The 57,671-nt window shown below is 69.6% G+C and carries 47 protein-coding genes and 2 tRNA genes (2 of these 49 running past the window's edge); 43 read left to right on the forward strand and 6 right to left on the reverse strand.

Going from position 1 to position 57,671, the window contains the following annotated elements; translation table 11 throughout:
- Together ABZ622_RS14915 and ABZ622_RS14920 are read left to right on the forward strand one after the other, a co-directional pair.
- On the forward strand, nt 1-311 hold the final stretch of the coding sequence (locus tag ABZ622_RS14915) for an FtsX-like permease family protein (protein ID WP_360543075.1). 2,170 nt of this gene lie to the left of the window's left edge; only the last 311 of its 2,481 coding nucleotides appear in the window; its start codon lies beyond the left edge, outside the window; it ends in the stop codon at nt 309-311.
- A 9-nt stretch (nt 312-320) separates the two neighbouring features.
- Nucleotides 321-827 carry an HD domain-containing protein gene (locus ABZ622_RS14920; protein ID WP_360543077.1) on the forward strand — a complete coding sequence of 169 codons (507 nt, stop codon included), beginning with the start codon at nt 321-323 and terminating at the stop codon, nt 825-827.
- Nucleotides 828-845: 18 nt separating this feature from the next.
- Here ABZ622_RS14920 and ABZ622_RS14925 read toward each other — a convergent pair whose 3' ends face one another.
- Nucleotides 846-2,000 carry an acyltransferase family protein gene (locus ABZ622_RS14925; RefSeq protein ID WP_360543079.1) on the reverse strand — a complete coding sequence of 385 codons (1,155 nt, stop codon included), beginning with the start codon at nt 1,998-2,000 and terminating at the stop codon, nt 846-848.
- Nucleotides 2,001-2,502: 502 nt separating this feature from the next.
- Between ABZ622_RS14925 and ABZ622_RS14930 the strand changes: the two genes are divergently transcribed.
- On the forward strand, nt 2,503-2,697 hold the full coding sequence (locus tag ABZ622_RS14930; RefSeq protein ID WP_124717718.1) for a hypothetical protein: 195 nt from the start codon (nt 2,503-2,505) through the stop codon (nt 2,695-2,697).
- A gap of 117 nt (nt 2,698-2,814) precedes the next feature.
- Here the strand turns inward: ABZ622_RS14930 and ABZ622_RS14935 are convergent.
- Nucleotides 2,815-2,888 (reverse strand) — tRNA-Gly (locus tag ABZ622_RS14935).
- Between the two features lie 165 nt (nt 2,889-3,053).
- Here ABZ622_RS14935 and ABZ622_RS14940 point away from each other — a divergent pair.
- The 6 genes from ABZ622_RS14940 (at nt 3,054) to ABZ622_RS14965 (ending at nt 8,969) form a co-directional block, all read left to right on the forward strand.
- Nucleotides 3,054-3,130: transfer RNA gene (locus ABZ622_RS14940), tRNA-Pro, on the forward strand.
- Between the two features lie 211 nt (nt 3,131-3,341).
- Entirely contained in the window at nt 3,342-4,748 is a 1,407-nt protein-coding gene (gene tig, locus ABZ622_RS14945) for a trigger factor (RefSeq protein ID WP_360543081.1), read from the forward strand.
- A gap of 265 nt (nt 4,749-5,013) precedes the next feature.
- Entirely contained in the window at nt 5,014-5,619 is a 606-nt protein-coding gene (locus ABZ622_RS14950) for an ATP-dependent Clp protease proteolytic subunit (protein WP_164495234.1), read from the forward strand.
- Between the two features lie 77 nt (nt 5,620-5,696).
- Nucleotides 5,697-6,380 (forward strand): ATP-dependent Clp protease proteolytic subunit, encoded by a 684-nt coding sequence (locus ABZ622_RS14955; RefSeq protein WP_277326183.1) that lies wholly within the window; start codon nt 5,697-5,699, stop codon nt 6,378-6,380.
- 157 nt (nt 6,381-6,537) lie between these two features.
- Nucleotides 6,538-7,836, forward strand: coding sequence for an ATP-dependent Clp protease ATP-binding subunit ClpX (gene clpX, locus ABZ622_RS14960; RefSeq protein ID WP_189541480.1), 1,299 nt, complete (start codon nt 6,538-6,540; stop codon nt 7,834-7,836).
- Nucleotides 7,837-8,777: 941 nt separating this feature from the next.
- On the forward strand, nt 8,778-8,969 hold the full coding sequence (locus ABZ622_RS14965) for a transposase (protein WP_360543084.1): 192 nt from the start codon (nt 8,778-8,780) through the stop codon (nt 8,967-8,969).
- Between the two features lie 758 nt (nt 8,970-9,727).
- Here ABZ622_RS14965 and ABZ622_RS14970 read toward each other — a convergent pair.
- On the reverse strand, nt 9,728-10,711 hold the full coding sequence (locus tag ABZ622_RS14970; protein ID WP_360543086.1) for a hypothetical protein: 984 nt from the start codon (nt 10,709-10,711) through the stop codon (nt 9,728-9,730).
- Nucleotides 10,712-10,851: 140 nt separating this feature from the next.
- Here ABZ622_RS14970 and ABZ622_RS14975 point away from each other — a divergent pair, with 140 nt between their 5' ends.
- The 24 genes from ABZ622_RS14975 to ABZ622_RS15090 all read left to right on the forward strand — a co-directional run bounded on the left by ABZ622_RS14975 (nt 10,852) and on the right by ABZ622_RS15090 (nt 44,934).
- Nucleotides 10,852-13,473, forward strand: coding sequence for a valine--tRNA ligase (locus ABZ622_RS14975; protein WP_360543088.1), 2,622 nt, complete (start codon nt 10,852-10,854; stop codon nt 13,471-13,473).
- A gap of 428 nt (nt 13,474-13,901) precedes the next feature.
- Nucleotides 13,902-15,425, forward strand: coding sequence for a folylpolyglutamate synthase/dihydrofolate synthase family protein (locus ABZ622_RS14980; RefSeq protein WP_360543090.1), 1,524 nt, complete (start codon nt 13,902-13,904; stop codon nt 15,423-15,425).
- Between the two features lie 4 nt (nt 15,426-15,429).
- A complete protein-coding gene (locus ABZ622_RS14985) occupies nt 15,430-15,789 on the forward strand; it encodes a DUF4233 domain-containing protein (protein ID WP_360543092.1) in 360 nt (119 codons plus the stop codon).
- Between the two features lie 150 nt (nt 15,790-15,939).
- Nucleotides 15,940-16,353 (forward strand): nucleoside-diphosphate kinase, encoded by a 414-nt coding sequence (ndk, locus tag ABZ622_RS14990; protein WP_124717727.1) that lies wholly within the window; start codon nt 15,940-15,942, stop codon nt 16,351-16,353.
- 290 nt (nt 16,354-16,643) lie between these two features.
- Nucleotides 16,644-17,663 carry a rod shape-determining protein gene (locus ABZ622_RS14995; protein ID WP_317860288.1) on the forward strand — a complete coding sequence of 340 codons (1,020 nt, stop codon included), beginning with the start codon at nt 16,644-16,646 and terminating at the stop codon, nt 17,661-17,663.
- A 117-nt stretch (nt 17,664-17,780) separates the two neighbouring features.
- Nucleotides 17,781-18,833: a rod shape-determining protein MreC gene (gene mreC, locus ABZ622_RS15000; RefSeq protein ID WP_360543095.1), complete on the forward strand. Its 1,053-nt coding sequence runs from the start codon at nt 17,781-17,783 to the stop codon at nt 18,831-18,833.
- Between the two features lie 11 nt (nt 18,834-18,844).
- Nucleotides 18,845-19,507 carry a rod shape-determining protein MreD gene (gene mreD / locus ABZ622_RS15005; protein ID WP_360543097.1) on the forward strand — a complete coding sequence of 221 codons (663 nt, stop codon included), beginning with the start codon at nt 18,845-18,847 and terminating at the stop codon, nt 19,505-19,507.
- Nucleotides 19,508-19,568: 61 nt separating this feature from the next.
- Complete coding sequence (mrdA, locus tag ABZ622_RS15010) at nt 19,569-21,734, forward strand: penicillin-binding protein 2 (RefSeq protein ID WP_360543099.1); 2,166 nt, start codon at nt 19,569-19,571, stop codon at nt 21,732-21,734.
- A complete protein-coding gene (gene rodA / locus ABZ622_RS15015; protein WP_360543101.1) occupies nt 21,734-22,924 on the forward strand; it encodes a rod shape-determining protein RodA in 1,191 nt (396 codons plus the stop codon). The genes mrdA and rodA overlap by 1 nt, the downstream gene beginning before the upstream one ends.
- A gap of 51 nt (nt 22,925-22,975) precedes the next feature.
- A complete protein-coding gene (locus tag ABZ622_RS15020) occupies nt 22,976-24,499 on the forward strand; it encodes a CYTH and CHAD domain-containing protein (RefSeq protein WP_360543103.1) in 1,524 nt (507 codons plus the stop codon).
- Between the two features lie 50 nt (nt 24,500-24,549).
- Complete coding sequence (locus ABZ622_RS15025) at nt 24,550-26,475, forward strand: TIGR03960 family B12-binding radical SAM protein (RefSeq protein WP_360543105.1); 1,926 nt, start codon at nt 24,550-24,552, stop codon at nt 26,473-26,475.
- Between the two features lie 90 nt (nt 26,476-26,565).
- A complete protein-coding gene (locus ABZ622_RS15030) occupies nt 26,566-27,765 on the forward strand; it encodes a hypothetical protein (protein ID WP_360543107.1) in 1,200 nt (399 codons plus the stop codon).
- Nucleotides 27,766-27,886: 121 nt separating this feature from the next.
- Entirely contained in the window at nt 27,887-28,669 is a 783-nt protein-coding gene (locus tag ABZ622_RS15035) for a TIGR03936 family radical SAM-associated protein (protein WP_360543109.1), read from the forward strand.
- Between the two features lie 231 nt (nt 28,670-28,900).
- Complete coding sequence (locus ABZ622_RS15040; RefSeq protein WP_360543111.1) at nt 28,901-32,923, forward strand: Rne/Rng family ribonuclease; 4,023 nt, start codon at nt 28,901-28,903, stop codon at nt 32,921-32,923.
- 460 nt (nt 32,924-33,383) lie between these two features.
- Entirely contained in the window at nt 33,384-33,704 is a 321-nt protein-coding gene (rplU, locus tag ABZ622_RS15045; RefSeq protein ID WP_072483615.1) for a 50S ribosomal protein L21, read from the forward strand.
- A gap of 14 nt (nt 33,705-33,718) precedes the next feature.
- Complete coding sequence (rpmA, locus tag ABZ622_RS15050) at nt 33,719-33,976, forward strand: 50S ribosomal protein L27 (RefSeq protein ID WP_018103204.1); 258 nt, start codon at nt 33,719-33,721, stop codon at nt 33,974-33,976.
- A 162-nt stretch (nt 33,977-34,138) separates the two neighbouring features.
- Entirely contained in the window at nt 34,139-35,575 is a 1,437-nt protein-coding gene (gene obgE, locus ABZ622_RS15055; protein WP_360543113.1) for a GTPase ObgE, read from the forward strand.
- A 289-nt stretch (nt 35,576-35,864) separates the two neighbouring features.
- Nucleotides 35,865-37,364 carry a bifunctional cytidylyltransferase/SDR family oxidoreductase gene (locus tag ABZ622_RS15060; protein WP_360543115.1) on the forward strand — a complete coding sequence of 500 codons (1,500 nt, stop codon included), beginning with the start codon at nt 35,865-35,867 and terminating at the stop codon, nt 37,362-37,364.
- Between the two features lie 148 nt (nt 37,365-37,512).
- On the forward strand, nt 37,513-39,543 hold the full coding sequence (locus tag ABZ622_RS15065) for a hypothetical protein (protein WP_360543117.1): 2,031 nt from the start codon (nt 37,513-37,515) through the stop codon (nt 39,541-39,543).
- A gap of 157 nt (nt 39,544-39,700) precedes the next feature.
- A complete protein-coding gene (locus ABZ622_RS15070) occupies nt 39,701-40,912 on the forward strand; it encodes a glycosyltransferase family 2 protein (RefSeq protein ID WP_360543279.1) in 1,212 nt (403 codons plus the stop codon).
- 136 nt (nt 40,913-41,048) lie between these two features.
- Entirely contained in the window at nt 41,049-42,119 is a 1,071-nt protein-coding gene (locus ABZ622_RS15075; RefSeq protein WP_360543119.1) for a glucose-1-phosphate thymidylyltransferase, read from the forward strand.
- On the forward strand, nt 42,116-43,102 hold the full coding sequence (gene rfbB / locus ABZ622_RS15080; RefSeq protein WP_360543121.1) for a dTDP-glucose 4,6-dehydratase: 987 nt from the start codon (nt 42,116-42,118) through the stop codon (nt 43,100-43,102). Before ABZ622_RS15075 ends, rfbB begins: the two co-directional genes overlap by 4 nt.
- Nucleotides 43,099-43,983, forward strand: coding sequence for a dTDP-4-dehydrorhamnose reductase (rfbD, locus tag ABZ622_RS15085; RefSeq protein ID WP_360543123.1), 885 nt, complete (start codon nt 43,099-43,101; stop codon nt 43,981-43,983). Before rfbB ends, rfbD begins: the two co-directional genes overlap by 4 nt.
- 156 nt (nt 43,984-44,139) lie before the next feature.
- Nucleotides 44,140-44,934, forward strand: a complete 795-nt coding sequence (locus tag ABZ622_RS15090) for a class I SAM-dependent methyltransferase (RefSeq protein ID WP_360543125.1) — start codon at nt 44,140-44,142, stop codon at nt 44,932-44,934.
- A gap of 73 nt (nt 44,935-45,007) precedes the next feature.
- Here the strand turns inward: ABZ622_RS15090 and rfbC are convergent, their stop codons facing one another.
- Both rfbC and ABZ622_RS15100 read right to left on the reverse strand, forming a co-directional pair.
- Nucleotides 45,008-45,607, reverse strand: coding sequence for a dTDP-4-dehydrorhamnose 3,5-epimerase (gene rfbC / locus ABZ622_RS15095; protein WP_266915885.1), 600 nt, complete (start codon nt 45,605-45,607; stop codon nt 45,008-45,010).
- 84 nt (nt 45,608-45,691) lie between these two features.
- Nucleotides 45,692-47,728 (reverse strand): glycosyltransferase family A protein, encoded by a 2,037-nt coding sequence (locus ABZ622_RS15100; RefSeq protein WP_360543127.1) that lies wholly within the window; start codon nt 47,726-47,728, stop codon nt 45,692-45,694.
- 308 nt (nt 47,729-48,036) lie between these two features.
- Here ABZ622_RS15100 and proB point away from each other — a divergent pair, with 308 nt between their 5' ends.
- The 5 genes from proB to ABZ622_RS15125 all read left to right on the forward strand — a co-directional run bounded on the left by proB (nt 48,037) and on the right by ABZ622_RS15125 (nt 53,436).
- On the forward strand, nt 48,037-49,122 hold the full coding sequence (gene proB / locus ABZ622_RS15105; RefSeq protein WP_360543281.1) for a glutamate 5-kinase: 1,086 nt from the start codon (nt 48,037-48,039) through the stop codon (nt 49,120-49,122).
- A gap of 143 nt (nt 49,123-49,265) precedes the next feature.
- Nucleotides 49,266-49,766 (forward strand): hypothetical protein, encoded by a 501-nt coding sequence (locus tag ABZ622_RS15110; protein ID WP_360543129.1) that lies wholly within the window; start codon nt 49,266-49,268, stop codon nt 49,764-49,766.
- Nucleotides 49,767-49,961: 195 nt separating this feature from the next.
- A complete protein-coding gene (locus ABZ622_RS15115) occupies nt 49,962-51,245 on the forward strand; it encodes a glutamate-5-semialdehyde dehydrogenase (protein ID WP_360543131.1) in 1,284 nt (427 codons plus the stop codon).
- 67 nt (nt 51,246-51,312) lie between these two features.
- The gene (locus tag ABZ622_RS15120; protein ID WP_360543133.1) at nt 51,313-51,915 is read left to right on the forward strand and encodes a hypothetical protein; all 603 of its coding nucleotides are present in this window, start codon (nt 51,313-51,315) and stop codon (nt 51,913-51,915) included.
- A 378-nt stretch (nt 51,916-52,293) separates the two neighbouring features.
- The gene (locus tag ABZ622_RS15125; protein ID WP_360543135.1) at nt 52,294-53,436 is read left to right on the forward strand and encodes a hypothetical protein; all 1,143 of its coding nucleotides are present in this window, start codon (nt 52,294-52,296) and stop codon (nt 53,434-53,436) included.
- Here ABZ622_RS15125 and ABZ622_RS15130 read toward each other — a convergent pair.
- The gene (locus ABZ622_RS15130; RefSeq protein WP_360543137.1) at nt 53,348-54,520 is read right to left on the reverse strand and encodes a M48 family metallopeptidase; all 1,173 of its coding nucleotides are present in this window, start codon (nt 54,518-54,520) and stop codon (nt 53,348-53,350) included. The genes ABZ622_RS15125 and ABZ622_RS15130 overlap by 89 nt on opposite strands.
- A gap of 110 nt (nt 54,521-54,630) precedes the next feature.
- Here ABZ622_RS15130 and ABZ622_RS15135 point away from each other — a divergent pair, with 110 nt between their 5' ends.
- The 5 genes from ABZ622_RS15135 to rsfS form a co-directional block, all read left to right on the forward strand.
- Nucleotides 54,631-54,783: a hypothetical protein gene (locus ABZ622_RS15135; RefSeq protein WP_259927464.1), complete on the forward strand. Its 153-nt coding sequence runs from the start codon at nt 54,631-54,633 to the stop codon at nt 54,781-54,783.
- Between the two features lie 84 nt (nt 54,784-54,867).
- Nucleotides 54,868-55,032 carry a hypothetical protein gene (locus ABZ622_RS15140; protein ID WP_164495212.1) on the forward strand — a complete coding sequence of 55 codons (165 nt, stop codon included), beginning with the start codon at nt 54,868-54,870 and terminating at the stop codon, nt 55,030-55,032.
- Between the two features lie 38 nt (nt 55,033-55,070).
- A complete protein-coding gene (gene nadD, locus ABZ622_RS15145; protein ID WP_124717753.1) occupies nt 55,071-55,688 on the forward strand; it encodes a nicotinate-nucleotide adenylyltransferase in 618 nt (205 codons plus the stop codon).
- 19 nt (nt 55,689-55,707) lie between these two features.
- Nucleotides 55,708-57,552, forward strand: a complete 1,845-nt coding sequence (locus ABZ622_RS15150) for an LCP family protein (protein WP_360543140.1) — start codon at nt 55,708-55,710, stop codon at nt 57,550-57,552.
- 114 nt (nt 57,553-57,666) lie between these two features.
- Nucleotides 57,667-57,671, forward strand: partial view of a ribosome silencing factor gene (gene rsfS / locus ABZ622_RS15155; protein WP_124717755.1) — the 5' portion only. It continues 427 nt past the right edge of the window; the window shows 5 of its 432 coding nt (coding positions 1-5); its start codon is at nt 57,667-57,669; its stop codon lies beyond the right edge, outside the window.

Consider the following 57,671-nt stretch of genomic DNA (forward strand, 5'->3'; position numbering starts at 1 on the left):
ACACCCTGGTGATGACCGTCCTGGACCGCCGCCGCGAACTGACCATGCTGCGCCTGGTCGGCTCCACCCGCCGCCAGGTCATGGGCATGATCCACTGGGAGACACTGCTGGTCACGGTGGCCGGCGCCGCGCTCGGCACCGCGATCGCCCTGGCCACGCTCTTCCCGATGATGAAGGGCCTGACGGGCGAATCGCCCTACATCCCGCCGGTCCTGTACGGGAGCTTCGTCGCCGCGACCGTCGGCCTCGGCCTCGCCGCCACCCTGATCCCGGCCCGGGCCGCCCTGCGCACATCGGCCGCCCGTCCGTAGAGTCGGCCCATGACCGAGCCGCACGCACACCTGACCCTCGCCGAAGTCGAGGCGATCGCCCGCGAGGCCCACGCCGAGCAGCGGGACAAGGCGGGACGCCCGTACACCGAACACCTCGCCGCGGTCGCCGAGGGGGTACGGATCCGGGGCGGCAGCGACGAACAGATCGCCGCGGCCTGGCTGCACGACGCGGTCGAGGACGACGCGCTGCCGGCCCGGTGGCTGGCGGAGGCGGCGCTGCCGCAGCAGGTGAAGGACATGGTCCTCGCCGTCACCAGACGTGACGGCGAGGACCTCCGTGCGTACACCCGGCGCATCCTGGACACCCCGGGCGCCCTGCTGGTCAAGGAGTCCGACCTGGCGCACAACGCCGACCCGGCCCGCCTCGCCGTGCTGGAACCGGCGACCCGTACCCGGCTGACCGCGAAGTATGCGCAGGTACGGGCGATGCTCGGGCTCACCCCGGGCGAATCGACCGCCGAGCAATCGGTTCAAGCCAACACGGCGAAGGACTGATCCACTTCTCCGCCCGGCTCAGAGCCGGGCGGAGGCCCGCCGGAACGCCCAGTCCATGTCCGGCTCCGTCACCGGGCGCAGCACCCGCCGCACCGGCGGCGTGCACATCAGCGTCACGGCGACCGCCGCGACCACCGAGACGAGGACCAGGCCGACGGGGTCCGCGAGCCAGTCGTAGACGTCGAACACTCCGGCGTACCCGGCTCCCTTGATCAGGAAGCCGTGCAGCAGATAGCCGCAGATCGTGCCGGCGCCGAGCACCGTGAACCACATGTGGCGGCGCGGCACCCAGGCCAGGAAGCCGATGGTGAGCAGCAGCGCGCAGCCGAACATCGCCAGGGTCATCACGGCACCGGACCACCACGGCGCGCCCATCTCCTGCGCGCTGTTGCTGCGGTAGAACCAGCCCAGCTGCATCCGCGGCGCCACCCAGTACGCGAACAGCAGGGCCCCGGCGAACAGCGGCAGCGCGGCCATCCGCACCTCACGCCGGCGCACCAGCTCGAAGTGTTCGGGCCTCAGCCGCAGCCCCAGCACGAAGAACGGCAGGAACTGCAGGACACGCTGGAGATCGAGGTCGTCGCCGATCGTCGGGCAGAGGGAGGCGAGCACGGCGATGACCAGCGCCACCGGCAGCGGATGGCGCAGCGCCTGCCAGATCGGCGTGGTGATCCGCCAGACGAACAGCGCGATCAGGAACCACGTGAGGTACCAGGGGTCGAGCAGGCTGACCGACGGATCGGCCGTGTCGTCCGCGTACCGCTTGAACAGGGAATACGCCGTCTCGAACACCACATAGGGCACGGCGACGCCGGTGACCAGCCGCTTCACCTTCGCGGCGGACATGTCGAAGGAGCGGGAGAAGTAGCCGGAGACGATGATGAACGCCGGCATGTGGAAGGTGTACGCCACCATGTACAGCGCCCGGGCGGTCCGGCTGCCGTCCATCACCGGTTCCCACGAGTGCGCCACCGCGACGAGCACGATGGCCAGATATTTGGCGTTGTCGAAGTAGGCATCACGCCGCTTCGCCGGCGCGGAGCCCGGAGGCTTGTTCGCCACCGGCGCCGGGGGTGGCGCGGTGGCTGTCGTCGTCCCTCGGTGTCTGGGCTCCGACTCCCGGGTCGCCGATGGGAGCGGGGCCCTCTGAAATACGTTCGGAGCGTGGAACATCTCATGCACCTTAGACGCCTCGATTGCAATTCGTAAAACCGCTCGGAGATATCGAGTGTTCCTGCCCCATTCGAAAGTGAAACCACCTGCAACCGCCCGCTATGCACCGATTCATCCACCTTAAATGGTGCATAACGGCAGGCGGTTGGGGTGCGTGAATTTAATCGCACTCGAAGCTTGGAATTGCATGTGAATGAAGTGTGTGGGTATGGAAACCGTCACATTCGCAAGCCATTGCGAATGATCGATCCACAGTTCACTCACAGGAATGCGGAAACACCGCGCGCGGGCCCGTGGGGCGGGGGCGGGGCGCCGTGCGACCCCTCGTGCGGCTGTGCGCCCCGAGTGCGCGCGGGGCGCAAGGATGGCGCAATCCCGTCACTTCGATCCGTCACCCGGCAGCGACCACAGGGGAGTTGGTGGCACGATGGACGGGACGGAGGAGTGCCAGGCCGCACACCTCCGGGCCGGCAAGGCGGACCGACCAAGGGTGTGAGCAGTCGTGGCCATTTCACTGTCTGTGGTGCTGATGTTGGCGATCATCCTGGTGGTCCTGATCCGGGGCGGCTCGATCAAGCCCGGGCCGGCGATCGTCGCGGCGCTCTTCGGCTTCTTCCTGGCATCGACCGGCATGGCGCCGTCGATCAACAGGTTCATGAACTCGATAGCGGAGACCATCAATCAGATCTCCTTCTGAACCCGGCCGGTCCGCCGCCCGCGCTCCGGCACGGGCGGCGGACCGCGCAACGGCGAAGCGCATACGGAACGCAAAAGGCCCGGTCCGGCGAGGAATTCGCCGGACCGGGCCCAAGCATGGAGCGGGCGACGGGAATCGAACCCGCGTAGCTAGTTTGGAAGACTAGGGCTCTACCATTGAGCTACGCCCGCAAAGCCGCACCGCAGGTCCGGGGACCGGCGGCACGTGAAGCATCGTAGCGGGTCGCGGGCGCTGCCCGCACACCCGATTGCGGCCACCCGGTGTCGCGTTCGGTGACGCCCGCGCAAAGCGGCCGATGCACTGCCCGACTGCATGTACCCTACGTGTCGCACCGACGGGGTGTGGCGCAGCTTGGTAGCGCGTCCGCTTTGGGAGCGGAAGGTCGTCGGTTCGAATCCGGCCACCCCGACCACCGGCAAGATCAGGGATCATCGCGAGCAGGATCCCGGGACCACCCGCAAGATCGCAGACCACGGGCAAGATCGCATTGTGGGAGTCCGACTCCTTGCCGTTACTATGCAAAATGCGTGCCCGTGTGTCTGATGTACCGGGCTCGGTCCGCGAAGCCGCCTCCAGTGCGGTGGAGCAGAACCCCAAGAAGTCAGCCACAAGGAGACCGAACCGTGAAGAGCGCCGTGGAGACCCTGAACCCGACCCGGGTTCGGCTCACTGTCGAGGTGCCCTTCGAGGAGCTCAAGGACAGCCTCGACGCGGCGTACAAGAAGATCAACCAGCAGGTCACGGTGAAGGGCTTCCGCAAGGGCAAGATCCCTGCCCGGGTCATCGACCAGCGCTTCGGCCGCGGTGCGGTGCTGGAGGAGGCCGTCAACGACGCCCTCCCGAAGTTCTACACCGAGGCCGTCAACGAGGGTGAGCTGAACGTCCTCGGTCAGCCCGAGGTCGACATCACCGAGCTGAAGGACGGCGAACTGCTGGCCTTCACCGCCGAGGTTGACGTACGCCCCGAGATCGAGATTCCGGACTACTCCGGCATCGAGGTCACCGTCGACGCCCTTGAGGTCAGCGACGAGGACGTCGAGAAGGCCGTGGAGCAGCTCCGCGAGCGCTTCGCCTCCACCGACCCGGTCGAGCGCGCCGCCGCCGAGGGCGACGTCGTGACGATCGACCTTGAGGCCAAGGTCGACGGCGAGGTCCTGGAGGACGGCGTGGCCGAGGGTGTCTCGTACACCATCGGTTCCGGAGAGCTCCTCGACGGCATCGACGCCGCCGTCACCGGCCTGGAGGCGGGTGGCGAGGCCACCTTCACCTCCGAGCTGAAGGGCGGCTCCGCCGAGGGCAAGGAGGCCGAGGTCACCGTCAAGGTCGCCACCGTCGCCGCCCGTGAGCTCCCCGAGCTGGACGACGAGTTCGCCCAGATGGCGAGCGAGTTCGACACCCTCGACGAGCTGAAGGCGGACAGCCGCAAGCGCCTGGAGAGCACCAAGCAGTACGACCAGGCCACCCAGGCCCAGGAGCGCGTCCTGGAGGAGCTGCTCAAGCTCGCCGAGGTCCCGATCCCGGAGAAGCTGCTCGCGGACGAGGTCCAGACCCGCAAGCACAACCTGGAGCACCACCAGCTCGGCCAGATGGGTCTGACCCTCGACAAGTACCTGGAGATCCAGGGCAAGACGGCCGAGGAGTTCGACGCCGAGACCTCCGAGCAGGCGGTCAAGGGCATCAAGACCCAGTTCGTCCTGGACGAGATCGTCAACAAGGAGAAGCTGAACGTCAACCAGGAGGAGCTCACCGAGCACCTCATGCGGCGCGCTGCTTCCTCCGGCATGAGCCCCGACCAGTTCGCCCAGGCCGTCGTCGAGGGCGGCCAGGTGCCGATGCTCGTCGGCGAGGTCGCCCGCGGCAAGGCGCTGGCCGTGGTCGTCGAGGCCGCCAAGGTCGTCGACACCAACGGTGAGCTCGTCGAGCTGGAGGACGACGAAGAGGCAGCGGAGGAGGCCGTCGAGGCCGCCGAGGGCACCACCGAGGCCGCTGCTGAGGTCGCCGAGGCCGCCGAGGAGAAGAACGAGGCCTGAGCCTCGCGCTGAACCCGAACGACGGGCTCCGGACGCATGTGCGTCCGGAGCCCGTCGCCGTATGGCATACGGTGCCCCACAACCCTTGTGCGGACTGCGGACCTTGCGCTCCCAGCGAACAGTTGCGGAAGCGGGATGGCGTTGTCCCACCTGCGCGTTAGGGTCCATGAATAGGAAGGGCAGGGGAGTCCCCGCCCACCCGGTACGAAGACGCTGAGACGGCCGGAGCCGTCAGAGACGAGCAGGTGGATACGTGACGAATCTGATGCCCTACGCCGCCGGAGAGCCGTCCCTCGGTGGAGGCCTCGGTGACCAGGTCTACAGCCGGCTGCTCGGCGAGCGCATCATCTTCCTCGGCCAGCAGGTCGACGATGACATCGCCAACAAGATCACCGCGCAGCTGCTTCTTCTCGCCGCGGAGCCCGAGAAGGACATCTACCTCTACATCAACAGCCCCGGCGGTTCGGTGACGGCCGGCATGGCGGTCTACGACACCATGCAGTACATCCCGAACGACGTGGTCACCATCGGAATGGGCATGGCGGCCTCGATGGGCCAGTTCCTGCTCACCGGCGGCACCGCGGGCAAGCGCTTCGCGCTCCCGAACACCGACATCCTCATGCACCAGGGTTCGGCCGGCATCGGCGGAACGGCCTCGGACATCAAGATCCAGGCCCAGTACCTGCTGCGCACCAAGCAGCGGATGGCGGAGATCACCGCCCGTCACTCCGGCCAGACCGTCGAGACGATCATCCGCGACGGCGACCGCGACCGCTGGTACACCGCGGAGGAGGCCAAGGAGTACGGCCTCATCGACGAGATCATCACGATCGCATCGGGCGTTCCGGGCGGCGGCGGCACCGGCGCCTGATCCGGTCACCGGATCCGGCGCCACCGCCCCGCGCACCTCTCGTACGCCGAGACACCCAGCCACAGAACGCCACCAGGATGGTGAACACCCACATGAACAACTTCCCCGGCGCCTCCGCGAGCGGCCTCTACACCGGCCCGCAGGTGGACAACCGCTACATCGTGCCGCGCTTCGTGGAGCGCACCTCGCAGGGCGTGCGTGAGTACGACCCGTACGCGAAGCTCTTCGAGGAGCGCGTGATCTTCCTCGGCGTGCAGATCGACGACGCCTCCGCCAACGACGTCATGGCGCAGCTGCTGTGCCTGGAGTCGATGGACCCGGACCGGGACATCTCGATCTACATCAACAGCCCCGGCGGCTCGTTCACCGCGCTCACCGCGATCTACGACACGATGCAGTTCGTGAAGCCGGACATCCAGACGGTCTGCATGGGCCAGGCGGCCTCCGCCGCGGCCGTGCTGCTCGCCGCGGGTACGCCCGGCAAGCGGATGGCGCTGCCCAACGCCCGTGTGCTGATCCACCAGCCGTCCTCGCAGACCGGCCGTGAGCAGCTCTCCGACCTGGAGATCGCGGCCAACGAGATCCTGCGGATGCGCACCCAGCTGGAGGAGATGCTGGCCAAGCACTCCACCACCCCGCTGGAGAAGATCCGCGACGACATCGAGCGCGACAAGATCCTGACCGCCGAGGACGCCCTCGCCTACGGTCTCGTCGACCAGATCGTGTCGACCCGCAAGAGCGCGGCCGGAGCGGCCGCCTGACGTCCGCCTTCGCCCCTTGGCACACCTTGTTCGCCCGGTCTCTGCCGTGTGAACCGTGCCAAGGGGGGCCCGAACGGGGGGCAAGGCAAGGTACCGTCGGATAGAGGCACCAGGAGCCGCTGAACCAAGCTGCTCCCAGGCGAAGGGGAAGCACCTCGTGGCACGCATCGGTGATGGCGGCGATCTGCTCAAGTGCTCGTTCTGCGGAAAGAGCCAGAAGCAGGTGAAGAAGCTCATCGCGGGACCCGGTGTGTACATCTGCGACGAGTGCATCGATCTCTGTAACGAGATCATCGAGGAGGAGCTCGCGGAGACCTCCGAGGTGCGGTGGGAGGAACTTCCCAAGCCGCGCGAGATCTACGAGTTCCTTGAGGGGTACGTCGTAGGGCAGGAGCCCGCGAAGAAGGCCCTCTCGGTCGCTGTGTACAACCACTACAAGCGGGTCCAGGCGGGCGAGAACGGCGGCGCGCAGGGCCGTGACGACGCCATCGAACTGGCCAAGTCCAACATCCTGCTGCTGGGCCCCACGGGCTCCGGCAAGACGCTGCTCGCGCAGACGCTGGCCCGCATGCTCAACGTTCCGTTCGCCATCGCCGACGCGACGGCGCTGACGGAGGCCGGCTATGTCGGCGAGGACGTCGAGAACATCCTGCTGAAGCTGATCCAGGCCGCGGACTACGACGTCAAGAAGGCCGAGACCGGGATCATCTACATCGACGAGATCGACAAGGTCGCCCGCAAGAGCGAGAACCCGTCGATCACCCGCGATGTCTCCGGCGAGGGCGTCCAGCAGGCCCTGCTGAAGATCCTGGAGGGCACCACCGCCTCCGTTCCGCCGCAGGGCGGCCGGAAGCACCCGCACCAGGAGTTCATCCAGATCGACACGACGAACGTGCTGTTCATCGTGGGCGGCGCCTTCTCCGGTCTGGAGCGGATCATCGAGTCCCGGGCGGGTGCCAAGGGCATCGGCTTCGGCGCGACGATCCGTTCGAAGCGGGAGATCGAGGCGAGCGACCAGTTCCAGGAGGTCATGCCGGAGGACCTGGTGAAGTTCGGGATGATCCCGGAGTTCATCGGCCGGCTGCCCGTCCTGACCTCGGTCCACAACCTGGACCGCGAGGCGCTGCTGCAGATCCTCGTCGAGCCGCGCAACGCGCTGGTGAAGCAGTACCAGCGGCTGTTCGAACTCGACGGCGTCGAGCTGGACTTCGACCGCCCGGCCCTGGAGGCCATCGCCGACCAGGCGATCCTGCGCGGCACCGGCGCGCGTGGCCTGCGGGCCATCATGGAGGAGGTCCTCCAGTCCGTGATGTACGAGGTGCCGTCCCGCAAGGACGTCGCCCGGGTCGTCATCACGGCCGATGTCGTCCGCGACAACGTGAACCCGACGCTGGTCCCGCGCGAGCCGCGGACGATCGGCAAGGGCGACGGCGGGCGGCACGAGAAGTCCGCGTAGCGATACGCATACGGAAAAGGGGCGCCCGGCAGGGCGCCCCTTTTCCGTGCTCTGGTGGTCAATCGGGTGGCTTTTCTCGTATTCGCTCTTGGTGGATGGGAAGCGTGCAGGGGAAGGGGATTGGGGGCATATTCCCGCCATATTCGGCGGATGAGAGAGGAATCAAGACAATTCCTGCATGGCCGCTGGATTTGCGAATCCTTTCCTGATTGGCTTTTGTGTGTAATTTCTCGCGCTTGCGACCTGAGGTGTTTAAAGTGAAGTCTTTCCGTGTTCGACGTGTAATTTCTGCCGCCAGTTTGATTGCAGGGGTGTTCGCGCTCCCGATGGTGACTGCGGGGCAGGCGGATGCGAGTCCGCAGCGATGCGAGATATCCATGCACAACAACGGCTACGTTGTTGGCCCCAAGGTGAAGGCGGCTTGTGCCCTGGCGAATGCCAGCCGGACCAACCCAGTAGCGGTGGTCGACCGGGCTCGGTGTCAGGTACTTTTGATGGACCTTGGAGTTAAGAGTGGCGATGCTCACGATGCCTGCTACTCGTACTAGCGTTACCAGGATCTCGATCCGTGAATCGCCATGACTATCGGTTTTCACGTGTCGTAGCACTTTCGCTGAATAAAGGGGCGCTCGCGCTATAGGGGCGCTGGCTCTGTCGGGGATTTCAGAGTTTCCCGTGCGGCAGCGTGATCAGCGAGTATGGTCGGTCTGTTCCGCAGGCCGATGTGGTTGCCGAGATATCCGTTGTCCCTCTGTCCCCGTTCTGGTGAGCAAGTCCCGTCTTTGACCATGCAGATCACACGGGCAAACAACCCAAACGGCACGACAGTGATGTAGGTGAGAGACCGGCTGGACGAGCTGCGGGACGACCAGGACTTTGCCGACTGGTGCCCGCATGACGGTCGGCCGGGTCTCTCGCCCGTCTAGGTGGCCACCGTCTGCGTGCTCCAGTTCCTCCTGGGTCTCTCGGACCGGCAGGCGGCCGAGGCAGTGCGCTGCCGCATCGATTTCAAGTACGCGATGGCCCTGGACCTTGGCGATTCAAGTTCCACCAGGGATTCGTCGCGCATCTCACCAACACCTGTACACCCGACGGCGTCAACGCGATCAAGGATGTGGCCACCGCTAACGTAACCGGCTGCGACGCGAAGGATTTGCCCGGCATCCACACCCGGCTCAAGCGCCGGGGGCTGGTGCCCGCCGAACACTTGGCCGATGGCTGCTACACCGCACCGGTCCACCCGGAGCAGGCAGCAAGGGAACATCAAGTCACGGTCACCAGGCCACTGCCGGTCAATACCGTCCGCCAGCACCGCAAGAACAATGGCTGGGGCCGCGACGACTTCCACATTGACTTCGACCGTCGGCAAATCACCTGCCTGCAGGGCGAGATCGGCCAAGGACGGTCACCCACCGCGGCGCCTCCAGTCGTGGCAGTCTCCACCAAGAGCCAATGCCGTCCCTGCCCGGTCCGTACCCGCTGCACGACCACCGCCGACAGCGTCCGTACGGTGGGCTTTCCCCTCAGGAACTACGGGACCTGCAACTCCGTGTCCGGGCCGAGCAGCAGACTCCGGAGTCGAGGGCACCACCAATGAACTCGCCCACGGATACGGCACACGCCGCTCTTGCTACTACGAGCAGCCCAAGGCCCACCTGCAACATGTCTTCACGGCCATCGCCGTCAACATCGAACGCCTCAATGGCCGGGACCCCGCCGACGAAGTCAGCTCGGCCTGGCCACCGACTGCGTTCCAGACATATCTGGACCAGAACGGCTTCCCCTGGTCCAAACTTGGCGGACCCACGGCGCCTGATCTCAACCACTCCAAGCTCCCCGACAGAGTCAATGCCCCGGACGAGCTGGCAGACGCCGTTCCGCGTCGCAAGGGCTACTTCTTGACGCGGATCTCCTTGCGGAGGTCCGTCGTGATCTTGGCAGCGGTGTCCTTGTCCATGCTCCCCGCGACGTTGCCGGGGGAGACCATCGCCATGGTGCTGTAGTCCGACCAGGCGCAGAACCAGTCGGTCTTCGGCTTCTTGGTCATGGCGTTCGTGCCCGTGGCGGCCTGGCACTTCATGATGCCGTCCTCGAACCCGGACGGGGACATCTCCTCCGGGCTGCCGATGAGCTGGGTCTTGTCGTCCTTGTTCTCGGACGCGTTCTTCTGTAGAGAGGCGAAGAACGTGTCCAGCGCCTTGGCCGGATCGCTGATCTTGCCGTACGCGCCGATGTAGGTGATGCCCTTCGCGCTCAGGAGGCTCGGGTCGTTGGGGTTGCTGGGGTCGAACTTGGTGAGATCCGCCGTCGAATAGATCCCGGTGACGGCCTTGCCGTTCTCGATGCCGCTGTCCGTCAGCTCCTTCGTGGTCTTGTCGTCCTGCTGCTGGCTCGCACCGTCCTTGCCGACGCGCTTGTACTCGCTCAGCACCGTCGCCGGAGTCGTCAGCGTGTGCGGACCGTCGTCGCTGAGACCGCCACCCCCTGACGTCAGGAAGTACACCCCGCCCCCGATGACCGCCAGCGCCACGATCACGCCGCCGATGATCAGGCCGGTCTTCTTCTTCGGTGCCTCGGGAGGCATGCCGTACGCCTGCTGGCCGCCGTACGGGGGAGTGGGGGGCTGCTGGCCGTAGGGGCCGGGCTGCTGGGCCTGGGGGTAGCCGTAGCCCGGCTGGGGCTGCTGCTGGGGCGGGACACCCTGGGGGGCCTGCTGGGGGTAGCCGTAACCGGGCTGGCCCTGCGGGGGCTGCTGGCCGTACGGGCCCGGCTGCTGGCCGTAGGGTCCGGGCTGGCCCTGCGGCTGCTGGCCGTACGGACCGGGCTGGCCCTGGGGCGGCTGGCCGCCGTACGGGCCCGGCTGGTTGTAGCTCATCTGCGGTGTCCCCTGTTCGGAATGCTTATGCGTTCCGAACATCCTGGCGGAAGGCTCGCCCGGATGGAGCACCGGGAGCCACACCGTTACTCAACAAACCGGTTTCAACGCATGACTGTGACGGCCCTAAACTGTCCCCCGTGACCGAGAACACTCAGCAGACGCCAGCCAGCAACCCCGAACTGCCGACCCAGTACGCACCGGCCGAGGTAGAGGGGAAGCTGTATGAGCGCTGGGTAGAGCGGGGTTACTTCGAAGCCGACGAGCACAGCGAGAAGCCGCCGTACTCCATCGTCATCCCGCCGCCGAACGTCACGGGCAGCCTGCACCTCGGGCACGCCTTCGAGCACACGCTGATCGACGCCCTCGTCCGCCGCAAGCGCATGCAGGGCTTCGAGGCGCTCTACCAGCCCGGCATGGACCACGCCGGCATCGCCACCCAGAACGTCGTCGAGCGCGAGCTCGGCAAGGAGGGCAAGTCCCGCCACGACCTGGGCCGCGAGGCCTTCGTCGAGCGCGTCTGGCAGTGGAAGAACGAGTCCGGCGGCCAGATCTCCGGCCAGATGCGCCGCCTCGGCGAGGGCGTCGCCTGGTCCCGTGAGCGCTTCACCATGGACGAGGGCCTGTCCACCGCCGTCCAGACCATCTTCAAGCGGATGTACGACGAGGAGCTCATCTACCGCAAAGAGCGCATCGTCAACTGGTGCCCGCGCTGTCTGACCGCCATCTCGGACATCGAGGTCGAGTACCAGGACGACGACGGCGAGCTGGTCTCGATGACGTACGGGGACGGGGACGACACCATCGTCGTCGCCACGACCCGCGCCGAGACGATGCTCGGTGACACCGCCGTCGCCGTCCACCCCGACGACGAGCGCTACAAGCACCTGGTCGGCAAGCGGATCAGGCTGCCGCTGACCGACCGCACGATCCCCGTCGTCGCCGACCACCACGTCGACCCGGAGTTCGGCACCGGCGCCGTGAAGGTCACTCCCGCGCACGACCCGAACGACTTCGAGATCGGCACGCGCCACGACCTGCCGTTCCTCACGGTCATGAACGAGCGCGCGGTCATCACCGTCCCCGGTCCGTTCGAGGGCCTGGACCGGCTGGAGGCACGCTCCGCGATCGTCGCCGCGCTGCGGGCCGAGGGCCGGATCGTCGCCGAGAAGCGGCCGTACGTCCACTCCGTCGGCCACTGCTCGCGCTGCAAGACCACCGTCGAGCCCCGGCTGTCCATGCAGTGGTGGGTCAAGGTCGCCCCGCTCGCCAAGGCGGCCGGTGACGCCGTCCGCGACGGCAAGGTCAAGATCCACCCGCAGGAGATGGAGAAGCGGTACTTCGACTGGGTCGACAACCTCCACGACTGGTGCATCTCGCGCCAGCTGTGGTGGGGGCACCGCATCCCCGTCTGGCACGGACCCGACGGCGAGATGGTCTGCGTCGGCCCCGACGAAGAGCCCCCGACCGGCGAGGGCTGGACCCAGGACGCCGACGTCCTGGACACCTGGTTCTCCTCCGGCCTGTGGCCGTTCTCCACGCTCGGCTGGCCGGAGCGGACGGACAGCCTCGCGAAGTTCTACCCGAACTCCGTCCTGGTCACCGGCTACGACATCCTCTTCTTCTGGGTCGCCCGGATGATGATGTTCGGCCTGTACGTCAACGACGGCGTCCCGCCGTTCGAGACCATCGTCCTGCACGGCATGGTCCGTGACGAGCACGGCAAGAAGATGTCGAAGTCATTCGGCAACGTCGTCAACCCGCTGGACTGGATGGACAAGTACGGCTCCGACGCGCTGCGCTTCACGCTGGCGCGCGGCGCCAACCCCGGCGTCGACGTCCCGATCGGCGAGGAGTGGGTCCAGGGCTCCGCCAAGTTCGCCAACAAGATCTGGAACGCCACGCGCTTCGCGCTGATGAACGGCGCCACGATCGAGGGCGAGCTGCCGGCCGCCGACGAGATGTCGGTGACCGACCGCTGGATCCTGTCCCGCCTCAACAGGACCGTCGCCGAGGTCGACGCGCACTACGACGACTTCCAGTTCTCCAAGCTCAGCGAGGCGCTGCGGCACTTCGCCTGGGACGAGGTCTTCGACTGGTACGTCGAGCTGTCCAAGACCACGTTCTTCGCGGGCGGCCGCCCGGCCGAGGTCTCGGGCCGGGTCCTCGGCGAGGTCCTCGACGTGATGCTGCGCCTGCTGCACCCGGTCGTCCCGTTCGTCACGGAGACCCTCTGGACGGCGCTCACCGGCCGGGAGTCCGTCGTCATCGCCGACTGGCCGAAGGACTCCGGCTTCCGCGACGACGCGGCCGAGCAGGAGATCGCGGTCGTCCAGCAGGTCGTCACCGAGGTCCGCCGGTTCCGCTCCGACCAGGGCCTGCAGCCCGGCCAGAAGGTCCCGGCCGAGCTCACCCTGACCGGCACGCCGCTCGCCCCGCACGAGGCGGCCATCCGCCAGCTGCTGCGGCTCCAGCCCGCCGAGGAGGGCTTCCACGCCACCGCGACGCTGCCCGTCGCCGGGGCCACGGTCGCCCTCGACCTCTCCGGGACCATCGACGTCGAGGCCGAGCGCAAGCGCCTGACGAAGGACCTGGGCGCCGCCGAGAAGGAGAAGGCCCAGGCCCTCGGCAAGCTCTCCAACGAGGCGTTCCTCGGCAAGGCCCCGGACAACGTGGTCGACAAGATCCGCGGCCGGCTCGCCAAGGCCGAGGCCGACATCGAGCGGATCTCCGGTCAGCTGGCGAACCTGCCGCAGAGCTGATGACCTGAGCACGGAGCCCCCGTCCCCCTGACCGACCAGGGGGACGGGGGCTTCGCCCTTTCCGCGTACGGCAGACTGCCCGTACGGCAGCCGCCCGCGTGCGTCAGGACTCCAGCGCCACCGGGCCCTCGGTCACCGGCTCCGTGTTGCGCCGTGTCTTCGCCCAGCCGTTGCGGCCGCGCAGCCATGCGTACGAAGGCCCGCGCCGAGACGACCACGACCGGCGTCCCGTACTGCGGATCGGCGGTCACCCGGGCGAGCGCCGGATGCAGGCCGTCGGGTGCGGCGATCAGGATCAGCGGTCGGGGCACACATCTCCCCCATGCGCCCGCCCGGCGCGACATGCCGAGGGCGCTCCCCGCGCGGGCGAAAGGGGCCTGCCGCCGGGCGCTGCGTGCGATGTCCGTGCCCATCCGTAGACTGGCCCCGTGAGTGAGCCCCGCCCTTCCGACCGGCACGACGACTCCGATCCCGACGAGACCTTCGCGGAGATCGTCGACGAAGAGACCCAGCGCGACCCCGACCTGGCGGTGATCGAGGCCGGGAGCCGCACGCTGCGCACCCGCTCCGGACCCCCGCAGGGCGACGAGGTCCCGGCCCGCCCCGCCGACCCCGAGGTGGACAAGGCGCTGCGCGCCGTGGAGCAGGAGCTCGCCGGACGCTGGGGCGAGACCAAGCTGGAGCCCTCCGTCGCGCGCATCGCCGCGCTGATGGACGTGCTCGGCGAGCCCCAGCGCGCGTACCCCTCGATCCACATCACCGGGACCAACGGCAAGACGAGCACGGCCCGCATGATCGAGTCGCTGCTCGGCGCCTTCGACCTGCGCACCGGCCGCTACACCTCGCCGCACGTCCAGTCGATCACCGAGCGGATCAGCCTGGACGGCTCCCCGATCGACCCCGAGCGGTTCATCGAGGCGTACCAGGACATCAAGCCGTACGTCGAGATGGTCGACGCCCAGCAGCCCTACCGGCTCTCCTTCTTCGAGGTGCTGACGGGCATGGCCTACGCTGCCTTCGCCGACGCACCGGTCGACGTCGCGGTCGTCGAGGTCGGCATGGGCGGCAGCTGGGACGCGACCAACGTCATCGACTCCTCGGTCGCCGTCGTCACCCCCATCTCGCTGGACCACACCGACCGGCTCGGCTCCACGCCCGCCGAGATCGCCGGTGAGAAGTCCGGGATCATCAAGCAGGGCGCCACGGTCATCCTGGCCCAGCAGCCGGTGGACGCCGCGCAGGTCATGCTGAAGAAGGCCGTCGAGGTCGACGCCACGGTCGCCCGCGAGGGCATGGAGTTCGGCGTCGTCTCGCGCGAGATCGCGGTCGGCGGCCAGCTGCTGACGCTGCGCGGCCTCGGTGGCGAGTACCCCGAGATCTTCCTCCCGCTGTACGGCGCCCACCAGGCGCACAACGCGGCGGTGGCGCTCTCCGCGGTGGAGGCGTTCTTCGGTATCGGTGCCGAGCAGCCCGGATCGCTGGACGTCGACACGGTCCGCCGGGCGTTCGCCTCGGTGATCTCCCCGGGCCGCCTCGAAGTCGTCCGCTCCAGCCCCACCGTCGTCCTCGACGCGGCGCACAACCCGGCGGGCGCCCGCGCCACCGCCGACGGCCTCTCCGAGGCGTTCGGCTTCTCCCGGCTGATCGGTGTGGTCGGCGCCAGCGGCGACAAGGACGTCAAGGGGCTCCTCGAAGCCTTCGAACCGATCTTCGCCGAGGTCGTCGTCACGCAGAATTCCAGCGGCCGCGCGATGGACGCCGACGAACTGGCCGCCGTCGCGGTCGAGGTCTTCGGCGAGGACCGCGTCCAGGTGGAGCCGCGCCTGGACGACGCCCTGGAGGCGGCGATCACCCTCGCCGAGGAAGAGGACGAGTACGCGGGCGCCGGGGTGCTGGTGACCGGCTCCGTGATCACGGTCGGCGAGGCCCGGCTGCTTCTGGGAAGGCGCTGACCGCATGCGTACGCTCTGTGCATCCACGCTGATCGGCGAGTTCTTCGTGATCGGCTTCGCCGGACTCGTCGCGATGAAGTCCGACGACCTGACCGGTGCCACGGTCTGGACGGTCTGCGGCATCGGCATGCTGCTGTCCGTGCTGCTCTGCGGGATGGTCACCCGTCCCGGCGGGGTGCAGCTCGGCTGGGCGCTGCAGATCGCCCTGGTGCTGAGCGGCTTCGTCGTCCCGATGATGTTCATCCTCGGCGTGGTCTTCGCCGGTCTGTGGTGGGCCTCGGTGCACTACGGCCGCAAGATCGACGAGGCGAAGGCCCGCTGGGCGGCGGCGCAGGAAGCCGCCGAGGCGTCGGCCGGCGGCTGAGAGGCTGTCGGGTGATCTCTGATCGGGCGATCGAAGGCCACCCGACAGCCTCTGACCCGGGCCCGGTGGGCAAACCCGGCCGCCGGGCCGCCCCCGTACCCCTGTAGCCTCGGTTCACCGCACCCGCATGCCTGCAAGGAGCCGCACACCATGACCCAGCGCACCCTCGTTCTCCTCAAGCCCGACGCGGTCCGGCGCGGACTGGTCGGCGAGATCGTCGGGCGGATCGAGCGCAAGGCCGGCTGGCGGATCACCGCACTGGAGCTGCGCACCCTCGACCGCGCCACGCTGGAGCAGCACTACGCGGAGCACGTCGGCCGCCCGTTCTACGAGCCGCTCGTCGAGTTCATGCAGTCCGGCCCGATCGTGGCGCTGGTCGCCGAGGGCGAGCGGGTCATCGAGGGCATCCGTACGCTGGCCGGCCCCACCGACCCGATCGCCGCCGCGCCCGGTTCCATCCGGGGCGACTTCGGCACCATCACCCGGGAGAACCTCATCCACGCCTCGGACTCCGAGGAGTCCGCGGAGCGGGAACTGAAGCTCTTCTTCCCCGGACTCGTCTGATCCGCGATCAGCCGAACAGCGCTCATGACCTGGGGCGACCGAATTAATTCGGTCGCCCTTCGGTATAGGGTCCCAGATCGCGGGAACGCATCCCTCCGACGTAACGTCACCATGAGTGGAACGGCCACCCGTTCCGCCCACAATGGCGAAGGACCCTCGCGCGGTGTCCGTCAATACGGCACTACGATGGAATCTTCCACGCCCGCAGCGCTCAGCTCGCCGTCCAGAACAAGCCACATCGCTTTCTCGGAAGGCCCGACGCATCCTCAATGGGGAACAAGGGGAAATCAATGTCGTTCATCGGCCGTGACATGGCTATCGACCTCGGGACTGCCAACACGCTGGTGTACGTCAGGGGGCGCGGCATCGTCCTGAACGAGCCGTCCGTCGTGGCCATCAACACCAACACCGGCGGCATCCTGGCGGTCGGCTCCGAGGCCAAGAAGATGATCGGGCGTACACCGGGCAACATCGTTGCCGTACGGCCCCTGAAGGACGGCGTGATCGCCGACTTCGAGATCACCGAGCGGATGCTCCGCTACTTCATCCTGAAGATCCACAAGCGCCGCTACCTGGCCCGCCCGCGGGTCGTCGTCTGCGTGCCCTCCGGCATCACCGGGGTCGAGCGACGCGCCGTCATCGAGGCATCGACGCAGGCCGGCGCGCGCCAGGTGCACATCATCGAGGAGCCCATGGCCGCGGCCATCGGTTCCGGGCTGCCGGTCCACGAGGCCACCGGCAACATGGTCGTCGACATCGGTGGCGGCACCACCGAGGTCGCGGTCATCTCGCTGGGCGGAATCGTCACTGCCCAGTCGATCCGCGTCGCCGGCGACGAACTGGACAACGCGATCATCCAGCACGTCAAGAAGGAGTACTCGCTCCTCCTCGGCGAGCGCACCTCCGAACAGATCAAGATCACCATCGGTTCGGCATACGACATGGACAAGGACGAGCACACCGAGATCCGCGGCCGCGACCTGGTCTCCGGACTGCCCAAGACCGTGGTCATCTCGGCCGCCGAGGTCCGCAAGGCCATCGAGGAGCCGGTCAACGCGATCGTCGACGCGGTGAAGACCACGCTCGACAAGTGCCCGCCGGAGCTCTCCGGCGATGTCATGGACCGCGGCATCGTCCTCACCGGCGGCGGCGCGCTGCTGCGCGGACTGGACGAGCGGCTGCGCCGCGAGACCGGCATGCCGATCCACATCGCGGAGGACCCGCTGGACTCGGTGGCGCTCGGATCCGGCAAGTGCGTCGAGGAGTTCGAGGCGCTCCAGCAGGTGCTGGACGCCCAGCCCCGCAGGTGAGCAACTCCGCAGGTGAACAACACAATCGGTCCGCCGTACGGAACACTGCCGTTCCGTACGGCCGATCGTTGATATACAGGCACGAACATTCCGACGAGGAAGGCACGGCCGCCGCACGTGAGGGACACACGAGAGAGCCGGCTGCTCCTGGTGCTGCTGATCGCCATCGCGTTCGCATTGATCACGGTGGACATCCGCGGGGGCGAGGAGTCACCGGTGGACGGCGCCCGGCGGGCCGCCGCAGCGGCCTTCGGGCCGGTTGAGAACGGCGTCGCGGCAGCCGTCGACCCGGTGGGTAACGCCATAGGGGCGGTACGCGACTCCGGCGAACGGCACAACCGGATCGCCCAGCTGGAACAGCAGAACGCCGCGCTCAAGACGAAGCTCGGCAGCGACGACCGCAACCGCAGCAGAGTCCGCGAGCTCGACCGGATGCTGAAGAAGTCGGCCGCCGGACAGTACGGCATCAAGGGCGCCGAGGTCATCGCCATAGGAGCGGCCCAGGGCTTCTCCTGGACGGTCACCATCGACGCGGGTTCCGACGACGGAATCAAGCGCGACATGACGGTCATCAACGGTGACGGTCTGGTCGGCCGGGTCACCACCGTCGGCCCGGACACCGCCACGGTGCTCCTCGCCAACGACCCCGACTTCACGGTCGGCACCCGCATGGAGAAGACCGACGAACTGGGCTTCGCGACCGGCCAGGGCTCCCAGCCGCTGTCCGTCCAGTTCCTCAACGGCAAGGCCAAGGTGAAGAAGGGCGACCGGCTGGTCACCTTCGGCTCCAGCAAGGACAAGCCCTTCGTGCCCGGCGTCCCGGTCGGCGAGGTCGTCCGCGTCGACCCGTCCGGCGGCGGCCTGACCCGTACCGTCTACGTCCGCCCGTACGTCGGCTTCAGCAAGCTCGACATCGTCGGCGTCGTGGTCCAGGCACCGCGCGAGGACCCGCGTGACATGGTCCTGCCGAAGCAGCCCGCCAAGCCCGCGAAGCCGAAGCCCACCCCCACCGTCACCGTGACCATCTCGCCCAACGGCGACATCGTCGACACCGAAGGAAACGTGGTCGGAAACATCCACGAGAGCCCGGATCCCAGCGGCAGCCCGGATCCGAACGGCACTGCGGACGCCACACCGAACGCCGACAACGCGGTAAACGAGCAGAGGTAGAGCTGATCCCCATGCGTCTGAACCGGATTCTGCTCTCCACCGTCCTGGTCTTCGTCGCCCTCGTCGTCCAGGTCTCCGTGCTCGCCCGCCTCCAGCTCCCCGGCGCCGTGCCCGACCTGCTGCTCCTCGTCGTCCTCGCCCTCGCCTTCGTGTACGGGCATGTCAGCGGCGCCCTCATCGGCTTCGGCGCGGGGCTCCTCGCCGACCTGGCACCGCCCGCCGATCACGCCGCAGGACGCTACGCACTGGTCCTGTGTGTCATCGGCTACCTCGCTGGACTGGCGAAGCCGGAGAACGGGCAGCTGAAGTCGGCGATGGTCCCGATGATCGGGGTGGTCGCCGCGGCGATCGGCTCGACCCTGCTGTACGCGCTGGTCGGCGCGCTCGTCGGGGACACGGCGGCCCGTCATGTCGGCCTCGGCAGCCTGCTGTTCACCGCCGCCGTGTACGACCTGCTCCTCGCACCCTTCGTCGTACCGCTGGTCATGGCGATCGCCAGACGCACGGTGAACGACCCGCTCGCCGACTCCTCCGGCGGCGGCGACGTGGCCGCCGGCTGGCTCGCCTCCGGCACCGGACTGCGGATCGGCAGCCAGCGCGGCGGACTGCGCGTCAAGGCCGCCCGCAACCGCGCATCCCGCGCCGGACGGATCAAGGGGGTCAAGCGACTGTGAGGCCGCACCGCAGGCGGGACACCGCGCGTACCCCCGGCCCGACCACCACCGGGGGCGCCCCGTGACCAACATCCCCGAGACCGGCCGGACCCAGCGGGTCCAGATCCGGCTCATCGTCATCCAGGTCCTCGTCTTCTCCCTGCTGCTCACCCTCGGCGGGCGTCTCTGGTACCTCCAGATCCGCAACGGCCAGGAGTACAGCGACGAGGCGAAGAACAACCACGTACAGCAGGTCGTCCAGCCCGCCGTCCGCGGCTCCATCCTCGACGCGCGCGGTGTGCCGCTGGCCGACAACGAGACCCGTCTCGTCGTCTCCGCGAGCCGCACCGAGCTGATGAAGATGAAGGACGACGGCAAGAGCGTCCTGACCCGGCTCGCCGGCGTCCTCGGCATGAAGCCCGAGGAAGTCCTCGACAAGGTCCGGCTCTGCGACTCCAAGACGCCGCAGCCCTGCTGGAACGGCTCGCCGTACCAGCCGATCCCGGTCACCGACGAGGCCACCACCCAGCAGGCCCTGACGATCCGCGAACGCGCCGAGGACTTCCCCGGCATCACCGCCGAGCCCACCGCCGTACGCCGGTACGCAGCACCCGGCAAGGCCAACACCGCCCAGGTCCTCGGCTACCTCTCGCCGGTCACCGACGAGGAGATCACCAAGGCCCAGGACACCGACTCGCCGTACCTGCGCTCCGACCAGGTCGGCCGCTCCGGCCTGGAGCGCACCTACGACAAGGAGCTGCGCGGCAAGGCCGGCGTCACCCGCTACGAGGTCGACAACCTGGGCCGCGTCATCGGCCAGGCCAAGAACGACAAGGCGGAGCCCGGCTCCAGCGTCGTCACCTCGATCGACGCCCGGGTCCAGGCCGTCGCCGAGTACGAGCTCAACGGGGCCATGAAGGAGGCCCGCAAGTCCTTCGACAAGAACACCGGCGAGAACTACAAGGCCGACTCCGGCGCCGTCGTCGTCATGGAGGCCAAGACCGGCCGCGTCGTCGCGATGGCCTCCCTGCCGAACTACGACCCCAACTCCTGGGTCGGCGGCATCTCCGCCAAGGACTACGCCAAGCTCACCGGCAAGAACTCCAACTTCCCGCTGCTGAACCGGGCCATTCAGGGCCAGGCCGCCCCCGGCTCGATCTTCAAGGTCATCTCCTCGACCGCCGCGGTCAACGCCGGGTACCCCTTCAACGGCCACTACCCCTGCCCCAGCTCGTACAACGTCGGCGGGCAGACCTTCAAGAACTTCGAGTCCCAGGGCTACGGCGACATCACCATCGGCCGGGCCCTCGAAGTCTCCTGCGACACCGTGTATTACGGCATCGCGCACAAGGAGTGGCTGAAGGACGGCGGGATGAGCCCCAAGAAGGGCGCCAAGGACTGGTTCTACAAGACCGCCCACCAGTTCGGCCTCGGCAAGGAGACCGGCATCGACCTCCCCAACGAGGTCAGCGGCCGGGTTCCCGACCGCAAGTGGAAGCAGGACTTCTACAAGGCGAACAAGGACGCCTGGTGCAAGCAGGGCAAGAAGGGCGGCACGTACGTCGAGCAGATCGCGTACGAGAACTGCCTCGAAGGCAACAAGATGCGCGCCGGTGACTCCGTCAACTACTCGATCGGCCAGGGCGACACGCTCGTCACCCCGATCCAGATGGCCACCATCTACGCCGCGATCTCCAACGGCGGCACGCTCTACGACCCCACCGTCGGCAAGGCGGTCGTCAGCGGCGACGGCAGGACGGTCCAGGAGATCAAGCCCGAGTCGCACGGCAAGCTGCCCTTCACGCGCAAGACCCGCAACGAGATAGACGGTGCCCTCGCGGGTGTCGCGACCCGCGGTTCGGCCGCCTGGCGATTCGGCGGCTGGCCGCAGGACAAGATCCCGATGCACGCCAAGACGGGTACGGCCGAGGTCTACGGCAAGCAGACGACCTCCTGGTTCGCCACGTACACCAAGGACTACTCGATCGTCATGACGATCTCCCAGGGCGGTACGGGCTCCGGCGCGTCCGGGCCCGCCGTGCGCAACATCTACGACTCCCTCTACGGTCTCGACGACTCCGGCAAGCAGGACCTGAAGAAGGCGCTGCTGCCCACCCCGCAGAAGTCCCTGCCGAAGATCCAGCAGGACGGCTCGATCGACGCCCCGGAGATCAAGCCCTACAACCCGGACTCGCAGAAGACCCCGGAGGAACAGACCCTCGCCGCGGTGCTGGGGAGGCGTGACTGATGGCCGGCTTCTCCGTCCAGCGGTACGCCCCCGAGCGGTCCGCCTGGGGCAGACTCACCGCCCGCGACTCCGTCGTACGCAAACTCGACTGGCCGCTGCTCGGGTCCGCGCTCGCGCTCTCCTTCATCGGTTCGCTGCTGGTCTACTCGGCGACACGGGGGCGCGACTCGCTCACCCACGGCGACCCGTACTACTTCCTCTTCCGGCACGCCCTGAACACCGGCATCGGCTTCGCCCTGATGGTCGGCACGATCTGGCTCGGCCACCGCACCCTGCGCGGCGCCGTCCCGATCCTCTACGGCCTCTCGGTGCTCCTGGTGCTGGCGGTGCTCACCCCGCTCGGCGCCACCGTCAACGGCGCCCACGCCTGGATCATCATCGGCGGCGGCTTCTCGCTCCAGCCGTCCGAGTTCACCAAGATCACCATCATCCTGGTCATGGCGATGCTGCTCGCCGAGCGCGTCGACGCGGGCGACCAGCTCCACCCCGACCACCGGACGGTGGCCAAGGCGCTCGGCCTGGCGGCCGTCCCGATGGCCGTCGTCATGGGAATGCCGGACCTCGGCTCCGTGATGGTCATGGTCGTCATCGTGCTCGGCGTGCTCCTCGCCTCCGGCGCCTCCAACCGCTGGATCGCCGGACTGCTCGGCGCGGGCGTGGCCGGCGCGATCGCGATCTGGCAGCTCGGCCTGCTCGACGAGTACCAGATCGCCCGCTTCGCCGCCTTCGCCAACCCCGCGCTCGACCCGGCGGGCGTCGGCTACAACACCAACCAGGCGCGCATCGCGATCGGCTCCGGCGGGCTCTCCGGAACGGGCCTCTTCCACGGCACCCAGACCACCGGCCAGTTCGTCCCCGAGCAGCAGACCGACTTCGTCTTCACCGTCGCGGGCGAGGAGCTCGGCTTCCTCGGCGCCGGCCTGATCCTCGTACTGCTCGGCGTCGTCCTGTGGCGCGCCTGCCGGATCGCCCGCGAGACCAGCGAGCTGTACGGCACGATCGTCGCCGCCGGAATCATCGCCTGGTTCGCCTTCCAGGCCTTCGAGAACATCGGGATGACGCTCGGCATCATGCCGGTCGCCGGGCTCCCGCTGCCGTTCGTGTCGTACGGAGGATCCTCGATGTTCGCCGTCTGGGTGGCCGTCGGGCTGCTCCAGTCGATCAGGGTGCAACGGCCGATAAGCGCCTGAGCCGGTACCGCAGCACTGCCCATTCGCGCACATCACGTCTAGATTCGGGTCATGGCGGACTCGAAGCGCGAGATCGAGCGGAAGTACCGGGCCACCGCGGCCACCCGGCTCCCGGACCTGAGCCGGGTGGCCGGGGTCTCGGCCGTCGCCCACCGGGGCGTCACCGAACTGGACGCCGTCTACTACGACACCGAGGACCTCCGGCTCGCGGCGGCTTCCCTCACCCTGCGCCGCCGCACCGGCGGGAGCGACGCCGGCTGGCACCTCAAGTTCCCGGTCGCCTCCGGCATCCGGGACGAGCTGCGGGAACCCCTCTCCGACACCCTGCCCCGCTCCTTCGCGGGGCTGCTGCGCTCCCGGGTCCGTGACCGCGGCCTCGTCCCCGTCGTCCGGCTGGTCTCCGCCCGCGACGTCCACCACCTCCTCGACGCGGAGGGCGCCCTGCTCGCCGAGGTCGCCGTCGACCGGGTGCGGGCCGAACGGCTGACGGCCGGCGGCTCCACGGCCGCCTGGACCGAGATCGAGGCCGAACTCGCGGACGACGGCGACCCGGCCTTCCTCGACGCCGTGGAGCGCCGGCTGCGCAAGGCGGGGATCCGCCCGTCCGCGTCCCCGTCCAAGCTGTCCAGAGCGCTCGCCGAGACCGCGCCGAAGCAGCGGAAGAGCCGCGCGGGCCGGACCCGGCGGAAGCCCACCGCGGGCGATCACGTCCTCGCGTACATCCGTCGGCAGGCCGAGGCGATCGTCGCCCTGGACCCCGCCGTGCGCCGCGACCTCCCCGACTCCGTGCACCAGCTGCGGGTCGCCACCCGCAGGCTGCGCAGCGCACTGCGGACGTACCGGAAGATCCTCGACCGCGACATCACCGACCCGGTCGGCGCCGAGCTGAAATGGCTGGCCGCCGAGCTGGGCATCGACCGCGACCAGGAGGTGCTCGACGCCCGGCTGCGCTCCGGGATCGACACCCTGCCCCGCACCCTGGCCCTCGGCCCGGTGCGCGGCCGGCTCCGCATCTGGTCGGTGGCCCGCCGCAACGGCTCCCGCCGCCGCACCGTCGCCCTGCTCGACGGGAAGCGCTACCTGGCCCTCCTGGAGAGCCTCGACGACCTCCTCGCCGCCCCGCCCCTGCTGCCCGCCGCGTCCCGCGCCCCGGAGCGGGCACTGCCCCGCGCGGTGCTGAAGGAGTACGGGCGTCTCGCGACCCGGATCGGCCACGCCCTGGAGCTGCCGCCCGGCCACGCCCGGGACCTGGCCGTGCACGAGGCCCGCAAGGCCGCCAAACGCGTCCGGTACGCGGCGGAGGCGGCCCGGCCCGCGCTCGGCGGGCCCGCCAAGCGGTTCGCCAAACGGATGAAGGCCGTCCAGAGCCTCCTCGGCGACCACCAGGACAGCGTGGTGGCCCGCGAGGCGCTGCGCACCCTGGCCGCCCAGGCGCACGCGGCGGGGGAGCCGGCCTTCACCTGGGGACTGCTGTACGGGCGGGAGGAGGCGAACGCCGCCGCCCGCGAACGGGAGCTGCCCGAGGTGTGGAGGCGGGCGTCACGGCCCCGGTTGCGGGCGGCTCTGGAGGGCTGAGCATCGGGGTACGCTTGATGGTCACCCTTGCCGGCTCTCGAAAGTTCGCGATGTCTGTCGATTCGGTCTTCCCACAGCTCGAAGCTCTGCTCCCGCATGTGCAGAAGCCCATCCAGTACGTCGGCGGTGAACTGAACTCCACCGTCAAGCCGTGGGACGAATGCGACGTCCGCTGGGCACTGATGTACCCGGACGCGTACGAGGTCGGGCTCCCCAACCAGGGCGTCATGATCCTCTACGAGGTACTCAACGAGCGCCGGGGCGTGCTCGCCGAGCGCACCTACAGCGTGTGGCCGGACCTCGAAGGGCTGATGCGCGAGCACCAGGTCCCGCAGTTCACCGTGGACAGCCACCGCCCGGTCAAGGCGTTCGACGTCTTCGGACTGAGCTTCTCCACCGAGCTTGGCTACACCAACATGCTCACCGCCCTGGACCTCGCGGGCATCCCGCTGGAGGCCGGGAACCGCACGATCGACGACCCGATCGTGCTGGCCGGCGGCCACGCCGCGTTCAACCCCGAGCCGATCGCCGAGTTCATCGACTGCGCGGTCATCGGCGACGGCGAGCAGGCCGTCCTGGAGATCACCGAGATCGTCCGCGCCTGGAAGGCCGAGGGCCGCCCCGGCGGCCGCGAGGAGGTGCTCTTCCGCCTCGCGAGGACCGGCGGCGTCTACGTCCCGGGCTTCTACGACGTCGAGTACCTCCCGGACGGCCGCATCGGCCGCGTCGTCCCGAACAGGTCCGGCGTGCCGTGGCGGGTCTCCAAGCACACCGTCATGGACCTCGACGAGTGGCCCTACCCCAAGCAGCCCCTCGTCCCCCTCGCCGAGACCGTCCACGAGCGGATGTCCGTCGAGATCTTCCGCGGCTGCACCCGCGGCTGCCGTTTCTGCCAGGCCGGCATGATCACGCGCCCCGTGCGGGAGCGAAGCATCACCGGCATCGGCGACATGGTCGAGAAGGGCCTCAAGGCGACCGGCTTCGAGGAGGTCGGCCTGCTCTCGCTCTCCTCCGCGGACCACACCGAGATCGGTGAGATCGCCAAGGGCCTCGCCGACCGGTACACCGAGGACAAGATCGGCCTCTCGCTGCCCTCCACCCGCGTCGACGCGTTCAACGTGGACCTGGCCAACGAGCTGACCCGCAACGGCCGCCGCTCCGGTCTCACCTTCGCCCCCGAGGGCGGCTCCGAGCGGATGCGCAAGGTCATCAACAAGATGGTCTCGGAAGAGGACCTCATCCGTACCGTCGCCACCGCGTACGGCAACGGCTGGCGCCAGGTGAAGCTGTACTTCATGTGCGGCCTGCCCACCGAGACCGACGAGGACGTCCTCCAGATCGGCGACATGGCGGTCAACGTGATCGCCAAGGGCCGCGAGGTCTCCGGACAGAACGACATCCGCTGCACCGTCTCCATCGGCGGTTTCGTGCCCAAGCCGCACACCCCGTTCCAGTGGGCCCCGCAGCTGAGCGCCGAGGAGACCGACGCCCGGCTGACCAAGCTGCGCGACAAGATCCGCGGCGACAAGAAGTACGGCCGCTCCATCGGCTTCCGCTACCACGACGGCAAGCCCGGCATCGTCGAGGGCCTGCTCTCCCGCGGCGACCGCCGGGTCGGCTCCGTCATCCGCGCGGTCTACGAGTCCGGCGGCCGCTTCGACGGCTGGCGCGAGCACTTCAGCTACGACCGCTGGATGACCGCCGCCGAGAAGGCGCTGCCCGAGTACGGCGTGGACGTCGACTGGTACACCACCCGTGAGCGGAGCTACGAGGAGGTCCTGCCCTGGGACCACCTGGACTCCGGCCTCGACAAGGACTGGCTCTGGGAGGACTGGCAGGACTCGCTCGACGAGACCGAGGTCGAGGACTGCCGCTGGACCCCGTGCTTCGACTGCGGCGTCTGCCCGCAGATGGACACCAGCATCCAGATCGGCCCGACCGGCAAGAAGCTGCTGCCGCTGTCGGTCGTGAAGTAGCCGCCCGCGGGCCGGTCCCGCGAGGTGACGGCTCGGTGACGAAGGCCCGGCCCGGGAAACTCCCGGCCGGGCCTTCGCGTCATTCACGGCATGGACTACGGCAAACACCAGGCCCCGGCGCAGTACGAAGCCGGCGAGGGCTGTCTGACCACGCTGATCAGGATCCCGGTGCGGATCGTGGTGCTGGTCGTCGTCCTGCCCGTGCGGATGGTCTGGGACGCCCTGGTGGTGACGGCCCGCGCCGCCGACCGCACCCTGCTGCGCCCGCTGGGCCGCGCCCTGACCCGGCTGTACTCGACGCTGGTGGTGATCCCCGCCGTCCGGCTGTACGAGTCGGTGCTCACCCCGGTAGGCCATGCGCTGATGTGGCTGGCCGCCGCGGTTTTCGTCTGGCCGTGGGTCGCGCTCTGGCGGTACGTGGTGGTGCCCGCGGTGCGGTACGGGCTGGTGGTGCCGGTGGTGTGGCTGTACGAGTCGGTGCTCACGCCGCTCGGGCACGGGCTGCGACGGGTGTACCGGGAACTGCTCGCACCCGCCGGACGCGGGATCCGCTGGGCCGTCGGCCGATTGCTCCTCGTCCTTCTCGTCCTGCCGGTGACCGGGCTTTGGCGGTACGTCCTGGTGCCCCTCGGGCTCGGCACCACGTGGCTGGCCGAGAACCTGGTCGTACGGCCGCTGGGGTGGGTGTACCGGGTACTGCTCACACCGCTCGGCCACGGCATCAGCCGCCTGCTCGACCTGCTGACGCGCGGGATCGCGGCCGCCGGGGCCGGTCTGTGGGCGGCGGTGATGTGGCTGGTCGGGACGCTGCTGGTCGCACCGCTGCGTCTGCTGTACCGGCGGGTCCTCGCCCCGGCCGGCCGGGAGATCGTCGCCGCGATCGAGGTCGCCTGGCGGGTCGCGGGGTACATCTCGCGGGCCGTGGGCCGGGCCGTCGCCTGGCTGGCCCGGCACTTGGTCGGGGCGCCGGTGACCTGGGTCTACCGCACCGTCTGCACACCGGTGGGGCGCTTCGTGCGTGATCAGATCTGGGCCCCGGCCAGGCGGGGAGCCGTCGAGGCCGGACGCGCGGCCCGGTCCGCGCTGCGCTCGGCGCGGGAGACCGTACGCAGGGCACGCCGGGACGCCTGGCGGGCGCTGGTCGGCGGGCCGGGGGAGTCCGGTCCCCGGGAACCCGGGAGCCCTCTTGCGCGTAGGCTGGGTGCTACGCAACAAACAACGACTGTGCCCAGCGCGGCGCCCGAACCAGAGATCTCCCCGCCCGGAGCGAAAAAGGCCGGGTGGGGGTGAGCCGGACCGGGCACCCCGGGCCACCGCATTTCGAGGGCGGCGTGCCACCGCGTCCGCCCCGCACCGAGGAGAAGAACCACTGGGCAAGCGACAGCCCGAAGGCCCGCCGCCCGCACCCGCAGTGCAGCGCATCCGACTGCGCTACACCAAGCGCGGCCGCCTCCGGTTCACCAGTCACCGTGACTTCCAGCGCGCCTTCGAGCGGGCATTGCGCCGCTCCGAGGTGCCCATGGCCTACTCGGCCGGCTTCACCCCGCACCCGAAGGTGTCGTACGCCAACGCCGCCCCGACCGGTACGGGCAGTGAGGCCGAGTTCCTGGAGATCGCCCTCACCGAGGCCCGCGATCCGGCCGTCCTGCGCGACCTGCTCAACGCCTCGCTGCCGGACGGTCTCGACATCACCGACGCCGTGGAGGCCCGCACCTCGGGTCTCGCCGACCGGCTGACCGCCTCCGTCTGGGAACTCCGTCTCGACGGGGTCACCGTGGCGGACGCGGCGAAGGCCGTGGCCGCGTTCAACGGGGCGGAGACCGTCGAGGTCCAGCGCCGCGCGAAGAACGGCATGCGCACCTTCGACGCCCGCGCCGCCGTGGTCGACCTGCAGGCCCTTGATCCACAGGCTGATAGGCCCGAGGACAAGCCCTGTGCGATACTGCGGCTGGTTGTTCGGCACTTGACACCTGCCGTGCGACCTGACGACGTCCTGTCCGGTCTCCGCGTTGTGGCCGACCTGGCGCCGCCGGTCCCCGCAGCGGTGACCAGGCTGGCGCAGGGGCTCTTCGACGAGGAGTCCGGCACGGTGACCGACCCGCTCGCGCCCGACCGCGAGGCAGCCCCGGCCGCTCCATCCACAGCCGCCGGGAACGCCGTCGCGACGGCGCCGGAAGGTTCAGGTTCCGCGTAGGGCGGTCGTTGCAGCGCAGCCCTCGACTCGGGAGCCATCCGGTTCGGGCCGCGCGATGACCCATAAGACTTTCGCCAGGCCGTACGCACCACGCGTACGGAACCGGCGAGCCAGACATTGAGCTCCCGTGCGGCGCCCGCGCCCCGGACGGCGGACCCGCGTACATCACGCGGACCGTGCCGGACCGGAACCAGACGCGGCGCCCGGGAGCCTGACGGGAGAACCGCCCGCATGCCTCAGTCCAACGAACCCGGCACGACCGGGAACGCCGAAGAGAACAACGCACCCGGCGACAAGCTGCCGCCGCGCCGCAGGCGCCGCGCCGCGTCCCGCCCGGCCGGTCCGCCGGTGGCGGACGCGCAGGGCGCAGCCGCGGAAGCGGCCGCGCCGGCCATACCGGCCGTTGACGCCGCAGGGTCCGACAGCAAGCCCGCCGACGACGGGAGCGCCGCGTCGGCGGAAGCCGCGCCGCCCGCCCGTACGCGTCGTCGTGCGGTCCGTAAGGCGACGGCTCCGGCGGGTGCGCCGCAGGCCGCCGAGGTGACCGAGGCCGCTGTGCCGGTTGCCGAGGTGGAGGTCGTGGAGGCGGCGCCCGCGCGTACGCGTCGTCGTGCGGTCCGTAAGGCGACCGCTCCGGCGGGTGCGCCGCAGGCCGCCGAGGTGACCGAGGCCGCTGTGCCGGTTGCCGAGCCGGAGGCCGAGGTGGAGGTCGTGGAGGCGGCGCCCGCGCGTACGCGTCGTCGTGCGGTCCGTAAGGCGACCGCTCCGGCGGGTGCGCCGCAGGCCGCCGAAGCCGTGGAGATCGTCGAGGAGGCACCGGCCGCCGCCGAGCCCGAGCCGGCCGCCGAGATCGCCGAGCCGGAGCCCGCCGCGCCGCGCGGCCGCACCCGGCGCAGGGCGTCGGCCCCGGCCGGTGCCCCGCAGGCCGTCGAGCCGGTCGCGGAGACCGCCGTGGCGGAAGAGGCCGCCGAGGCCCCGCGCGGCCGTCGTCGGGCGACCCGCAAGGCGACCGCTCCGGCGGGTGCGCCGCAGGCCGCCGAGGCCGCCGAGGCCGTCGAGACCGTCGGGGAAGCACCGGCCGCCGCCGAGCAGCCCGCCGCCGAGAAGCCCGTGGCCGAGCAGCCCGCGGCCGAGCCCGCCGAGGCCGAGGACGCCGCTCCGCGCGGCCGTCAGCGCCGCCGGGCCACCGCCGCCGCCGGCCGCCCGGAGTTCACCGGCAAGGCCGAGGAGCCCGTACGCAAGAGCCGTCGCGCCGCGCGCCCCGCCGTGGCCGTGTTCCAGGCGCCGGTCTTCGCCGAGCCGATGTTCCAGACCCCGGAGACCGCGGCCGCCGCCGCGGCGGCCTCGCGCTACGAAGAGGTCGAGGTCGAGGCCGAGGAAGAGACCGAGACGGTCGAGGAGCCGACGGCCGTCGTCGAGGCCCCGGCCGCCGAGGCCGCGCCGCAGGCCGGTTCGCGTCGCCGTCGCCGCCGTCGCGGTGAGGCCGCCGAGCCCGAGCAGGCCGTGGCTCCCGCGGAGGAGCCGGTCGAGGAGGAGCCGGAGACCGAGGCCGACGCCGAGCACGAGCACGAGGCCGAGGGCGAGGGCGAGGAGACGGACGAGTACGGGGACCGGCCCTCGCGCCGTCGCCGTCGTGGTGGCCGTCGCCGCCGTCGTGGCGAGGCCGCCGAGGGTGACGAGGCCGCCGAGCAGCACGGCGACGAGGCCGCCGACCACGCCGAGGACGACCAGGAGCACGCCCAGGAGTCCGAGGAGGACGACGAGGACCACGAGGCGTCCGCCTCCGGATCGAGCAGCAGCCGTCGCCGTCGCCGCCGCCGTCGTCGCAGCGGGGACGTCCCCGCCGACGCCGACAACGGCACGGACGACCCGGAGCGCACGGTCGTCAAGGTCCGCGAGCCCCGCAAGAAGGAGGAGCGGGAGCCCGGCACCGGCTTCGACGAGGTCCAGTCCATCAAGGGCTCGACCCGCATGGAGGCCAAGAAGCAGCGCCGCCGCGAGGGCCGTGAGCAGGGCCGCCGCCGCGTCCCGATCATCACCGAGGCCGAGTTCCTGGCCCGCCGCGAGGCCGTGGAGCGGGTCATGGTCGTCCGCCAGAACGGCGAGCGCACCCAGATCGGCGTTCTTGAGGACAACGTGCTCGTCGAGCACTACGTCAACAAGGAGCAGGCCACCAGCTACGTCGGCAACGTCTACCTGGGCAAGGTGCAGAACGTACTGCCGTCCATGGAGGCCGCCTTCGTCGACATCGGCAAGGGCCGCAACGCCGTGCTCTACGCCGGTGAGGTGAACTTCGAGGCGCTCGGCATGGCCCACGGGCCGCGCCGCATCGAGACCGCGCTCAAGTCCGGCCAGTCCGTCCTCGTCCAGGTGACCAAGGACCCGATCGGCCACAAGGGCGCCCGCCTGACCAGCCAGGTCTCGCTGCCCGGCCGGTACCTGGTCTACGTGCCCGAGGGCTCGATGACCGGCATCAGCCGCAAGCTGCCCGACACCGAGCGGGCCCGGCTGAAGAGCATCCTCAAGAAGATCGTCCCCGAGGACGCGGGCGTCATCGTCCGTACCGCCGCGGAGGGCGCGAGCGAGGACGAGCTGCGCCGCGACGTCGAGCGGCTCCAGCAGCAGTGGGAGGACATCCAGAAGAAGTCGAAGAGCACCGGCAGCTCCAACGCGCCGACCCTGCTCTACGGCGAGCCGGACATGACCGTCCGGGTCGTCCGCGACATCTTCAACGAGGACTTCTCCAAGGTCATCGTCAGCGGCGACGACGCGTGGGAGACGATCCACGGATACGTCTCGCAGGTGGCGCCCGACCTGACGGACCGGCTGTCGCGGTGGACCTCCGAGGTCGACATCTTCGCGACGTACCGGATCGACGAGCAGCTGATGAAGGCGCTGGACCGCAAGGTCTACCTGCCGAGCGGCGGCTCGCTGGTGATCGACAAGACCGAGGCGATGGTCGTCGTCGACGTCAACACCGGCAAGTTCACCGGCCAGGGCGGAAACCTGGAAGAGACCGTCACCAAGAACAACCTGGAGGCGGCCGAGGAGATCGTGCGCCAGCTGCGGCTGCGCGACCTCGGCGGCATCGTCGTCGTCGACTTCATCGACATGGTGCTGGAGTCCAACCGGGACCTGGTGCTGCGGCGCCTGCTGGAGTGCCTGGGACGCGACCGTACGAAGCACCAGGTGGCCGAGGTCACCTCGCTGGGCCTGGTCCAGATGACCCGCAAGCGGGTGGGCCAGGGCCTGCTGGAGTCCTTCTCCGAGACCTGCGTCCACTGCAACGGACGCGGTGTCATCGTGCACATGGAGCAGCCGACCTCGGTCGGTGGCGGCGGCAATGGCAAGCGCTCGAAGAAGCGCGGCCGGGGCGGCGCGGACCACGAGCACGTGGTGGAGGCCGAGGCCGAGACCGAGGCCGAGCTGGCTGCCGAGATGGCCGCCCCGATGGCGCTGCCCGAGCCGGAGTTCGTACCGGACGAGGAGCTGTACAGCAGCCCGGCCGAGGCCGAGGCGGCCGCCACGCGCGGCCGCGGCCGGCGTCGCGCGACCCGTAAGGCGACGGCCCCGGCCGGCGCCCCGAAGGCCGCGGCAGCGGCGGCCCCGGCCGTCGTCGAGCCGGAGCCGGTCGTGGCCGTGGAGCCCGAGCCGGCCGTGGAGCCGGAGCCGGCCGCCGAGGTTCCGGCCCCGGTGGTCGAGGAGGCCCCCGCGGCCGAGGCCCCCCAGGGCCGTACGCGCCGTCGGGCGACCCGGAAGGCGACCGCCCCGGCGGGCTCGCCCGCCCCGGTCGAGCCGGTCGCCGAGGTGCCGGCCGCCGAGCCGGTCGCCGCTCCGGCCGAGCAGCCCGAGCCGGTCGCCGAGGCCGTACAGCCCGAGGCCGCACCCGAGGAGGTGGCCCCCGAGGCCGCCCCGCCGCGTGCGCGTCGCCGGGTGACCCGCAAGGTCACCGCCCCCGCGGGCTCGCCCGCGGGTACGGACGGCGCGGAGGTCGTCGTGGTGACCGGTTCGGCCGAGCCGAAGCCCGAGGCCGAGCCGGCGTCGGATGCCGAGACCGCCGAGGCGGCGGCCCCGGCCAAGAAGGCGGCCCGCAAGACCGCCAAGAAGGCCACGGCGAAGAAGGCGGCCACCAAGAAGACGGCTGCCAAGAAGACCGCCGCGAAGAAGACGACGGCCAAGAAGGCGGCCACCAAGAAGACGGCCGCCGCGGAGAAGTCGCCGCAGCCCGCCGTCTCCGCCGACGCCGAGGCGTAGGCGCGAGCCGCAGAGCGGTTGCACGGCCGGTGGGCCACACCCCGACAGGGTGTGGCCCACCGGCCGTTCCCGTTCGGCAGGGAAGCCGCCAGAAAGGGCTCCAGAGCGCCGTCAGGAGGCAGCCAGAAGGGCCCCAGAAGGGGCTCCAGAAGGCCGTCAGAAGGGCGTCGGGGGGCTTTCAGGGGGTTGCCCGGTACCTCGCGACGGCGGTCCGGCCGCAGGAGAGCGGCAAGGAAGCGGGAATGAACGGGGGAGCGGCGGGGAAGGACACAGGGCCCGGTTTGACCCTCCGGACGGCGGCCCGTAACCTTGCCCTTCGGCGTGTTTCCATGCGCCTGTCCCTGAGCACCCCCCTCCCTTCACAGGTGAGAGGCCGCTCGTCCATTCGGATCACCTCGGGCCCCGGCCTGTGTGAGCGGCTGGCATCAGGGGCCCCGTTCCGAGCGAGAGTGAGATCCGCGTGTACGCCATCGTGCGCAGCGGTGGCCGCCAGCACAAGGTTGCTGTCGGTGACATCGTTGAGGTTGACAAGATTTCCACTGCCCAGGTTGGCGACACGGTCGAGCTCTCGACCCTGCTCGTGGTCGACGGCGACGCCGTGACCAGCGACCCGTGGGTGCTGGCCGGGATCAAGGTCCAGGCCGAGATCGTGGACCACCACAAGGGCGCGAAGATCGACATCCTTCGCTACAAGAACAAGACCGGCTACCGCCGTCGCCAGGGTCACCGCCAGCAGTACACGGCGATCAAGGTCACCGGTATCCCCGCGGCTGCGAAGTAAGGGACTGAGGAGACATGGCACACAAGAAGGGCGCATCGTCCACCCGGAACGGGCGCGATTCCAATGCTCAGCGGCTCGGCGTGAAGCGCTTCGGCGGTCAGGCCGTCAACGCCGGTGAGATCCTGGTCCGCCAGCGCGGCACCCACTTCCACCCGGGCACGGGCGTCGGCCGTGGCGGCGACGACACGCTGTTCGCGCTCGCCGCCGGTGCGGTCGAGTTCGGCACGCACCGTGGCCGCAAGGTCGTGAACATCGTTCCGATCGCCGGCTGATTTTCGGCGCTCGTCGAGCGGTTTCTGCGGAGGCGGACCTCACTTCCCGAACGGGAAGCGGGTCCGCCTTTCGCGTGTTTCTCCCATGAGAGACAGCTTTCTCCTCCGTGGGGACGGCACGAGTGAGACATTTCTGCACGTATGTAACTGGAGGTTTCAACCATGACCACCTTCGTGGACCGCGTCGAGCTGCACGCCGCCGCGGGTAACGGGGGCCACGGCTGTGCCTCCGTACACCGTGAGAAGTTCAAGCCGCTCGGCGGTCCGGACGGCGGCAACGGCGGCCGCGGCGGCGATGTGACCCTGGTCGTCGACCAGACCATCACCACGCTCCTCGACTACCACCACCACCCCCACCGCAAGGCCACCAACGGCCAGCCCGGCGCCGGCGACAACCGTTCCGGCAAGGACGGCCAGGACCTGGTCCTGCCGGTGCCCGACGGCACGGTCGTGCTCGACCGGGACGGCAATGTGCTCGCCGACCTGGTCGGCCAGGGCACCACGTTCATCGCCGGCCAGGGCGGCCGCGGCGGCCTCGGCAACGCCGCGCTGGCCTCCGCCCGGCGCAAGGCCCCCGGCTTCGCGCTGCTCGGCGAGCCCGGTGAGGCCCGGGACATCGTCCTGGAGCTCAAGACCGTCGCCGACGTCGCGCTGGTCGGCTACCCGAGCGCCGGCAAGTCCTCGCTGATCTCCGTGCTGTCGGCGGCCAAGCCGAAGATCGCGGACTACCCCTTCACGACCCTCGTCCCGAACCTCGGCGTGGTCACCGCGGGCAGCACCGTCTACACCGTCGCCGACGTCCCGGGCCTCATCCCGGGCGCCAGCCAGGGCCGCGGCCTCGGCCTGGAGTTCCTGCGGCACGTGGAGCGCTGCTCGGTACTGGTGCACGTACTGGACACCGCGACGCTGGAGTCCGACCGCGACCCGGTCTCCGACCTCGACATCATCGAGGAGGAGCTGAAGCAGTACGGCGGCCTGGAGGACCGGCCCCGCATCGTCGTCCTCAACAAGATCGACATCCCGGACGGCCAGGACCTCGCCGACATGATCCGCCCGGACCTGGAGGAGCGCGGCTACCGCGTCTTCGAGGTGTCCGCGGTCGCCCGTACCGGCCTGAAGGAGCTGTCCTTCGCGCTCGCGGGCATCATCGCCGAGGCGCGTGCGGCCAAGCCGGTGGAGGTGGCGACCCGGATCGTCATCCGCCCGAAGGCCGTCGACGACGCGGGCTTCACCGTGACGCTGGAGGAGGACGGCATCTACCGGGTGCGCGGCGAGAAGCCGGAGCGCTGGGTGCGCCAGACCGACTTCAACAACGACGAGGCCGTCGGTTACCTGGCCGACCGGCTCAACCGCCTCGGGGTCGAGGAGGCGCTGGTGAAGGCCGGTGCCCGCGCGGGCGACGGCGTCGCCATCGGCGCCGAGGACAACGCGGTCGTCTTCGACTGGGAGCCGACCCTGGCGGCGGGCGCGGAGATGCTCGGCCGTCGTGGCGAGGACCACCGGCTCGAAGCACCGCGCCCGGCGGCGCAGCGCCGCCGCGACCGCGAGTCGGAGCGCGACGACGTCCAGCGCGAGTTCGACGACTTCAACCCGTTCTAGAACGGTCACCGGCCGCCGGAAGGTCCTGTTCCGCAGGCCCGTCCGGCGGCCACGCCCGCTCTCCGCGTCATACGTACGGGGGAACCGAACCCGCTCAGGGGTGAATCACGCCGCTCACTCGTGTGGCGTCGATCACCTGGCAGGGAAGCCCCGATTCCGGTATCCGCCCTGATCGCAGGGCAACAAAAGGTTTCGATACGGCATGCGGTGGCCGACGTCCACCTTGCGAGACGGTAACGGAGAGTGCAACCATCGCTGTATCTCCCAGCCCTCGCAAGGTAGGTCGTCTGTGTCTGCTCAGCACATAGCCAAAGCCCGAACCACAGCAGTCGTGCTCGCCGGCGGTACCGGCCAGCGCGTGGGTCTGTCCATTCCCAAGCAGCTGCTGAAGATCGCAGGCAAGGCTGTCATCGAGCACACGCTGTCGATCTTCCAGCAGGCCGACTCCATCGACGACGTCATCGTGCTGATGGCTCCGGGCTATGTGCCCGACATCGAGAAGATCGTCGCCAAGGCCGGGCTCACCAAGGTCACCAAGGTGATCGAGGGCGGCTCGACGCGCAATGAGACCACCGAGCGTGCCATCGCGGCGCTCGGCGAGGGACTGGCCGAGGGCGAGGACCGCAACGTCCTCTTCCACGATGCCGTGCGCCCGCTGCTCTCGCGCCGCGTCATCAAGGACTGCGTCGACGCGCTGGACCGCTACCAGGCGGTCGACGTCGCCATCCCGTCCGCGGACACGATCATCGTGACCCGCACCCACGGCGGCGACGGCGAGTTCATCACCGATGTGCCCGACCGCTCCCGGCTGCGCCGGGGCCAGACGCCGCAGGCCTTCAAGCTCTCCACGATCCGCCGGGCCTACGAGGTCGCCGCCGGTGACCCGAACTTCCAGGCCACCGACGACTGTTCGGTCGTGCTCAAGTACCTCCCCGACGTACCGATCTACGTCGTGGCGGGCGACGAGTACAACATGAAGGTCACCCAGCCGGTCGACGTCTTCATCGCGGACAAGCTCTTCCAGCTGGCCTCCACGGCGGTTCCGCAGCCGACCGACGACGCCGCCTACCGCGAGCTGCTCACCGGCAAGACCCTCGTCGTCTTCGGCGGTTCGTACGGCATCGGCGCGGACATCGCGACGCTCGCCGAGTCCTACGGCGCCACCGTCTACGCCCTGGGCCGCTCCACCACCGGTACGCACGTGGAGAACCCCGAGCACATCGACGAGGCGCTCTCCAAGGCGTACGCCGACACCGGCCGTGTCGACTACGTGATCAACACCGCCGGCGTGCTCCGCATCGGCAAGCTGGCCGAGACGGACAGCGCGACCATCCAGGAAGCGCTGAACGTCAACTACCTGGCACCCGTGCAGATCGCCCGCGCCTCGTACAAGTACCTCGCCGAGACCAAGGGCCAGCTGCTGCTCTACACCTCCAGCAGCTACACCCGGGGCCGCGCGGAGTACAGCCTCTACTCGTCGACCAAGGCCGCCATGGTGAACCTCACCCAGGCGCTCTCGGACGAGTGGGCGGCCGACGGCGTGCGGGTGAACTGCGTGAACCCCGAGCGCACCGCCACCCCGATGCGCACCAAGGCGTTCGGCGACGAGCCCGCGGGCACGCTGCTGTCCTCCGAGGCGGTCGCCCGGACCTCGCTCGACGTCCTGCTCTCGGAGATGACCGGCCATGTCATCGACGTACGCCAGCAGGACCCGACCCGGGGCGCCTCCGAGGCATCCGGCTTCGAGCAGGCGCTTGCCGCTGTCCTGGACCGACAGGCCGATGTGTAATACTGCTTGACAATCGACTATTCGGACCCCTGCAGTCGCCGAGCGCGAACTGCAGGGGTCCGAATTCGTGAAGCTCTGCCTTCACAATCCCCTCGTAAGGTAAACAAGTCGGCACCCTCGGGAGCGGTACTTCGTGATTTCGAAAGCCATGCGTTTGGCTCGGGTGGGCAGCGGCTCGGAGCTGGCCGCCGCGGTCCTGGTGGCTCTGGGGTTCCCGTGCATAATGCTCGCGGCAATAATCCCCAATCTCTGGTTCTTCGCCGCGGCCACCGCGGTCACCTATCTCGCGGACCGGTATCTGCACCACTGCGGCAGCTATCTGATCAACCGGCTCGCCGCCGTCCGGGCCGGGCTCTCGATCCGCTTCCTGGTCCGTCAGCTGCTGCTCATCCTGCTGCTCTCCCGCATGGGATACGGCGAGGAGACGCTCTTCTACGTGACGGTCGCCTGCCTCCTGGCGTTCTACGGACTCCAGGCGCCGCAGAGCGCGATGGTCACCCTGATCCGGCTCCGCCGCAAGCTTCCGGTGGTCACCAGCAACATCGACCTGTCGGCGGTGCGGATAGCGGATGCCCCGCCGCAGAGCCTGATGAGCCGGCCCGCGGAGAAGATGCTGCACCTGGACGTCTTCGCGATCGTGGGCGTGCTGGTCGCCGTCGAGACCGGCAAGGACGTCATCGCGTACGCCGGCCTCGGCCTGACGCTCGTTCTCGCGGTCTGCTACCTGGTGGCGTTGCTGCCGTACGTCCGGCCGAGCCGGCTCGTACCGCCGGAGACCAAGGTCCTCAACGCGGTGGGCGACTGGCTCGCCGAGTACCGGCCGACCGTGATGCTGTACTTCTCCGGCTCCAAGGACTCCGCCTACCAGGTCAACATGTGGCTGGAGACCATGGCCCAGCTCGGCGGCCGGCCGATGATCCTGCTGCGTGAGCGCAACATCGTGCCGCAGCTCGCCACGACCTCGGTGCCGGTGCTCTGTGTGCCCGGTGGCGTGCACCTGATGAACCTGGACCTCTCGTCGGTGCGGGTCGCGCTCTACGCGGCCAACGTCGGCAAGAACATCCACCTGCTCCGGGTGCCGACGATGAAGCACGTCTTCATCGGTCACGGCGACAGCGACAAGATCGCCAGCGTCAACCCGTACAGCAAGGTCTACGACGAGGTGTGGACCGCGGGCCGGGCCGGCCGCGACCGCTACGCGCTGGCCGACGTCGGGGTGCGCGACGAGGACATCGTGGAGGTGGGCCGCCCGCAGCTGGCCGCCATCCGGTCCTGGTCCGGTACGCCGGGGAACCCGATCCCGACCGTGCTGTACGCCCCCACCTGGGAGGGCTGGGACGACAACCCGGGCAACACCTCGCTGCTGCTGGCCGGCGAGAACATCGTCAGGCGGCTGCTGGAGGCCGAGGAGCCGGTCCGGCTGCTGTACAAGCCGCACCCCTTCACCGGTACCCGCAGCGCCAAGGCCAAGGCCGTGCACCTGCGCATCACCGCGATGATCGAGCAGGCCGCGGCCCAGCGCGCCACCGACCCCCGCTGGGCGCAGGAGTCGGCCGCGCTGCAGGGCGAGCAGGCCAAGGCGCGGGCCGAGATGGTCCGGATCGAGGCGCGGCTGGCCGAGCTGACCGGCGGCGGCCGCACCGCCCGGGACGAGGCGGAGCTGTCCCGGGACTCGCTGGCCGACCCGGCGCGCGAGGCCGAGACGGCGAAGCTCAAGGACGAGTGGAACGCGGCGTCCTGGCGTGCCCAGGGCTGGTGGGAGCACCGGGTCATCACCGGCGCCCAGATGCGGCTCTACGACTGCTTCAACGAGTCGGACGCCATGGTCTCGGACATCTCCAGCGTGGTCTCCGACTTCATCGCGAGCGGCAAGCCGTACGCGGTCACGGACTCGGCCGAACTGGGCGAGGAGGAGTTCCGCCGGCAGAACACCGCCGTGCGCGCCGCGGTGATCCTGTCCAACTCGGCGGCCGAGCTGAAGGCCCTGCTCGCCGCGGTGAAGGACCCGGCCGCGGACACTCTGGCGGACGACCGGCGCGAGCTGAAGGAGTACCTCCTGGGTCCGGACGATCCCACCTCGATCGTGCAGTTCGACACGGCCGTGACGGCGCTCGCCGCCAAGTCCGACGCGCGGAACGCCGGGGTGGCGAAGAGTCTGGGTGAGCCCGTGGGCGGCTGATGAGCCGACCGTTTGCTTTACCTGATTGAGCAAGGCCCGGCATACCCCCGAGAGGGTTGTGCCGGGCCTTTGTGATGAGTGTCACCATTTGGCGGTGTGGCGTAAGACAACCAACGACCCGGGTCGACTGTCTTCTGTTTGTGTGAACGAGACGCAAATTCCTGACGTGACCGTGGTTGTCGGTGCATATGAGGCGATGCCCTACCTCATCCGTTGTCTCGAATCCGTGGAGGCGCAGACCATCGGTGCCGAACGGATCGAAATCGTCGCGGTCGACGACGGCTCCACCGATGGCACGGGCGAGTACCTGGAAGAATTCGCGGCGAGATCGCAGGTTCCGACCAGGGTGATCAGGCAGAAGAACTCCGGCGGCCCCAGCGGTCCGCGAAATGTGGGCCTCGGTCTGGCCCGTGGCCGCTATGTGTTCTTCCTGGACGCGGACGACTACTTCGGTGACGAGGCCCTGGAGCGGATGGTGGCCATGGCCGACCGGGCGGGCACCGATGTGGTGCTCGGCAAGGTGGTCGGTGTGAACCGGGGGGCGCCGCAGTCGATGTGGCGGGCCACCAAGGACCGGGTCGACGTCTACAACTCCAAGGTCATTTACACCCTGAGCGCCCAGAAGCTCTTCCGGCGTGAACTCCTGGAGCGGCTCTCCCTGAGATTCGACGAGAATCTCAGGACCGGCGAGGATGCTCTCTTCACGATGGAGGCATATCTGCGCGGCGCCGGCGTCTCGGTGATCTCCAATTACGTCTGCTATTACCTGGTGGGCCGCGACGACGGGAAGCACGTCACCAAGAGCGGCACCTATGAATGGCGCTTCGACTCGATGCGCGCCATGATGGCGCTCATTCACCGGATCGAACCCGCGGGCCCGAAAAGGGATTTCCTCATGGTCCGGCCCTTCACGGTGGGGATGCTCCAGCAGTTCGGCCCCGTGGTGCTGAAGGATTCGGAGGAAGTCCGCCGGCACAAAATGGAACTCGCGGCTCCGCTGATGGAAAAGTACTGGGACGACGGTGTGGCCCGGTTGATCAAGGTCTCCGAGCGGCTGCGTCTCGCCTGTGTGGCGCGGGGCAGGACGGATCTGCTGATCGAGGTGGTGCGGTACGTCCGGGCGAAGACGGTCCCGGACGTGGTCGGCTCGCGCGACGGCCGGACGCTCTATCTCGCGTATCCGCACTTCCGCGACCGGTCGGCGGGGCTGGCTGATTCCAGCTACGAGGTCACCGTGCCGGACTGGCACGACGGCAAGCGCATCGACCAGCCGAAGGTCGCCGCCCGCCGGGCCTCGCTGTCCCGCCGGGTGGCCCGCAAGGTGCGTCGCGACATACTGCGGTGGAAGGAACGGCTGAACGCGGCGTGACGGCCGCTCGTCCGCCCGGTGCGCGCGAATGAGCCGACCGGGCGGATGCACTGAAGAGCACATCGAGAAGCTCAGTAAAATCGTTCGGACGTCGCGCCCGCGACGGGACCGACAGAACACCATGGGGACTGGTCACGTGAAGGCTCTCGTACTATCCGGAGGGGCCGGCACCCGCCTGCGTCCCATCACACACACCTCGGCCAAGCAGCTGGTGCCCGTGGCGAACAAGCCCGTGCTCTTCTACGGCCTGGAAGCCATCGCGGAAGCCGGCATCACCGAGGTCGGCATCATCGTGGGCGACACCGCCCCCGAGATCCGCGAGGCGGTCGGCGACGGCTCCGCGCTCGGCATCGAGGTCACCTACATCCCGCAGGACGAGCCGCTCGGCCTCGCCCACGCGGTGCTGATCGCCCGCGACTTCCTGGCTGACGACGACTTCGTCATGTACCTCGGCGACAACTTCATCGTCGGCGGGATCACCGGTCTGGTGGACGAGTTCCGTACGGACAAGCCCGATGCGCAGATCCTGCTGACGCAGGTGCCCAACCCGACCTCCTTCGGTGTCGCGGAGCTCGACGCCGACGGCCGGGTGGCGGCGCTGGAGGAGAAGCCGAAGGAGCCCAAGAGCGATCTGGCGCTCGTCGGCGTCTACCTCTTCACCCCCGCCATCCACGAGGCGGTCCGGTCGATCGAGCCGTCCTGGCGCGGCGAGCTGGAGATCACCCACGCCATCCAGTGGCTGATCGACCAGAAGCGCGACGTGCGCTCCACCACGATCCGCGGCTACTGGAAGGACACCGGCAACGTCACCGACATGCTGGAGGTCAACCGGACCGTCCTGGAGGGCGTCGAGCCGTTCCAGGAGGGTGCCGACGTCGACGCGGACAGCGAGATCATCGGCCGGGTCCGGATCGAGCCGGGCGCCAAGGTCAGCGGCAGCCGCATCGTCGGGCCGGTGATCATCGGCGCCCGTTCGGTGATCAGCGGCGCGTACGTGGGCCCGTTCACCTCGGTCTCGGAGGACGTCCGCATCGAGGACAGCGAGATCGAGTACTCCATCGTTCTGCGGGGCGCCTCCATCGCCGGTGTCCGCCGCGTCGAGGCGTCGCTCATCGGCCGTGACGTCGAGGTGACCCCCGCCCCCCGTTCCCCGTCCGCCCACCGACTCGTGCTCGGCGACCACAGCAAGGTGCAGATCTCTTCATGACCACCAACATCCTGGTGACCGGCGGCGCCGGTTTCATCGGCTCGCACTACGTCCGTACGGTGCTCGGCCCCGAGGGTCCCGGCGACATCGCTGTCACCGTCCTCGACAAGCTCACCTACGCGGGCAACCCGGCCAACCTGGACGAGGTGCGCGACCACCCCGGTTTCCGGTTCGTGCAAGGTGACATCTGCGACCCGGAGCTGGTCGCCAAGCTGATGGCCGAGCACGACCAGGTGGTGCACTTCGCCGCCGAGTCGCATGTCGACCGGTCCATCGACGGCGGCGCCGAGTTCGTCCGTACCAACGTGGTGGGCACCCACACGCTGATCCACGCCGCGCACCTCGCGGGCATCAAGACCTTCGTGCACATCTCCACCGACGAGGTCTACGGCTCGATCGACGAGGGCTCCTGGCCCGAGACCCACCCGCTCGCGCCCAACTCGCCGTACTCCGCGGCCAAGGCGTCCAGCGACCTGATCGCGCTCTCGTACCACCGCACCCACGGCCTCGACGTGCGGGTGACCCGCTGCTCCAACAACTACGGGCACCACCACTTCCCCGAGAAGGTCATCCCGCTCTTCGTCACCAACCTGCTGGACGGCAAGACGGTCCCGCTCTACGGCGACGGCGCCAACGTCCGCGACTGGCTGCACATCGACGACCACGTCCAGGGCATCGAGCTGGTCCGCACCAGGGGCCGGGCCGGCGAGGTCTACAACATCGGCGGCGGCACCGAGCTGTCCAACAAGGAGCTCACCGGCCTGCTGCTGGACGCCTGCGGCGCCGACTGGGACACCAGCGTCACCTATGTCGAGGACCGCAAGGGCCACGACCGCCGCTACTCGGTCGACTGCACCAAGATCCGCGAGGAGCTCGGCTACGAGCCCCGCAAGGACTTCCGCACCGGCCTCGCCGAGACCGTGCAGTGGTACCGCGACAACCGCACCTGGTGGGAGCCGCTGAAGGACCGGGCCGCCCTGTGAGCGCCGTCTGGCTGGTCACCGGGGCCGCCGGGATGCTGGGCCAGGACGTCCTGGCCCGGCTCGCCGGTGAGGACGTCACCGCGGTCGCCGCGGACCGGGCGGCACTGGACGTCGCCGACCCGGAGTCGGTGCGGGCGACCTTCGCGAAGCACCGCCCGGCCGTCGTGGTGAACTGCGCCGCCTGGACCGCGGTCGATGACGCGGAGTCCCAGGAGGACGCCGCGCTGCGGGTCAACGGCACCGGCCCCGCCGTCCTCGCCGAGGCCTGCCGGGAGCACGGCGCCGTGCTCCTCCAGGTCTCCACCGACTACGTCTTCGCCGGTGACGGCGTCGAGCCGTACGCCGAGGACGACCCGACCGGGCCGCGCAGCGCCTACGGCCGCACCAAGCTGGCCGGCGAGCAGGCCGTGCTGAGCACCCTGCCGGAGACCGGCTACGTGGTCCGCACGGCCTGGCTGTACGGCGCGGGCGGCGGCAACTTCGTCCGTACGATGATCAAGCTGGAGGGCGTCAAGGACACCCTCGACGTGGTGGACGACCAGCGCGGTCAGCCCACCTGGACCGTCGATCTGGCCGACCGGCTGGTCCGGCTCGGACGGGCCGCCCTCGCGGGTGGCGCCCCGGCCGGTGTCTACCACGGCACCAGCGGCGGCGAGACGACCTGGTTCGGCTTCACCCGGGAGATCTTCCGGCTGCTCGGCACCGACCCCGAGCGGGTCCGTCCCACGACCAGCGAGGCCTTCGTCCGGCCTGCTCCCCGGCCCGCGTTCAGCGTGCTGGGCCATGACCGCTGGGCCGCGGCCGGGATCGAACCGGTCCGGGACTGGCGGGCGGCACTCACGGAAGCATTTCCGGCCCTTGTTGCGGCAGAGCGGGCGTGATCATCAATTGATCGCATAGATGATCAAATCTCGTTGAATTTCGACGATATCTACAACGAAGGTTTACATCAGGGAGAACGCTTACATCACAGTACGGTCATGAGGTAACTTCGCCGGGAACCGGACCAGTTGGTTTCCTCCGAAGGGCAGCTCCACGTGAACCGCCACGACTTCCTGCGCCATCTGCACCGCGTCTACCGGCCTCGGAACTATCTGGAGATCGGGGTCAACGACGGCAGAAGCCTGGCCCTCTCACGGGTCCCTTCCGTCGCCGTCGACCCCGCCTTCCGGGTCGTGACGGACATCAGTTGTGACGTCCACCTGGTCAGGGCGACGAGCGACGACTTCTTCGCCCGCAAGGATCCGCTGCTGCACCTGCGCAACGGCCGGAACCCGTTCCGGGCGCTGGCCCGCCGCGATCCGCTCAACGTCCTCGGAGGGGACCCGAAGCTGGAGCTGTCCTTCATCGACGGCATGCACCTCTTCGAGTACGCCCTGCGCGACTTCATGAACGTGGAGAAGCACTCCCGCTGGTCGAGCGTGATCATTCTCGACGACATGCTGCCGCGCGACGTCGACGAGGCGGCCCGCGACCGGCACACCAAGTACTGGACCGGCGACGTGTACAAGGTGGTGCAGGTGCTGCGCCGCTACCGCCCCGACCTGGTGGTCGTCGAGGTGGACACCGAACCGACCGGTGTGGTCGCCGTGTTCGGCGCCGACCCGGAGAACAACGTCCTGAAGAACGAGTACGACAAGATCATCGAGGAATTCGTCGTACCCGACCCGCAGGACGTGCCCGAAGAGGTACTCGTCCGCAAGAACGCGGTCCGGCCCGAGACGCTGCTGCGCGCCGACTTCTGGCCGGCCCTGGCCCGCGCCCGCAACCTGCACCGCTCGCGCTCGGCCTTCGCGCCGCTGCGCTCGCGCATCGAGGCAGTGACGGGCTGACCGTACCCGGACGACGCGAAGCCCCCGTGATCCGTACGGACCACGGGGGCTTCGGCGTATCGGCGCGGGCGGCTCAGCCGCGGGCGCGCAGCTGCGCGTAGTACGCCTGGCACGCCTCGTACGAGGGCAGCAGGCCCTGCTCCTCGGCCTCGGCCAGCGAGGGCGCCGCGGCGTCCTTGTCGGACAGCAGCGGGGTGATGCCCTCGGGCCACTCGATGCCCAGCTCCGGGTCGAGCGGGTTGATGCCGTGCTCCCGGCCGGGCGCGTAGCCCTCGGAGCACAGGTAGCTGACCGAGGCGTCGTCCGTCAGCGCCATGAAGGCATGGCCGAGCCCCTCGGCGAGGTAGACGGCGTGGTGGTCGACGTCGTCGAGCCGGACGGCCTCCCACCGCTTGTACGTGGGGGAGCCGACCCGGATGTCCACGATGACGTCGAGCACCGCGCCGCGCACGCACTTGACGTACTTCGCCTGGCTCGGCGGCACGTCGGCGAAGTGAACCCCGCGCAGCGTCCCCCGGCTGGAGATGGAGAAGTTGGCCTGCGCCAGACGCAGCGTGTGGCCGACGGCCTCGCTCAGCTCCGACGCCTTGAACCACTCGTGGAAGCTGCCGCGGCTGTCCGGGAAGACCTTGGGCTCATGCACCCAGGCCCCTTCGATGGAGAGCTGCCGCATGCGATCACGTCCTTGTTCTGTTGCTCGTGGCCGATGCGTTCGGCCGGTGTCCTGGTGGGAAACGTACGGCGGTACGGGCGCGGGTCAGCCGGTGAACCGGGCGGCCAGGCGGCGCGCCCGCTTGCGGCTCTTGGCCGGGAGCCTGCGCACGATCGGACCGCCGACGGTGCGCAGCGCGCGGCGCAGCCTCGCCTTCCGGCGCCTGCTGGTGATGCCGAGCATGATCCCGGGGTCGATCTCCGGCAGGCTCGCGGGCAGGGTGATCCGGCCGTTCTTGGCGACGGTGACGTCGCAGAGGTGGAACGCGGGGTTCTTGTCGCCGTCCAGCCGGACCGCGAGCTTCCACGTACCGGCCGGGACGCCCGGCGCGCGGTCGGGCACCGTGAGGTGGGCCCGGCCGTCGATGGGCCGCAGGGTGGTGCGGAGCTGGTGCGAGGAGCCGCCCGCCCCGCCCGACGGGCTCAGGACCAGGGTGGTCGGGGACGTGCCGGTGCCGTCGGCGGTGAAGAGGTCCAGCCGGAGCTCGGAGCGGCCGGGGGACCGCTGGAGCGGACGCCCTTCGAGGTATTCGGCCAGCTTCTTGGCGCGCCGGGCCACATCGAGGGTGATGTTGCCGTGCGGGTCGGTGAAGTACGGGATGACGGCGCGGGCCGGCGAACCCAGCGAGGCGGGCAGGCAGGCCGCGTCCACCTCCGGGGCGCGGTCGGCGCCGAGCCGGGCCTTGCGGACCAGGCCGAGGCCGCGCAGCGGCACCCAGACGTCCCAGAAGCCGCGCGACACCCGGCCGCGGCCCTTGACCGCCTCCGAGCCGATCTGGCCGCTGCCGTGCAGGACGACCTCGCAGACGTCGTCGCCGAGCTCCTCGACCCGGGCGGTGAAGCTCGCGGGGCAGGACCACTCGACGGCGGTCTCACGGTTGCGCAGCGACAGCTCGGCGGAGAATCCGGACATGTCGTCGGTGACGTCCAGGAGTTCGCCGTCCGGCAGCAGGCCCTCGGTGATGTCGGGGTGCAGGAAGTAGCGCCCGTCGCGGCGCAGCAGCGTCAGCGGCCTCTGGTCCTCGCCGTGGACGAGGCGGCCGCTGATGGTGAGGTCGATCCGGCCGTCCGGCCGCCAGGCGAAGTCCTCCAGGCGGGCCGCCGCCTTGACCGACGCGGCGAACCGGGAGATCCGGACCAGGCCCTGGCGGTCGTTGTTGCGCAGCAGCGTGGAGCGCAGCCGGAGCACCGGGCCGAGCCCGTCGTGCACCCCGTCGTCCATGAAGTCGGTGGCCAGGCCCTGGACGGCGTCGCACATCTCGTCCAGGTACTCGGGGGCGTACTTGAGGACGGCCGGCTCGCTGAGCCGGCCGAGCATCTCGACGCGGTAGAAGCGGCGCAGCAGCATGTCCCGGAACTCGCCGGGCTCGGTGTTGTCCACGACGACGTCGAGGACCTCACGGAGGTTGCCGTAGTAGCCGGACGGCACGATCTTCGCCGATCCGGCGTTCTGGCCGTCGTCCCGCCGGGAGTAGTAGTAGCAGGTGTAGTTGCCGAGGATCGAGACGACCTTGGCGGGGAAGTACGCCTGCATCATGTAGAGCTGGTCCTCAAGTCGGCGCTTGCCCTCGGGGTAGGCGATGCCGTTCTCGCGGAGGAACTCCGTACGGAACATCTTGTGCGGCGTGAGGCTGTCGTACAGGGGCGCGTCGTGCAGGGTGCACTTCTCGCGGTTCTTCTTGAACACGCCGTGCGGGACGCCGCGGAAGTTGCTCGCCACCTTGCCGATGACGATGTCCGAACCGTTGCGGTGGCCCATGTCGTACAGCCGCTGCAGGGCGCCGGAGGCGAGATAGTCGTCCTGGTCGACGAACTGGACGTACTCGCCCTTCGCCTCGTCCACACCGATGTTGCGGGGCTTCCCGGGCCATCCGGAGTTCGGGATGGTGATCACACGGAAATGCGGATGCTCCCCGGCCAGCTTTTCGAGCCGCTCACGCGTGTCGTCCGTCGAGCCATCGTTGACGAAGAGGACTTCGAATTCCCCTGCCGGGAGGGTCTGTCGCAGCAGCGAGTCGATGCAGGGGTCGATGTACTTGCCCGGGTTGTATACAGGAATGACGACACTTACTTTGACTGGCATTGCTGCTGTCCCATGTCTGTGAGAAGTCCCTCTGGCCGGCGGCGGATGCGAGGCCTGCTGCAGAAAATGGCATAGGAAGCCACCCGCCGTTCACCCTATCGGCTGTTAGATGACTCAGACGCCTCAACGGTTGCTCATGCAGACCCGGCGCGATCCTGCCGACAGTGTGCGGACGCGAGGGTCCAGAGGGCGGAACACCCGGGCGCCGGATTCGCCGCTCGCGTAGATTGCGGGGGCTGGGCGAGGCCGAATCATTGGGGATGGACGTGGCAGGGGCAAGGCAGGGCGTCACAGAGGCCCGCAGGATCGTGGTCAAGGTCGGTTCCTCATCCCTCACCACCGCGGCCGGCGGCCTCGACGCGGACCGCGTCGACGCGCTCGTCGACGTACTGGCCAAGGTGCGCAGCGGCGGGGAGCGCGAGATCGTGCTCGTCTCCAGCGGCGCCATCGCGGCCGGGCTCGCCCCACTCGGCCTGCTGCGCCGGCCCAAGGACCTGGCGAGGCAGCAGGCCGCCGCCAGCGTCGGCCAGGGACTGCTCGTCGCCCGCTACACCGCCTCCTTCGCACGGTACGGCGTACGCGTCGGCCAGGTGCTGCTGACCAGCAACGACACCAGCCGCCGCGCCCACTACCGCAACGCCTACCGCACCCTCGACCAGCTCCTGGACATGGGCGCGCTCCCGGTCGTCAACGAGAACGACACCGTCGCCACCGACGAGATCCGGTTCGGCGACAACGACCGGCTCGCGGCCCTGGTCGCCCACCTCGTCCGCGCGGATCTGCTGGTCCTGCTCTCCGACGTGGACGGCCTCTACAACGGCGACCCCAGCACTCCGGGCACCTCGCGGGTTGCCGAAGTGACCGGTCCCGACGACCTCGCGGGCGTCACCATCGGCAGCGCCGGGAAGGCGGGCGTCGGCACCGGCGGCATGGTCACCAAGGTCGAGGCGGCCAGGATCGCCACCGCGGCCGGAGTCCCCGTCGTCCTCACCTCGGCGAGCCGGGCCGCCGACGCCCTGGCCGGCCGCGACACCGGCACGTACTTCCACCGCACCGGACGCCGCTCGGCGGACCGGCTGCTCTGGCTCGCCCACGCCTCCACCCCGCAGGGTTCGCTGACCCTGGACGACGGGGCCGTGCAGGCGGTCGTCGAACGCCACAGCTCGCTGCTGCCCGCCGGAATCGCCTCGGTCGAGGGGGAGTTCACCGCCGGTGACCCGGTGGAGCTGCGCGATCTCGAAGGCCGGCCGGTGGCCCGCGGACTCGTCAATTTCGACTCCAAGGAGATCCCGCAACTACTCGGCCGTTCCACCCGCGACCTGGCACGGGAGCTAGGCCCGGCGTACGAGCGCGAGATCGTACACAGGGACGATCTGGTCGTACTGCACGGCTGACAAACCCCTGAAACGACTGAAAGTCCAGCCTCGGGGCAGAGACCTTCACGAAAACCGCCCCATCCCCGGCCGCGGGCTGGTCAACTTTGTAACGGGGAAACAGCGGGGTACAGCACAGCGAACGCATTCACAGGAGGCCGCCGGTGAGACGAGCGCGCCCGGGGGCGCCGCCCCGAGGAACGGGTGGCCGGGCCCTGACCAGCGTCGGAGCCGGTACAGGCTTCGACGGGAGCCGGACCAAGGAGCAGGGGGACGACCGGACCACCGGGTCCGAGCAGACGGTGGTGAAGGAGGAACGCACCCCGTCGAGGCTGTGGCACATCACGCTCAGCGTCTCGGGAACCGCCACCCCGCTGACGGAGATCAGACGCGGACTCGAACAGCTCGCGCACGACCATCCCTTCCTGCTGACCAGCAGGTACGCCGACGACCACGCGGAGATCCGCTACTGGGAAGAGGCCCGCGATCTGCACGACGCGGCGGCCGTCGCGCTGCGGCTGTGGGGCGAGCACCGTTCCACGGCCAAGCTCCCGCCCTGGGAGATCGTCGGTCTGGAGGTCATCGACCGGGAGACGTACCACCAGCGCATCGCCGAGGGGTACGGGCCGCCTCCGGCAGCCCCGGTGGGGGTGCACCCGTACTGATCCCGGCGGCCTCCGGGGCGGCGGCTCCGGGGGCCGGGGTGGCGGAGCGGCGGGGTGCCGGGGCGCTGCCACCGGTGGGTCGCCGACGGGGAGCCGCCATCGGGGGAGCCGTCGGCGGGGAGCTGTCGGTGGGGAGCTGTCTCGCATCACGGGATACGTGCCGGATGCCCGTAGTGTGCGCACTACCCTGCGGACATGACCACGCTCTCGCCGTACGACAACATGTCCCCGGTCGCCCAGGCCGCCTACCGGGCACGTTCCGCCGCCGCCGACATCGCGCCGCTGCCGCGCGCGGCGAAGGACGACGCGCTGCTGGCCATCGCGGACGCGCTGGAGGTGCGGACGGCCGAGATCGTCACGGCCAACGCCGAGGACGTCGCCCGCGCCCGGGAGGCCGGTACCAGCGAGTCGATCATCGACCGGCTCACCCTCACTCCGGAGCGGATCCGCGCGATCGCCGCCGATGTGCGGGACGTGGCGGCCCTGCCCGACCCGGTGGGCGAGGTCGTCCGCGGCTCGACCCTGCCCAACGGCATCGACCTGCGACAGGTCCGCGTGCCGCTCGGCGTGGTCGGGATCATCTACGAGGCCCGGCCCAATGTGACGGTCGACGCCGCCGCCCTCTGCCTGAAGTCCGGCAACGCCGTCCTGCTGCGCGGCTCGTCCTCCGCGTACTCCTCCAACGTCGCGCTGGTACGGGTGCTGCGCGACGCCGTCGGCGGCTCCGGGCTCCCGGCCGACGCGGTGCAGCTGGTCCCGGGCGAGAGCCGTGACTCGGTGCGGGAACTGATGCGGGCCCGCGGCCTGGTCGACGTCCTCATCCCGCGCGGCGGCGCCTCGCTGATCCGCACGGTGGTCGAGGAATCCACCGTTCCGGTCATCGAGACCGGCACCGGCAACTGCCATGTGTACGTGGACGCGCGGACCGACCTCGACATGGCCGTGGACATCCTGATCAACTCCAAGGCGCAGCGCCCGAGCGTCTGCAACGCCGCCGAGACGCTCCTGGTCCACAAGGACGTCGCCGCGCAGTTCCTGCCGCGCGCCCTGGACGCACTGGCCGACGCGGGCGTGACCGTCCACGGCGACGAGCGGGTCCTCGAATACGCCGCTGGGTCCAAGGCCACCGTGGTCGAGGCGACGGCGGAGGACTGGGAGACGGAGTACCTCTCCTACGACATCGCCGCGGCCGTCGTGGAGTCGCTGGACGCGGCCGTCGCCCACATCCGGCTGTGGTCCTCCGGCCACACCGAGGCGATCGTGACCACCTCGCAGGCCGCGGCCCGCCGCTTCACCCAGCTGGTGGACTCTACGACGGTGGCCGTCAACGCGTCCACCCGCTTCACCGACGGCAGTCAGTTCGGCTTCGGCGCCGAGATCGGCATCTCCACGCAGAAGCTGCACGCCAGGGGCCCGATGGGCCTGCCGGAGCTCACCTCGACGAAGTACATCGTCACGGGCGACGGCCATGTCCGGTGACCTTCCCGGGCCGGTGAATGTTGCGGGCTCCCTGCCCAGAACGTCCCGGCGGGTCTAGTCTGTGGCCGTGCCGGACGACGTGGGGGGCAGGCCGTTCCCGGACGGCTGGGAGCCCGACGACGACCGCGGGGGCGCGGACGAGGACTTCGCCTCCGTGGTGTTCGACGAGGACTTCGTACGGGCCGCCGAGATCCATGAGCCGACCGCTGTGGAGCGGCTGCTGGCGGCCGCCCAGGCGCGTGCCGAGGCCGAGGCATCCCGGGCGCGATCGGGCGGCGGCCCGATGGACGACGAGCTCTACGACGACGGGTACGGCCCCGGCGAGTACAGCCGCGGGGGTGCCTACGACGACCCGCTGGACCCCGATGACGACGCGTACGGCAGCGGCGGCCCCTACGGGCGCCACGGCGGCGCTCTGCGGCCGTACCGGGGTGCGGCGCGCTGGCACCGGCCGGTGGCCTGGCTGCTCGCCGTGCTGATGGGCATCGGGATGGTCGCGCTGGCCTTCAGCGCCGTCTACCGCAACACCTCCGGAAGCCGCCAGGACCCCGCCCCGCCGCCCGCCACGACCGGCGTGGACAGCGCTCCGGGCTCCGCCCCCGACGCCACCCCACCGGCCCCCACGGGCTATCTGCGCCCCACAGTGTCCGCGATCCCCCACACGGACTGAGACACGCAGCGCCCGGGGAGCGGGCCAGCCGGGGAGCGTGCGGGCCGAGGCGCGGGTTGACCGGGGAGCGCGCTGGCCGAGGAGCGTACGGGCCTGCCCGCGAGCCGGAACGGGGTGCCCGCAGGGCCCCGGCGGAGCTACCGGCCGATTCTCCTGTTTCTCCCGTGGTTCGCTCGCGGCTGGGCGTTTATCGCGGTCGCAATCGACCTACCCTGAAGGTGTGACCCCTCTCTTCGAGGGGGCTTCTCACTCGTCCGTACATGCGCAGTCGTGCGACGTCATACGAACTCATGACGGGCAGGCCCTGTCCGAAGCCATTCGGCCGAAGCAGAGCGAAGCGTTCCGGCCCCGGCCGGTGACGTGCAGTCGGGAGAAGTCATGGCAGGCCGCGGAGAACCACCAGAAGGTCCGCCCGAGAGTCCGACGGGCGGCGGTGAGGACGAGTACAGGTCGCTCGTCTTCGACGAGTCGTTCGTGCGCGCTGCCCGGCTGCAGGAATTCTCCGCCCAGGAGCGCATGGAGGACCACGCCCCCGCCGTACGCAGCCTGCCGGCCCGACGCCTGCGCACCGGCCCCCGGGCCGCCATCGCCCTGGTCCTCCTGATCGCCCTGGCCTTCGGAATGGCCGTGTACATGGGCCTCCGCCACCCCTACGAGGCGCCCGTCGGCAGACGGGCCGAACCGTTGAGATCGACTGTCGTGCCCCTGGCACCACAGGGCGCCGTACCGGGCGGCACCGCTGCCGCCCTCCTCGCCAGGAGCCCCGCCGCCCACTTCGGAACAGGTGCCGAAGGCATCAATCTGCCGGCGGTCAGGCGGACCGACAACTTCTCCGACAGTCAGGTGGCGACGGCCCTGACCACCGTTAAGGACTATCTGGTGGCCTCCTCGCTCGACTCCGACGTGCTCAACGGCACCGCGGCCCGCCCGGTGGAGATGCTGCTCGACCCGGATCAGACGGCCCAGTTCGAGCGCAGCATGAACCGGCCGCGGGACGACGGGCAGCACGCCGCCACCGGGTGGCTGGTGCGATTCGACCCGGCGAAGGTGGCCCTGGCCTCCCCGGACATTCGGGTCAGCGGAACTCTGAGTTACACCGAGGAGGGCTCCGACACACTGGAGGTGGTGTCGGACCACACCTTCACCTACACGCTCCGCCCGGCCGACCCGGGGTCCCAACCGACGGACGGCGCCTCGCTCTTCACCGTACGGCGCGAGCTGCACTTCCGCTTCGACCGGGAGGACCTGCGGCTGCACCGGCTGGAGCTGCGCAGCAGCTACGTCCAGGCCGGACCGCAGTCGTGCCCGGCCGACACCACCGGTGCGCTGCGCCCGCTGCTCGCCGGGCAGCACGCCGTCTCCCGCGACCCCGCGGGCACCGACCCGTACACGACGGGCCGGCCCACGGCGGCGCTGTGCGGAACCCTGACGGTCAGCTCCCCGCAGGCCCCGACCCGGACCCCGGCCCATCAGGATTCCGGGGCTCCTCCGGCCCCGCAGAGTCCGCCGAGCCGTCCGTAGCGCCGCCCCTGCCCGCCGAGCCGTCCGTAGAGCTGCCCCTGCCCGCCGAGCCGCCCTGCCCGGTGAACTTGTCACGGAGCTTGCCGCCCAGGTCCCCGGCGCCGCCCGCTATGTCGCCCACCAGCTTCATCAGCGGATCCTTGCTGGTGCGCACCGTGTCCGCGTAGTGGGCCGCGGACTCCCGGAAGGAGTCGGTCACCGAGGTGTCCTTGTCCTCGTCGCGCCGCGGGTAGTGGCCGTCCATGATCCGCTGGTAGTCACGGGTCTCGGACCACTTCTTCAGCTCGGCCGCGCGCACCGTGGTGAACGGGTGCGAGCGGGGCAGCAGGTTGAGGATCTTGAGCACCGAGTCCCGCAGATCGCCGCCCTTCTCGTACTCGTCGGCCTGGGCGAGGAAGGCGTCCACGTTCATCTCGTGCAGATGGTTGCCGCCCGCGATCTTCATCAGACCGCGCATCGAGGCCCGCAGATCCTGGCCGACGAGCAGCCCGGCCCGGTCGGCCGACAGCTCGGACTTGCGGAACCACTCGCGCAGTGCCGTCACGATCGCCATGATCGCGACGTTGCCGAGCGGGATCCAGGCGACTTTCAACGCGATATTGGTGAGGAACAGAAGAATCGTGCGGTACACCGCGTGGCCGGAGAGCGCGTGTCCCACCTCGTGGCCGACGACGGCCCGCATCTCCTCCTCGTCGAGCAGCTCCACCAGCCCCGTCGTCACCACGATGATCGGCTCGTCGAGGCCGATGCACATGGCATTGGGCTGTGGGTCCTGGGTGACGTACATCGGCGGGACCTTCTCCAGGTCCAGGATGTAACAGGCATCGCGGAGCATGTCGTTGAGATGGGCGAACTGCGCGTCGCTCACCCGGACGGAGTCGGAGAGGAAGAGCAGTCGCAGACTGCGCTCGGGCAACAGGCCGCTCAGCGTCTTGAACACGGTGTCGAAACCGCTCAGCTTGCGCAGGGCCACCAGGGCCGAGCGGTCCGCCGGGTGTTCGTAGGCCCGGGACGAGATCCCTGCGAAGCGCCTGCGCTGCCTGCTCGGCACGTTCTCGTGGCTCTCGTGGCTGTGTTCGGTCATGAATGGGCCCCCTGTTCGTACGAGATGTCGCTCGCCCCCTGACAAATCCCAGCGTAGGTGCTGGGGCTACGGTGTGCGGGGGGCTGTGGATAACTGAGGAGACGCCCGACATGCCGCAAACCGTTGCTCTGCTCGCCGCCGCATCCGGGGACCAGGGGCCCGGCAACACGCTCCGTATCGTGCTGCTCGCCTCGCTCGTCGGAGCAGTGCTGCTCGGCTGGTTCCTGCTCCGCGGATACCGCAACGACGACAACAACGACTGAGTCGGCGTGAGCGTGCCCGGGGCGCACGCATACGATGTGCGCGACGTCTTCCTTCCGACTCCCGATCGATAGGTCCTGCCGAAGATGAGCCTCACGAGCACCGCACACCAGCTGGTCACTCTCGCCTCCGAGGGCGGCGAGCACGGTGGCAACCACGAAAGCCTCAGCCCGTACGTGACCGGCGGCGGTGCGTTCATCGCGCTGCTGCTCCTGCTGTGGATCACCACCCGTTTCAACCGCGACCGCTGAAGCGAAGGCGAACAGCTGTGCCAGTAGGCTCTGCACGCATGGGAGAGCAGGAAGTGCCTACCGGCCGCGGAAAGCGCCGACTCGGCGTGATGGGCGGGACGTTTGACCCGATTCATCATGGACACCTGGTGGCGGCCAGTGAAGTGGCCGCCCAGTTCCACCTCGACGAGGTGATCTTCGTGCCGACCGGGCAGCCGTGGCAGAAGAGCCACAAGCACGTCTCCCCGGCCGAGGACCGTTATCTGATGACGGTCATCGCGACGGCGTCCAACCCGCAGTTCTCGGTCAGCCGGAGCGACATCGACCGCAGCGGCCCCACGTACACCATCGATACGCTGCGGGACCTGCGCGCGATCCACGGCGACGCGGACCTCTTCTTCATCACCGGTGCCGACGCGCTCTCCCAGATCCTCACCTGGCGGGACGCGGACGAACTGTTCTCGCTCTCCCACTTCATCGGCGTGACGCGGCCGGGACACGTGCTCACGGACGCCGGACTGCCGGAGGGTGGGGTCTCCCTCGTGGAGGTTCCCGCGCTCGCTATCTCGTCCACGGACTGCCGTGAGAGGGTCGCGCAGGGGGATCCGGTCTGGTACCTGGTGCCGGACGGTGTGGTCCGCTACATCGACAAGCGCCAGCTGTACCGCGGCGAATGAGCGACGCAGAGGGGCACCGGTGAACGACCGACAGAACGCGTACGACCCGTACTACCAGCAGCCGCAGATCATCGGCTACGACGAGTACGGCCAGCCGGTGTACCAGCAGCCGCAGCAGAACCAGCAGCAGCCGTACGACCCGTACGCGTCCCAGCAGCCGCAGCAGAACCAGCAGCCGCAGCAGTCGCAACAGGCCGGCCAGGGGTACGGATACGACCCGTACGCCCAGCCGCAGCAGCAGCCCCAGCAGACGCAGCAGCATGTGCAGCCGCAGTCGTACGACCCGTACGCGTCCCAGCCGCAGCAGCAGCCCCAACAGCAGCACCCGCACCACCAGCAGCAGCCGCAACAGCCGCAACAGCCGCAACAGCCGCAACAGCCGCAACAGCCGCAACAGCAGGCGTACGGCGGCTATGACGGCTACGGCTACGACACCGGCCCGCAGCCCGCCGCGGTCGACACCACCCAGCAGTGGAACATCCCGCAGCAGACGGCCCCACAGCCCTCCCCGCCCGCACCTGCCGCTCCGACCCCGCCGGAATCGGCCCCCGAGCCCGGCGCCGGCGACGAGCCGGACGCCGCCGTCCCCGGGCAGCGCCGCGCCGACCGCGACTACCGCACCGAGCAGTTCTCCTTCATCGAGGAGCCCGACGAGGACTCCGAAGACGTCATCGACTGGCTGAAGTTCACCGAGAGCCGCAGCGAGCGGCGCGAGGAGGCACGGCGTCGCGGCCGCAACCGCATGGTCGCGCTGATAGTCGTGGTGGCCCTGATCGTGGTCGGCGGTGTCGGCTACCTCTGGTCCGCCGGAAAGATTCCGGGCCTGTCCGGCTCGGAGAAGGGCAACACGGCATCGACGGGCCCGCAGCAGCGGGACGTCATCGTGGTCCATCTGCACAACACCAAGAAGGGCGGCACCTCCACGGCGCTGCTCGTCGACAATGTGACGACCAAGCAGGGCACCACGGTCCTGCTCCCCAACTCGCTGGCGGTCGCCGACGAGGGCGGCGCCACGACCACCCTCGGCAAGTCCGTCGACGACGACGGCACCACCGGCACCCGCGAGTCCATCGACACCCTGCTCGGCACCGACATCAGCGGTACGTGGCGGCTCGACACCCCGTACCTGGAGACCCTGGTCGACCTGGTCGGCAACATCGAGGTCGACACCGACATCGAGGTGCCGGACGCGAAGAAGGGTGCCGCCCCCCTGGTGAAGAAGGGCGAGGCGCAGACCCTGAGCGGGCAGATGGCCGTCGCGTACGCCACCTACCGGGGGCCGGGCGAGGCTGAGACGAAGCAGCTCATGCGGTTCGGGGAGGTCATGCGGGGCGTTCTGCGGAAGCTCTCGGACGACCCGAAGGCCGCCACGGTCACCGTGCAGACGCTGGGGCAGATCCTCGACCCGTCGCTCCCCGAGAAGGACCTGGCGGCCTCCCTGGCGAAACTCGCCGAGCACGCCAAGGTCGGCGACTACAAGACGGCACTGCTGCCCGTCCAGGACGACGGATCACTCACCGACGCGGCCACCGAGAGCGTCGTCAAGGACATCCTGGGCGGCACGGTCAAGGCTCCGGCCGCGGACGCGGCGGTCCGGGTCGGTGTCAGGAACGGCACCGGGAACACGGACGGCATGGAGTCCGCGCGGATCCGGCTGATCAACGGCGGCTACACCTTCGTCGGCGGTGGAACGGCCGGGACGGCGGTGACGTCCGAGGTGGTCTACAAGACCGCGACGGACAAGGGGAAGGCGACGCAGGTCGCCAAGACCCTGGGCCTGTCGGAGAATGTGGTGAAGCAGGGCAAGCCCGCCGCGAACGCGGATGTGTCCGTCGTGCTCGGCCAGGACTACAAGATCAAATAGTCGGCGTCCGGCCGCTCGGATGATGTCGATCCGATCCGCGAACAATCGCTGCGTGGGCTGTCGGCGGTCCGTGAGACCCTAGAGGTTGACCTGACCGCCGACGAAAGCCTGCTTGTGAC

Origin of the sequence: Streptomyces sp. NPDC007164 (assembly GCF_040634135.1) — a bacterium.
Taxonomy (GTDB): Bacteria; Actinomycetota; Actinomycetes; order Streptomycetales; family Streptomycetaceae; genus Streptomyces; species Streptomyces sanglieri.

Excerpts from the sequence above, each read along its gene's own strand:
- ABZ622_RS14920 (WP_360543077.1), top strand. The coding sequence starts at position 321 with ATGACCGAGCCGCACGCACACCTGACCCTCGCCGAAGTCGAGGCGATC.
- ABZ622_RS14925 (WP_360543079.1), bottom strand. The coding sequence starts at position 2,000 with ATGTTCCACGCTCCGAACGTATTTCAGAGGGCCCCGCTCCCATCGGCG.
- ABZ622_RS14950 (WP_164495234.1), top strand. The coding sequence starts at position 5,014 with ATGCCCTACGCCGCCGGAGAGCCGTCCCTCGGTGGAGGCCTCGGTGAC.
- ABZ622_RS14955 (WP_277326183.1), top strand. The coding sequence starts at position 5,697 with ATGGTGAACACCCACATGAACAACTTCCCCGGCGCCTCCGCGAGCGGC.
- ABZ622_RS14970 (WP_360543086.1), bottom strand. The coding sequence starts at position 10,711 with ATGAGCTACAACCAGCCGGGCCCGTACGGCGGCCAGCCGCCCCAGGGC.
- ABZ622_RS14985 (WP_360543092.1), top strand. The coding sequence starts at position 15,430 with ATGCGTACGCTCTGTGCATCCACGCTGATCGGCGAGTTCTTCGTGATC.
- ndk (WP_124717727.1), top strand. The coding sequence starts at position 15,940 with ATGACCCAGCGCACCCTCGTTCTCCTCAAGCCCGACGCGGTCCGGCGC.
- ABZ622_RS14995 (WP_317860288.1), top strand. The coding sequence starts at position 16,644 with ATGTCGTTCATCGGCCGTGACATGGCTATCGACCTCGGGACTGCCAAC.
- mreD (WP_360543097.1), top strand. The coding sequence starts at position 18,845 with ATGCGTCTGAACCGGATTCTGCTCTCCACCGTCCTGGTCTTCGTCGCC.
- rodA (WP_360543101.1), top strand. The coding sequence starts at position 21,734 with ATGGCCGGCTTCTCCGTCCAGCGGTACGCCCCCGAGCGGTCCGCCTGG.
- ABZ622_RS15020 (WP_360543103.1), top strand. The coding sequence starts at position 22,976 with ATGGCGGACTCGAAGCGCGAGATCGAGCGGAAGTACCGGGCCACCGCG.
- ABZ622_RS15025 (WP_360543105.1), top strand. The coding sequence starts at position 24,550 with ATGTCTGTCGATTCGGTCTTCCCACAGCTCGAAGCTCTGCTCCCGCAT.
- ABZ622_RS15030 (WP_360543107.1), top strand. The coding sequence starts at position 26,566 with ATGGACTACGGCAAACACCAGGCCCCGGCGCAGTACGAAGCCGGCGAG.
- ABZ622_RS15040 (WP_360543111.1), top strand. The coding sequence starts at position 28,901 with ATGCCTCAGTCCAACGAACCCGGCACGACCGGGAACGCCGAAGAGAAC.
- rpmA (WP_018103204.1), top strand. The coding sequence starts at position 33,719 with ATGGCACACAAGAAGGGCGCATCGTCCACCCGGAACGGGCGCGATTCC.
- obgE (WP_360543113.1), top strand. The coding sequence starts at position 34,139 with ATGACCACCTTCGTGGACCGCGTCGAGCTGCACGCCGCCGCGGGTAAC.
- ABZ622_RS15065 (WP_360543117.1), top strand. The coding sequence starts at position 37,513 with ATGCGTTTGGCTCGGGTGGGCAGCGGCTCGGAGCTGGCCGCCGCGGTC.
- rfbB (WP_360543121.1), top strand. The coding sequence starts at position 42,116 with ATGACCACCAACATCCTGGTGACCGGCGGCGCCGGTTTCATCGGCTCG.
- rfbC (WP_266915885.1), bottom strand. The coding sequence starts at position 45,607 with ATGCGGCAGCTCTCCATCGAAGGGGCCTGGGTGCATGAGCCCAAGGTC.
- ABZ622_RS15100 (WP_360543127.1), bottom strand. The coding sequence starts at position 47,728 with ATGCCAGTCAAAGTAAGTGTCGTCATTCCTGTATACAACCCGGGCAAG.
- ABZ622_RS15115 (WP_360543131.1), top strand. The coding sequence starts at position 49,962 with ATGACCACGCTCTCGCCGTACGACAACATGTCCCCGGTCGCCCAGGCC.
- ABZ622_RS15125 (WP_360543135.1), top strand. The coding sequence starts at position 52,294 with ATGGCAGGCCGCGGAGAACCACCAGAAGGTCCGCCCGAGAGTCCGACG.
- ABZ622_RS15130 (WP_360543137.1), bottom strand. The coding sequence starts at position 54,520 with ATGACCGAACACAGCCACGAGAGCCACGAGAACGTGCCGAGCAGGCAG.
- ABZ622_RS15135 (WP_259927464.1), top strand. The coding sequence starts at position 54,631 with ATGCCGCAAACCGTTGCTCTGCTCGCCGCCGCATCCGGGGACCAGGGG.
- ABZ622_RS15140 (WP_164495212.1), top strand. The coding sequence starts at position 54,868 with ATGAGCCTCACGAGCACCGCACACCAGCTGGTCACTCTCGCCTCCGAG.
- nadD (WP_124717753.1), top strand. The coding sequence starts at position 55,071 with ATGGGAGAGCAGGAAGTGCCTACCGGCCGCGGAAAGCGCCGACTCGGC.